Origin of the sequence: Paraburkholderia phosphatilytica, from assembly GCF_003443895.1 — a bacterium.
GTDB classification, from domain to species: domain Bacteria; phylum Pseudomonadota; class Gammaproteobacteria; order Burkholderiales; family Burkholderiaceae; genus Paraburkholderia; species Paraburkholderia phosphatilytica.
In genome coordinates this window covers 1-57,671 of record NZ_QQOA01000004.1, presented here as the reverse complement: position 1 = coordinate 57,671, position 57,671 = coordinate 1, and the positions used below count along the sequence as shown (strand labels likewise).

General features: G+C 65.9%; 42 protein-coding genes, 1 other RNA gene and 2 pseudogenes (1 of these 45 running past the window's edge). 27 read left to right on the top strand and 18 right to left on the bottom strand.

Annotation, left to right across the window (positions count from 1 at the left end; genetic code table 11):
* The 6 genes from DVS29_RS05490 to DVS29_RS05465 all read right to left on the bottom strand — a co-directional run.
* Positions 1-824: the 5' portion of an adenosine deaminase gene (locus tag DVS29_RS05490; RefSeq protein WP_118179670.1), read on the bottom strand. 220 nt of this gene lie to the left of the window's left edge; only the first 824 of its 1,044 coding nucleotides appear in the window; its start codon is at positions 822-824; its stop codon lies beyond the left edge, outside the window.
* A gap of 92 nt (positions 825-916) precedes the next feature.
* Positions 917-1,945 carry a xanthine dehydrogenase accessory protein XdhC gene (xdhC, locus tag DVS29_RS05485; RefSeq protein WP_118179424.1) on the bottom strand — a complete coding sequence of 343 codons (1,029 nt, stop codon included), beginning with the start codon at positions 1,943-1,945 and terminating at the stop codon, positions 917-919.
* Between the two features lie 71 nt (positions 1,946-2,016).
* Positions 2,017-4,404, bottom strand: coding sequence for a xanthine dehydrogenase molybdopterin binding subunit (gene xdhB / locus DVS29_RS05480; protein WP_118179423.1), 2,388 nt, complete (start codon positions 4,402-4,404; stop codon positions 2,017-2,019).
* A 1-nt stretch (position 4,405) separates the two neighbouring features.
* Positions 4,406-5,947 (bottom strand): xanthine dehydrogenase small subunit, encoded by a 1,542-nt coding sequence (xdhA, locus tag DVS29_RS05475; protein ID WP_205962406.1) that lies wholly within the window; start codon positions 5,945-5,947, stop codon positions 4,406-4,408.
* 366 nt (positions 5,948-6,313) lie between these two features.
* Positions 6,314-6,820: a disulfide bond formation protein B gene (locus tag DVS29_RS05470; RefSeq protein ID WP_118179421.1), complete on the bottom strand. Its 507-nt coding sequence runs from the start codon at positions 6,818-6,820 to the stop codon at positions 6,314-6,316.
* Positions 6,821-7,016: 196 nt separating this feature from the next.
* Positions 7,017-8,393: an amidase gene (locus DVS29_RS05465; RefSeq protein WP_118179420.1), complete on the bottom strand. Its 1,377-nt coding sequence runs from the start codon at positions 8,391-8,393 to the stop codon at positions 7,017-7,019.
* A 196-nt stretch (positions 8,394-8,589) separates the two neighbouring features.
* Between DVS29_RS05465 and DVS29_RS05460 the strand changes: the two genes are divergently transcribed.
* Both DVS29_RS05460 and DVS29_RS05455 read left to right on the top strand, forming a co-directional pair.
* Complete coding sequence (locus DVS29_RS05460; RefSeq protein WP_118179419.1) at positions 8,590-10,347, top strand: cation:proton antiporter; 1,758 nt, start codon at positions 8,590-8,592, stop codon at positions 10,345-10,347.
* A 151-nt stretch (positions 10,348-10,498) separates the two neighbouring features.
* A complete protein-coding gene (locus tag DVS29_RS05455) occupies positions 10,499-12,040 on the top strand; it encodes a gamma-glutamyl-gamma-aminobutyrate hydrolase family protein (protein WP_118179418.1) in 1,542 nt (513 codons plus the stop codon).
* A gap of 217 nt (positions 12,041-12,257) precedes the next feature.
* On the opposite strand, the pseudogene DVS29_RS05450 reads toward DVS29_RS05455, so the two are convergent.
* Positions 12,258-12,538, bottom strand: a pseudogene (locus tag DVS29_RS05450) (transposase); the annotation flags it as partial.
* Between the two features lie 1,054 nt (positions 12,539-13,592).
* On the opposite strand from DVS29_RS05450, the gene DVS29_RS05445 reads away from it, so the two are divergent.
* The 4 genes from DVS29_RS05445 to DVS29_RS05430 all read left to right on the top strand — a co-directional run bounded on the left by DVS29_RS05445 (position 13,593) and on the right by DVS29_RS05430 (position 20,727).
* The gene (locus tag DVS29_RS05445; RefSeq protein ID WP_118179417.1) at positions 13,593-17,840 is read left to right on the top strand and encodes a YadA-like family protein; all 4,248 of its coding nucleotides are present in this window, start codon (positions 13,593-13,595) and stop codon (positions 17,838-17,840) included.
* Positions 17,841-17,884: 44 nt separating this feature from the next.
* Positions 17,885-18,283: an outer membrane protein assembly factor BamE gene (locus DVS29_RS05440; RefSeq protein ID WP_118179416.1), complete on the top strand. Its 399-nt coding sequence runs from the start codon at positions 17,885-17,887 to the stop codon at positions 18,281-18,283.
* A complete protein-coding gene (locus tag DVS29_RS05435) occupies positions 18,280-20,100 on the top strand; it encodes a tetratricopeptide repeat protein (protein WP_118179415.1) in 1,821 nt (606 codons plus the stop codon). Before DVS29_RS05440 ends, DVS29_RS05435 begins: the two co-directional genes overlap by 4 nt.
* 402 nt (positions 20,101-20,502) lie before the next feature.
* Positions 20,503-20,727 (top strand): hypothetical protein, encoded by a 225-nt coding sequence (locus DVS29_RS05430; RefSeq protein ID WP_124800600.1) that lies wholly within the window; start codon positions 20,503-20,505, stop codon positions 20,725-20,727.
* Between the two features lie 290 nt (positions 20,728-21,017).
* On the opposite strand, the gene DVS29_RS05425 is transcribed toward DVS29_RS05430, so the two are convergent.
* Together DVS29_RS05425 and DVS29_RS05420 are read right to left on the bottom strand one after the other, a co-directional pair.
* Positions 21,018-21,545 (bottom strand): hypothetical protein, encoded by a 528-nt coding sequence (locus DVS29_RS05425; protein WP_118179413.1) that lies wholly within the window; start codon positions 21,543-21,545, stop codon positions 21,018-21,020.
* A 220-nt stretch (positions 21,546-21,765) separates the two neighbouring features.
* A complete protein-coding gene (locus tag DVS29_RS05420) occupies positions 21,766-22,284 on the bottom strand; it encodes a GNAT family N-acetyltransferase (protein WP_118179412.1) in 519 nt (172 codons plus the stop codon).
* A gap of 327 nt (positions 22,285-22,611) precedes the next feature.
* Here DVS29_RS05420 and tcuC point away from each other — a divergent pair.
* Positions 22,612-23,913: pseudogene (gene tcuC / locus DVS29_RS05415) on the top strand (tricarballylate/proton symporter TcuC).
* A 39-nt stretch (positions 23,914-23,952) separates the two neighbouring features.
* Here the strand turns inward: tcuC and DVS29_RS05410 are convergent.
* Positions 23,953-25,854 (bottom strand): tetratricopeptide repeat protein, encoded by a 1,902-nt coding sequence (locus DVS29_RS05410; protein WP_118179411.1) that lies wholly within the window; start codon positions 25,852-25,854, stop codon positions 23,953-23,955.
* Between the two features lie 149 nt (positions 25,855-26,003).
* On the opposite strand from DVS29_RS05410, the gene DVS29_RS05405 reads away from it, so the two are divergent.
* The 3 genes from DVS29_RS05405 to DVS29_RS05395 all read left to right on the top strand — a co-directional run bounded on the left by DVS29_RS05405 (position 26,004) and on the right by DVS29_RS05395 (position 29,488).
* Complete coding sequence (locus DVS29_RS05405; protein ID WP_118179410.1) at positions 26,004-26,378, top strand: ArsR/SmtB family transcription factor; 375 nt, start codon at positions 26,004-26,006, stop codon at positions 26,376-26,378.
* Positions 26,375-27,496 (top strand): cation diffusion facilitator family transporter, encoded by a 1,122-nt coding sequence (locus DVS29_RS05400; protein ID WP_118179409.1) that lies wholly within the window; start codon positions 26,375-26,377, stop codon positions 27,494-27,496. Before DVS29_RS05405 ends, DVS29_RS05400 begins: the two co-directional genes overlap by 4 nt.
* A gap of 138 nt (positions 27,497-27,634) precedes the next feature.
* Positions 27,635-29,488, top strand: a complete 1,854-nt coding sequence (locus tag DVS29_RS05395; protein ID WP_118179408.1) for an FAD-dependent monooxygenase — start codon at positions 27,635-27,637, stop codon at positions 29,486-29,488.
* Positions 29,489-29,580: 92 nt separating this feature from the next.
* Here DVS29_RS05395 and DVS29_RS05390 read toward each other — a convergent pair whose 3' ends face one another.
* The 4 genes from DVS29_RS05390 to DVS29_RS05375 are packed head-to-tail and all read right to left on the bottom strand — an operon-like array spanning position 29,581 to position 34,840.
* Positions 29,581-29,826, bottom strand: coding sequence for a formate dehydrogenase subunit delta (locus tag DVS29_RS05390; RefSeq protein ID WP_118179407.1), 246 nt, complete (start codon positions 29,824-29,826; stop codon positions 29,581-29,583).
* Between the two features lie 12 nt (positions 29,827-29,838).
* Positions 29,839-32,769 (bottom strand): formate dehydrogenase subunit alpha, encoded by a 2,931-nt coding sequence (gene fdhF, locus DVS29_RS05385; protein ID WP_118179669.1) that lies wholly within the window; start codon positions 32,767-32,769, stop codon positions 29,839-29,841.
* 14 nt (positions 32,770-32,783) lie between these two features.
* The gene (locus tag DVS29_RS05380) at positions 32,784-34,343 is read right to left on the bottom strand and encodes a formate dehydrogenase beta subunit (protein ID WP_118179406.1); all 1,560 of its coding nucleotides are present in this window, start codon (positions 34,341-34,343) and stop codon (positions 32,784-32,786) included.
* Complete coding sequence (locus tag DVS29_RS05375) at positions 34,340-34,840, bottom strand: NAD(P)H-dependent oxidoreductase subunit E (protein ID WP_118179405.1); 501 nt, start codon at positions 34,838-34,840, stop codon at positions 34,340-34,342. Before DVS29_RS05375 ends, DVS29_RS05380 begins: the two co-directional genes overlap by 4 nt.
* Before the next feature lie 134 nt (positions 34,841-34,974).
* Between DVS29_RS05375 and DVS29_RS05370 the strand changes: the two genes are divergently transcribed.
* Together DVS29_RS05370 and DVS29_RS05365 are read left to right on the top strand one after the other, a co-directional pair.
* On the top strand, positions 34,975-36,054 hold the full coding sequence (locus tag DVS29_RS05370) for a substrate-binding domain-containing protein (RefSeq protein WP_118179404.1): 1,080 nt from the start codon (positions 34,975-34,977) through the stop codon (positions 36,052-36,054).
* A 118-nt stretch (positions 36,055-36,172) separates the two neighbouring features.
* Positions 36,173-36,439 carry a hypothetical protein gene (locus DVS29_RS05365; protein WP_118179403.1) on the top strand — a complete coding sequence of 89 codons (267 nt, stop codon included), beginning with the start codon at positions 36,173-36,175 and terminating at the stop codon, positions 36,437-36,439.
* Positions 36,440-36,935: 496 nt separating this feature from the next.
* Here the strand turns inward: DVS29_RS05365 and ssrA are convergent.
* From ssrA to ompA, 4 genes are all read right to left on the bottom strand, one after another.
* Positions 36,936-37,295, bottom strand: a transfer-messenger RNA (tmRNA) gene (ssrA, locus tag DVS29_RS05360).
* 96 nt (positions 37,296-37,391) lie between these two features.
* Positions 37,392-38,105, bottom strand: coding sequence for an HAD-IA family hydrolase (locus DVS29_RS05355; protein WP_118179668.1), 714 nt, complete (start codon positions 38,103-38,105; stop codon positions 37,392-37,394).
* Positions 38,106-38,191: 86 nt separating this feature from the next.
* Positions 38,192-38,890, bottom strand: coding sequence for a bifunctional 2-polyprenyl-6-hydroxyphenol methylase/3-demethylubiquinol 3-O-methyltransferase UbiG (gene ubiG / locus DVS29_RS05350; protein WP_118179402.1), 699 nt, complete (start codon positions 38,888-38,890; stop codon positions 38,192-38,194).
* A gap of 235 nt (positions 38,891-39,125) precedes the next feature.
* Positions 39,126-39,776 (bottom strand): outer membrane protein OmpA, encoded by a 651-nt coding sequence (gene ompA, locus DVS29_RS05345; protein ID WP_118179401.1) that lies wholly within the window; start codon positions 39,774-39,776, stop codon positions 39,126-39,128.
* A 502-nt stretch (positions 39,777-40,278) separates the two neighbouring features.
* Here ompA and gyrA point away from each other — a divergent pair.
* The 15 genes from gyrA to DVS29_RS05275 form a co-directional block, all read left to right on the top strand.
* Positions 40,279-42,930, top strand: coding sequence for a DNA gyrase subunit A (gene gyrA, locus DVS29_RS05340; RefSeq protein WP_118179400.1), 2,652 nt, complete (start codon positions 40,279-40,281; stop codon positions 42,928-42,930).
* A 269-nt stretch (positions 42,931-43,199) separates the two neighbouring features.
* The gene (locus DVS29_RS05335) at positions 43,200-43,811 is read left to right on the top strand and encodes a DUF2059 domain-containing protein (protein ID WP_118179399.1); all 612 of its coding nucleotides are present in this window, start codon (positions 43,200-43,202) and stop codon (positions 43,809-43,811) included.
* 235 nt (positions 43,812-44,046) lie between these two features.
* On the top strand, positions 44,047-45,129 hold the full coding sequence (gene serC / locus DVS29_RS05330) for a 3-phosphoserine/phosphohydroxythreonine transaminase (RefSeq protein ID WP_118179398.1): 1,083 nt from the start codon (positions 44,047-44,049) through the stop codon (positions 45,127-45,129).
* 269 nt (positions 45,130-45,398) lie between these two features.
* Positions 45,399-46,481, top strand: coding sequence for a prephenate dehydratase (pheA, locus tag DVS29_RS05325; protein WP_118179397.1), 1,083 nt, complete (start codon positions 45,399-45,401; stop codon positions 46,479-46,481).
* Between the two features lie 78 nt (positions 46,482-46,559).
* Entirely contained in the window at positions 46,560-47,672 is a 1,113-nt protein-coding gene (hisC, locus tag DVS29_RS05320) for a histidinol-phosphate transaminase (RefSeq protein ID WP_118179667.1), read from the top strand.
* An 88-nt stretch (positions 47,673-47,760) separates the two neighbouring features.
* On the top strand, positions 47,761-48,729 hold the full coding sequence (locus tag DVS29_RS37760; RefSeq protein ID WP_240655472.1) for a prephenate dehydrogenase: 969 nt from the start codon (positions 47,761-47,763) through the stop codon (positions 48,727-48,729).
* Between the two features lie 12 nt (positions 48,730-48,741).
* Positions 48,742-50,052: a 3-phosphoshikimate 1-carboxyvinyltransferase gene (aroA, locus tag DVS29_RS37755; RefSeq protein ID WP_240655471.1), complete on the top strand. Its 1,311-nt coding sequence runs from the start codon at positions 48,742-48,744 to the stop codon at positions 50,050-50,052.
* A gap of 58 nt (positions 50,053-50,110) precedes the next feature.
* Positions 50,111-50,809 (top strand): (d)CMP kinase, encoded by a 699-nt coding sequence (gene cmk / locus DVS29_RS05310; protein WP_118179396.1) that lies wholly within the window; start codon positions 50,111-50,113, stop codon positions 50,807-50,809.
* Positions 50,810-50,980: 171 nt separating this feature from the next.
* Positions 50,981-52,693 carry a 30S ribosomal protein S1 gene (rpsA, locus tag DVS29_RS05305; RefSeq protein WP_118179395.1) on the top strand — a complete coding sequence of 571 codons (1,713 nt, stop codon included), beginning with the start codon at positions 50,981-50,983 and terminating at the stop codon, positions 52,691-52,693.
* Between the two features lie 22 nt (positions 52,694-52,715).
* The gene (locus DVS29_RS05300) at positions 52,716-53,042 is read left to right on the top strand and encodes an integration host factor subunit beta (RefSeq protein ID WP_118179394.1); all 327 of its coding nucleotides are present in this window, start codon (positions 52,716-52,718) and stop codon (positions 53,040-53,042) included.
* Between the two features lie 338 nt (positions 53,043-53,380).
* Positions 53,381-53,674, top strand: coding sequence for a LapA family protein (locus tag DVS29_RS05295; RefSeq protein WP_118179393.1), 294 nt, complete (start codon positions 53,381-53,383; stop codon positions 53,672-53,674).
* 63 nt (positions 53,675-53,737) lie between these two features.
* Positions 53,738-54,913, top strand: a complete 1,176-nt coding sequence (gene lapB / locus DVS29_RS05290) for a lipopolysaccharide assembly protein LapB (RefSeq protein WP_118179392.1) — start codon at positions 53,738-53,740, stop codon at positions 54,911-54,913.
* Between the two features lie 159 nt (positions 54,914-55,072).
* The gene (locus DVS29_RS05285; RefSeq protein WP_118179391.1) at positions 55,073-56,476 is read left to right on the top strand and encodes a UDP-glucose dehydrogenase family protein; all 1,404 of its coding nucleotides are present in this window, start codon (positions 55,073-55,075) and stop codon (positions 56,474-56,476) included.
* Positions 56,469-57,446 (top strand): D-glycero-beta-D-manno-heptose-7-phosphate kinase, encoded by a 978-nt coding sequence (rfaE1, locus tag DVS29_RS05280; RefSeq protein ID WP_118179390.1) that lies wholly within the window; start codon positions 56,469-56,471, stop codon positions 57,444-57,446. The genes DVS29_RS05285 and rfaE1 overlap by 8 nt, the downstream gene beginning before the upstream one ends.
* A 132-nt stretch (positions 57,447-57,578) precedes the next feature.
* On the top strand, positions 57,579-57,671 hold a 93-nt coding region (locus tag DVS29_RS05275; protein WP_116603299.1), incomplete at its 3' end, for an NAD-dependent epimerase/dehydratase family protein.

Here is a 57,671-nt window from a genome sequence, read left to right as displayed (position 1 = left end):
TCGAGCAGCGCCTTCAGCGTGTGCTTCGTCAGGTCGTCGAACACGCACAGCTTCAGGTTCGACAGCGGGCACACGGTCAGCGCGACGCGCGTGTCGGCGAGGCGAGTGACGAGCGCCGGGTCTTCGATGCTGCGCACGCCGTGATCGACGCGATCCACCTTCAGCAGATCGAGCGCTTCGTAGACATACGACGGCGGTCCTTCCTCGCCCGCGTGCGCGACGAGCTTCAGCCCCTTCGCGCGCGCCTTCGCGAACACGCGCTCGAACTTCGACGGCGGATGACCGCGCTCGGACGAATCGAGCCCGACGCCGATCAGCCGGTGCCGGTATCGATCGAAGAGCGGTAACGCTGCGTCGAAGGTGGCGAGCGCGTCTTCTTCCGGCAGATGGCGCAGGAAGCACAGGATCAGCTTGCTCGACAGACCGCGCTGTTCCGCATCGGCAAGCGCACGCTCGATGCCCGCGACGACCACATCGATTGCCACGCCACGCTCGGTGTGGGTCTGTGGATCGAAAAATATTTCGGTGTGCACGACGTTATCGGCGAGCGCGCGTTCGCAGTACGCCATCGTCATGTCGTAGAAGTCCTGCTCCGTCAGCAGCACGCTCGCGCCCGCATAGTAGATGTCGAGGAACGATTGCAGATCGGTGAACGCATAGGCGGCGCGCAACGCGTCGATCGAGTTGTACGCGAGCTTCACGCCGTTGCGCTCGGCGAGCCGGAAAATCAGCTCGGGCTCGAGCGATCCTTCGATATGGATATGCAGTTCCGCCTTGGGCGCGGCGGCGGTCTTTTCCGTGAGCGTCGGGGCAAATTCGGTCATGTTGGAAGCGTTCGTATGATTGTGGTCGGTCAAAACAAATGGGCTCGCACGGGCATTGCGTGTCGTAACGTGTGCTGCGGTTCTGGTGACGCTCAGCCTGCCTGCACGACGCCGCGCGCGCCGTGCGCCGCGGCCGCATGCGCTTCGACAGCTTGCAGGATCTGCGCCGCGGCGGAAATCGCGATCACTTCGGGCGACTTGTCGACGATGCCGTCTACGCCCAGCGGGCACTTCATCCGCGCGACGTGCGCCGGGTCGATGCCGCGCGCGGCGAGCCGGTGCTCGAACTGCATGCGCTTCGTGTGCGAGCCGATCATCCCGAAGAACGCGAAGTCGCCGCGGCGCAGGATGCGCTCCGCGAGATCGAGATCGCGCGCGTGGTTGTGCGTCATCACGACGAAGTACGTGTGCGGCGCGGCTTCGTCGATCGCTTCGTCGGGCGCGTCGTTCGCGTCGACGGTCACGTTTTTCGCGCCGATCGCGTCGGGCGGCGGGAACTGCGCATCGCGCTCGTCGACCCAGCGCACGCGGCACGGCAGCGTGCCGAGCACGCGCACGAGCGCCGCGCCGACATGACCCGCGCCGAACAGCACCACCGCGAAATCGCGCGGCGCGATCGTCTCGGTCAGGAGCGCGCCGCTTTCGTCGAAGCCGGCGCCGTCCCACAGCAGGCAGTCCGCGGCATCCACGCCGGGCTCGGGATCGGACAGCATCACCGCGTCCGGCGAAGCACCGAACGATATGCTGCGCACGGTCGATGCGCCCGCCGCGAGCCGCTTCGCGAGCGACGTCACCCAGCCGAGATCGCCGACATCGAGCCGTTCGAACGCGAGCACCACCGCGCCGCCGCAGCATTGCCCGAGGCTCGGGCCGAGCGCGAAGCGTTCGAGGCGCCGCGCGTGAGGCTTGCGCATGCCTTCTTTCAGCACCTGACGCGCGGTCTCGATCGCCTTCCATTCGAGGTGGCCGCCGCCGATCGTATGCAACGCGGCTTCGCGCGTGACAATCATCTTCGTGCCGGCTTCACGCGGCGCTGAGCCTTCGGCGCGCGCAACGGTGACCAGCACGACGGCATCGCCGTGCGCGAGCAGGTGTTGCAGATCGGTGAGCCACGCTTGCATCGGTCATGCTCCCTGTGTGGCCGCGCGCGAGGTATGCGGCGCGGTTGCTGTGTGAATTCTGCTTTGCGTCTTCATGCTGTCGTGTCCGTCGTCGTCGATTGTGCGTGCGTACCGTCGTACTTCGTGGCAAGCGTCGCGTGCAGCGCATCGATCGCATCGAGGATCGCTTCCGGCGTGGCGGGTGCGCGCAGCGGCGGCGCGTCGGTCGCGTCGGGCACCGCGGCCGCGACGGCATCGCGGATCGCGAGCAGTACCGAGAACGGCAGCAGCAGCGGCGGCTCGCCGACGGCCTTCGAGCGGAACACGGTCGGCTCCGCATTGCGGTTGCGATACAGACGCACGTTGAATTCGGCGGGCGTGTCGCTGACCGCGGGAATCTTGTAGGTGGACGGCGCGTGCGTCATCAGGCGTCCTTCGCGATTCCACCACAGCTCTTCGGTCGTGAGCCAGCCCATGCCCTGGATGAAGCCGCCTTCCACCTGGCCGAGATCGATCGCCGGGTTGATCGACTCGCCGGCGTCGTGCAGCGCGTCGGCGCGCACCAGCTTCCATTCGCCGGTGAGCGTGTCGATCACCACTTCGGACACGGCCGCACCGTACGCGAAGTAGTAGAACGGGTGACCGGTCAGCGTCTTCGCGTCCCAATGGATTTTCGGCGTCGCATAGAAGCCGTCGGACCAGAGCTGGATGCGCGCGAGGTACGCCGCGTTGACGAGTTCGTCGAACGGCAGCGATACGCCGTTCGACGTTACCGTACCGTGCGCGAACAGCACATGCTCCGCGGTGCCGCCGAGCGTGCTCGCTGCGAACGCGGCCAGCCGCTCGCGGATCGTACGCGCAGCGGCTTCGGCCGCCTTGCCGTTCAGGTCGCTGCCGGTTGAGGCCGCGGTGGCCGACGTATTGGCCACCTTCGACGTATCCGTCGCAGTGACGCGCACACGCGAAAGCGGCAGGCCGAATTCATTCGCGACGACCTGCGCGACCTTCGTGTTGAGCCCCTGGCCCATCTCGGTGCCGCCGTGATTCACGAGCACCGAGCCGTCCTTGTAGACGTGCACGAGCGCGCCCGCCTGGTTCAGGAACGGCACGTTGAACGAGATGCCGAACTTGACCGGCGTGAACGCGATGCCGCGCTTGAGCACGGGGCTCTTCGCGTTGAATGCGGCGAGCGCGGCGCGCCTTGCGTGGTAGTCGCTCGACGCGAGCAGTTCGTCGGTGAGCGGCGCGAGGATGTTGTCTTCGACGTGCTGGCCATACGGCGTCACGTCGCGTTCGCCGATGCCGTAGTAGTTCGCGCGCCGCACGTCGAGCGGATCGCGCTGCAGCGTGCGCGCGATATCGTCGAGCATCACTTCCATCACGAGCGCACCCTGCGGGCCGCCAAAGCCGCGAAACGCGGTGTTCGACTGCGTATTGGTCTTGCACGGCAGCGCGACGATGTCGACGTCGGGCAGGTAGTACGCGTTGTCGAAGTGACAGACGGCGCGCGTCGCGACCGCGCCGGACAGGTCCGCGGAAAAGCCCGCGCGCAGCGCGATCTCGACGCGCGTGCCGAGTATGCGGCCGTCGTCGTCGAAGCCGACTTCGTATTCGTAGCTCGCGTCGTGGCGTTTTCCCGTGATCATGAAATCGTCGTCGCGATCGGGACGCAGCTTTATCGGGCGACGCAGCTTCTGCGCGGCAAGCGCCGCGACGCACGCGAACAGCGCCGACTGCGACTCCTTGCCGCCAAATCCGCCGCCCATCCGGCGGCATTCGCACAGCACGCTATGCGTCGGCCAGCCGAGCATGTGCGCGACCACCTGCTGCATCTCGCTCGGATGCTGCGTCGAGCTGTAGACGAGCATGCCGTCCATTTCCTTCGGCACCGCGTACGCGACCTGGCCTTCCAGATAGAACTGTTCCTGGCCGCCTACTTCGAAGGTGCCGCGAAGCCGGTGTGGCGCGTTCGCGATTTTTTCGTCGGGCGCGCCGCGCGTCAGATGCAGCGGCGGCAGCACGTACTGCTTGCGTGTCTTCGCTTCGGCGACGGTCAGCACCGGTTCGAGCGGCTCGTAGCGCGCGACGTCGTCATTGCGCGCGAGCGCCGCGGCACGCCGCGCGAGGTCGTGCGTCTCGGCGATTACCGCGAACACCGGCTGGCCGAGATACAGCACTTCGCCGTCCGCGAGGATCGGGTCGTCGTGCAGCACCGGGCCGCAGTCGTTCGCGCCGGGAATGTCGCGCGCGGTCAGCACGGCGATCACGCCGGGCGCGCGTCGCACCGCGTCGAGATCAAGCGAGACGATCTTCGCGTGCGCATGGCGCGACAGGCCGAGCGCCGCGTGCAACGTGCCTTGCAGCTCCGGCAGATCGTCGGTGTAGGTGGCTTCGCCGCTGACGTGCAGCGCTGCCGACTCATGCGGCAGGCCGACGCCGATTGCGGCATCGCTGATGAATGCGTCGGACTGGCGGTTCATTTCACGCCTCCTGACTGTCGTCGACGGCGGCGTCGAAGTCGGCCGCGTCGAATGCGAATGCGTTCACTTCGCGCAGCGCGAGCGGATCGGCGTCGCGCGTTTCCAGATAGAAGCGCCACAGCAGATTGCGCGCGACCTTCAGCCGGTAGGCGCTCGACGCGCGCATGTCGGTGAGCGGCTGGTAGTCGGCGCCGATCGCGTCCATCGCGCTCTTCGCGGTGGCGGCGTCCCACACCGCGCCGGCGAGTGCCAGCTCGGTCTGACGCGCGCGCTGCGGGGTCGCCGCCATGCCGCCGAATGCGACATGCGCCGCGACGATGGTGCCGTCGCCGCTCACGCGCAGCGCGAACGCCGCGCATACGGCGGAGATGTCCTGGTCGTAGCGCTTCGACACCTTGTAGGTGCGAAAGCGCAGATCCGGCTCAGGACGCGGCACGCGCACGGCGGCGACGAACTCCCCCGCTTCGAGCGCGGTCTTCTGGTACGCGAGATAGAACGCGTCGAGCGGCATCGTGCGGATCGCGTGCTCGCGGCGCAGCACCACCTGGGCGCCGAGCGCGATCAGCGCGGGCATCGAGTCGCCTATCGGCGAGCCGTTCGCGACATTGCCGCCGAGTGTGCCCGCATTGCGGATCGGCAGCGACGCGAAACGCGTCCATAGCTCGGCCACTTCCGGATAGTCGACGGCGAGCGCGGCATACGCGTCTTCGAGCGACGCGGCGGCGCCGATCGTCAGCGTCTGTGCGTCGCGGGCGATCGTCTTCAGTTCGTCGACGTTGCCGATGTAGAGCAGATCGCCGAGATCGCGGAACTGCTTCGTGACCCACAGCCCGACGTCCGTGCTGCCCGCGACGATGCGCGCCTGCGGCAGCTTCGCGCGCAGCGCGGCGAACGCGTCGGCGGTGCGCGGCGCGTAGAACGCGCGGGTGCCGAAGGTACTGCCGCGTGCGTCCGTTGCGTGGTACTCGAAGGTGTCGGCGCGCTGGATCGCGCGCAGTGCTTTGACGACCGAGTCGCGGTAGAACGGCATGCGCGGGTAGTCGAACATCTTCTGCGCGGCTTCGACGATCGGCCGGTAGCCGGTGCAGCGGCACAAATTGCCGGAGAGCGTCGCGGCGATGTCTTCGCGGGTCGGCAGGCCGGCGTCGGCGGGCTGGTTTTCGTACAGCGCCCACATCGACATCACGAAGCCGGGCGTGCAGAAGCCGCACTGCGAGCCGTGACAATCGACCATCGCCTGCTGGACAGGATGCAGCGCGCCGTCGGCGCCGCGCAGGTCTTCGACGGTGAAGAGCGCGCGGCCGTCGAGCGTCGGCAGGAACTGGATGCACGCGTTGACCGCGCGCAGCGAGAGACCGCCCTGCGCGTCCAGCTCGCCGACGACCACCGTGCAGGCGCCGCAGTCGCCTTCCGCACAGCCTTCCTTCGTGCCGGTGCAACGCAGGTCTTCACGCAGGTGCTGCAGCACGGTGCGCGACGCGGGCACGCCCGCGACTTCGCGTACGGCCCCGCGGTAGTAGAAACGGATGGGTTGCGTTGTCATGGGAAATCCGGAAGACAGTGCGGACCAGGCGCGCGTTACGCATGGGGTCGCGCCATAGCCGGCCTCGCGCACGTAGATCGCCATCCAGTTCCGAACATACCACCACCTCGTCTCGAAAAGATTTCCCGCTTCGAATGCGGGTTATTCGCGGGCGGTCATGGTGTTGGTCGGGATTTCAATCGGATTCGGCTGGAACGGGGAAGGTTCCGGAGGAAGGGCGGATAGAGCGAAATGTTGCCGCGCGAATTCCCGCTGATGTGGGGAAAATTCGCGCGAAATTGGCGCATTTGACTGGCAATTTTGCGGCGCCGCGGCCGCTGTGGTGGCCAGTTTGGTGGCCGCGGCGAGTGCGACGGCCGCGGATGCTCAGCCGCGCCGGCGGTTCAGCCAGAGGCTTGCGGCGAGCGAGATGAAGGCGATCGCGAAACCAACCAGCGACCAGGCCGGCAGCGACAGATGCAGGATAGGCGGATACGGCGTTTCGCACAGCCCCGACACCTTGAAGATGCCGGGCAGCCAGTGCGCGGGCGGCAGGCCGTCGACGATCGGCTCGAGTGCGTCGAAGCCGCAGCTGAAGCCCGGATTCGCGAGCACGTACAGATGGCGCAGCGCGGTCGCGATGCCGGCGGCCGCCGACAGCAGCGCCAGCACCTCGAGCAGGCGGACCGCGCGCCAGTTCGAGAACCGCGCGCCGAGGAACGCGAAGATCGCGACCAGCAGGAAGAAGTAGCGCTGGATGATGCACAGCGGACACGGGTCTTCGTTCTCGACGTACTGCATGTACAGCGCACCGCCGACGAGGGCGATGCAGATCATGCCAAGCAGCACGAGCAGCGAGCGTTCGCGGCGCAGCAGGTTGGAGTCGTTGATCATAGGTTCGTGGCTGGAAACTGGATGGAGCTGGGGTGAAATCGGGCCAGACAACTGGCCTGCCGCGATTCTAGCGCGAACGTCTGTGTGGGCGCCTGAAGAGGCGGCGGTTCATCTTGCAGCGCGATGCGGCTGCGTCGGGCTCTTCGGTGCGCCCGAATTCGTTGCCGCGGGATCGTTGTGCCCGACCCCGCCGACGCTAGCGAATCGTCTTCAGCACCGCTTCGGCGGCGCGGCCGACCGCGAGCAGCGCGTCGTCGGCATGGGGCGCGCCGGCCAGCATCAGGCCGACCGGCGCGTCGCCGCGCGGATGGCAGGGCAGCGACAGCGCGCAGGTGTCGAGGAAATTGAACGCACTCGTGTTGCGCAGCATGAGCGCATTGACGCGCGCAAAGGTGTCGTCGTCGTGTTCGAGATCGGCGACGCGCGGTGGCACCATCGGCACCGTCGGCGCGACGATTGCGTCGAAGCGCTGCCACATCGCACGCGCGGATTCGAGCATCGCGTGGCGCTCGGCGAGCAGCTGCAGGTAGTCCGCTGCGCTCGCGGGCTCGCCCTTGCGGATCCGCAGCAGCACGCGCGGGTCGTACAGGTCGCCGTGCCGCTCGATCAGCGGCCGGTGCCACGCCCACGCTTCCATCGACGAAAAGCCGATCCGGTTGATCTCGGGCAGACGGTCGAGCGGCGCGAAACGCACGTCGCTGACGATCGCGCCGGCGGCTTCGAGATGCTTCAGCGCGGCATCGATCGCGCTGGCGACGGCCGGCTCGACGTCGTCCGTCACGTAATGGGTCAGCACGCCGAGCCGCACGCCTTCGAGCGGCCGCGCGGCCGGAATCACGGGTTCGAGGCCGGCCAGCATCCGGTCGACGAGCGCGCAGCACGCGACCGACACGCCGATCGGCCCGAACGAGTCCAGCGTGCTCGACAGCGGCACGGCGCCGTCCTTCGGGATGCGGCTCGCGGTCGGCTTGAAGCCGGTGAGGCCGCATAGTGCGGCGGGGATGCGGATCGAGCCGCCGGTATCGGTGCCGAGCGCGACCGCGGCCATGCCGTCCGCGACTGAGGCCGCCGCGCCCGACGACGAGCCGCCCGTAATCCGCCCGTCGCCCGGCTCGCCGCGCCGGTACGGCGACAGCGGCGTGCCGTAGTGCGGGTTCAGGCCGAGGCCCGAGAACGCGAACTCGCTCATGTTGGTCCGCCCGACGACCACCGCGCCGGCGCGCTTCAGGCGCGCGACCGCGACCGCATCGGCGGTGGCGGGCGGTGCGTCGGCGAGCGCGCGGGAGCCGGCGCGCGTCACCTGACCTTCGACGTCGAACAGGTCCTTCACCGACACCGGAATGCCCGCGAGCGGCGACAGCACCGTGCCGGCTGCGCGCAGGCGGTCGTGCGCGTCGGCGGCGGCGCGGGCGCCATCCGCGTCGACCTGCAGAAAGACGGTCGAGCCTTGCCCGGCCGGATCGGCGATGCGTTCGAGCGCGGCTTCGACGAGCGCGCGGCTCGTCGTGCGGCCGGCGGCGAGGTCGGCGGCGAGCTGGACGAGGGGCGGGAAGGGCGTGAATTCGGTAGCCATGGCGGATGGGTCGCGGATGTGTCGCGGATTGGTCGGTTTTGGACGGGCGCTATCGACACGCATTGTAGAACGCCCGCTTTCGCATGGCTGGCGAGGGGCGCGATCGACCCGCCGCTGCATCCCGTTTCCGCGACCGGAAAGACTGCTGCGTTACCATGCGACTTTTCCGATATTACGTTTTGTAAGGACGCTGCGCATGCACCATGGAATCGGCTTCATTCAGGATCTGGCCGTCGTGATGGCGCTGGCGGGTGTCGTGACGGTGCTGTTCCACCGGCTCAGGCAGCCGGTCGTGCTCGGCTATATCGTCGCGGGCGTGATCATCGGGCCGTATACGCCGCCGTTCCAGCTGATCCACGATGAACAGACGATCTCGACGCTCGGCGAACTGGGCGTCGTGTTCCTGATGTTTTCGCTCGGCCTCGAGTTCAGCCTGCGCAAGTTGCTGCGCGTCGGCACGACGGCGGTGGTCGCCGCGCTGTCCGAGATCGTGCTGATGCTGTGGCTCGGCTACGAGATCGGCAGCGCGTTCGGCTGGAGTCCGATGGATTCGCTGTTCCTCGGCGCAATCCTCGCGATCTCGTCGACGACGATCATCGTCAAGGCGCTGTCCGAGCTGAACCTGAAGCGCGAAAGCTTCGCGCAGCTGGTGTTCGGCATCCTGATCGTCGAGGATATCCTCGCGATCGCGATGCTCGTGCTGCTGTCGGGCATCGCGCAGACGGGCGAGCTGAGCGCGGGCGTCGCGCTCGGCACGCTCGGCAAGCTGCTGCTGTTCATGACGGTATCGCTCGTGGTCGGCATCCTCGTGGTGCCGCGCGCGCTCAACTACGTCGCGCGGGCAGGGCGCGACGAGATGCTGCTGGTCGCGGTGCTCGGCTTCTGCTTCGGCTTCTGTCTGATCGTCGTGAAGCTCGGCTACAGCATCGCGCTCGGCGCGTTTCTGATCGGCGCGATCATCGCCGAGTCGCGGCACCTGCATCGCATCGAGCATCTGATCGCGCCGCTGCGCGACGCGTTTTCCGCGATCTTCTTCGTGACGATCGGGCTGATGCTCGACCCGCGCGTGCTCGTCGACTACGCGTGGCCGATCGTGGCGATCACGCTTGCGGTGATCGTGGGCAAGATCGTGTCGTGCGGCCTCGGCACCTTCCTCGCTGGCAGCGACGGGCGCACGGCGATGCGGGTTGGCATGACGGTGTCGCAGATCGGCGAGTTCTCGTTCATCATCGCGTCGCTCGGGCTCACGCTGAACGTGACGAGCGCATTTCTCTACCCGGTCGCGGTGACGGTGTCCGCGCTCACCACGCTGTGCACGCCGTACCTGATCCGCGCCGCGGATCCGTTGTCGCAACGGCTCGCGCGGGTCGTGCCGCGGCCAGTCGCGAACGTGTTCGGGCTGTACTCGCAGTGGCTCGGCAGTCTGCGGCCGGCGCGCGGCGAGCCGGGGCTCTTCACGCTGACGCGCCGCATCGTGCTGCAGATCGCGGTGAATCTGGCGCTCGTCGCGGCGATTTTTCTTGCCGCGTCGTACGGCGCGCGCTATGGCGAAGCGTGGGTTGCACGCTGGATTCCGGCGGAGTCGATCCAGCGTGCGCTGTGGTGGAGCGCGGCGCTCGTGGTGGCGATGCCGTTTCTCGTTGCCGTGTACCGGAAAACCAGGTCACTCGCGTTACTGCTCGCGGAAGTGAGCGTGCAGCCGTCGAAGGCCGGGCGCTTCACGCATACGATCCGCTCGGCGATCGCGGATCTCGTGCCGATCGTCTCGATGATCGGCGTGTTCCTGCTGGTGGCGGCGCTGTCGAGCGGCATCCTGCCGCCGGCGGGCCTGCTCATCGCGGTGCTGGTGTGCGCGGCGCTGCTGCTCGCGATCGTCTGGCGCTGGTGCGTGCGGATTCACGCGGCGCTGCAGATTGCGCTGCGCGAGACCTTCGACGAACAGCCGGATCCTTGACGGCGCAAGGGGTTACGGCTCATCGCAGAAAAATGTGACGAAATCTGGACCATGTGAACAATTGTGTACCGGTTTGCTGGGGCCTGGTCGTAAGCGGATAATTGAGATATGTTCATTCCATCGCGTGCAAAGGCGCAAAGCCAACCCAGTCATGAGCGATAAGAACGATAGTCCATCCGATTCGTCCGGCTCAGCCGGCAGCCCATCTTCCATCCCACGTTCGCCCGGCGCCGACGCCGTCGGCGCCCCGTCCGGAACGCCGCGAAGTTCGCCCGGCGAAGCGGAGGCAGCGGCCCGATCGTCCACCGACGAACCTGCCAGCGCGTCCAGCGTGACCCCCGACACTTCCGACACCTCAGCCCGGGCGGCGCAAGCCAGCCAGCAGGACGCAGCTGTTGCGCGCACCGCCGCCGCGAAGGCGACGGCCGCGCAGGAGCTGGAGGTTCGCGCCGAATCCGGTGCTTCACCGGCTCCGGCTGCCGCCGCCGCGCCACCGACGGCATCCACGGCAGCGAACCGGTCCGCTGCGGACGTGGCCGCTACCGAGGCGGCCGCGAGCGGCGCGGCAACCGGTGCCGCGGAGCGCGCGCCGTCCACCGCTGCAGCGGGCGCAGGCGCGACACCGCCGACCGGCGTGCCGGGCGCGCAAGCGCAAGCGGGTGTATCCAGTACAGCTGGCGCGCAAGCGGGCGCGGGTACGCAGCCGGGCGGTGCGCAGCAGTCGCGTCCCGGCGCCGCGCCGCCAGGATTCGGCGTGGCGCCCGACTTCGAGGCCGTCAATCCACCGCCGCCGGGATCGATGCCGCCCGCGCCGCCGCGCTACCTGAAGCAGAGCGACTCGGCGTGGTCGGTGTTCGGCCGTATCATCGCGGCGCGCGCGCGCCAGCTGTTCGACCGCGCGGGACAGCGGATCACGCAGCGGACCTTGCGCATCGGCGTATCGGCGCGGATCTTTCACCCGGAACCGGGTGCGAAAGGGCTGCGCGGCAAGACGCTGCAGTATCTCGAGGAGTCGATCGCGCACTGGGTCATGTCGCGCGACGTGATCGTGTTCATGATCCCGACCGTCGGCCATCAGGGCATGCTGCACCCGAGCAACATCCGCTTGCGCGACTACGCGAAGCATCTGGATGGTCTGTTGCTGCAGGGCGGCGCCGACGTGTCGCCGCAGTCGTACGCGGAAGCGACCGCGCGCCCCGAGTGGCCGGGCGATCGCGTACGCGACATGTACGAGCTCGAACTGCTGCATGAATTCATCGAGTCGGGCAAGCCGGTGCTCGGCGTGTGCCGCGGTTGCCAACTGATCAACGTCGCGTTCGGGGGCACGCTCTATCAGGACATCGCGACCGACGTGCCGACGGCCGGCGTGCACGTCAACGAGCACTACGACCAGCACCGCCACTCGGTGCATTTCCCCGAAGGATCGACGCTCGCCAGCATGTTCCCGGGGCGGCGCGAAGCGATCGTCAACTCGATTCACCACCAGGCGGTGAAGACGATCGGCCGCGATCTGAACATCGAGGCGGTGTCGGCGTCGGACGGCATCATCGAAGCGGTCCGTTACCGGCGCGCGCCGTTCGTCGTCGGCGTGCAGTGGCACCCGGAGTTTCATCGCGCGGGCGGTCCAGAGATGCTCGATTGCACGCCGCTGCTCGACACGTTCCTGCGTGTCGCACGGGAGACACGCTTCTGAAGTTTCTGAGTTGAGCGTGTGCCGTGCTACCCGCAGTTGGGTGCATGTGATATCGATCGAAGCGGTCCGGATGTCGAAATCCGGGCCGCTTTTTCATTTTGGTAACCAATCTGCTCGATTGTTTTGCGCGTTGCGTGCGCATCGTTTTCCGCTTTCTGTCACACCGTACTTGTCTCAATATAAAGGACTCTTTTGAAAATGCGGTGGGTAATGCGGCTCACCAGGCATGCGGGTTGAATGCTAAGAAATCGAGCTTGCCCGCGATAAGGAACAGCACGGTTCGCATGGTTTTGAAGCTGGCGTATCCGCGCGCCTTGCGTTTGGCCGCCTGAAACAGGCCGTTGATCGCTCAATAAAGCTGTTGGTCTGGCGCGTCTGGGTCCAGGCGACAATGCCGTCGAGGTGTCGACGGATCAATCGCGCGACGTCCTTCATTGGTTCAACCCTGGAACACACGACGCCAGTGCACCACCGGCGCAACATCCTGGAGAGCACGTGGTCGCCTAAGTTGACGGTGCCCTCGCGATGCATGGGCTTCCTTCTGCCGGCTTCCGGATCCGCTCAAGTACCGAGCTCCGAAAAGACGCACCTTTCAGCGCGTGGCTTGCTGCGGTGGTTGAGCAACCACCGCAGCCCTGGCATCACGGAGCCTCGTTCATTCATGGCCGATCTTTCCAGTACCCGCCTGGCAACGGTCGACGGCCGGAGGTACATTTCGACAGCCTGGATGATCAACATGGCCCCATGTCTGGCGTCATTGGACCGCCCGCGACCTTGTTGCGGACGAGGGGCCAGCATTGGGCTGGACTCCTTCAATCCGGTGCTGCTCAGGTCACAATATTGCACAAGCAATGCTTGCCGCATACGGCCGATCGGCCTCGAATCATTGGTTGTTATCGCATCCAAATCGTCAACTATCGTTAAGTCAGACAATTCCATAGACAAATAGAAAGACTTATGCGAGAGTGCTGGCGAGCACAATGCTTACCAAATCTTTCACACGCCGTAACCGGAATGACGAGGTAATGGCCGGGACAAGGATTTCAGAACTTGCGCTCAATACGTTGCCGAATCGTTACAGGGCTGGATTCCGTTTATCGATATCGAATCGAGGTGGCGGATCCGGGCGGGAATCGTGCAGCTCCGAGGGCATGGTCATCATGAGAATTCTGGGTCGCGGGGGCCGGGACATTAGCCTGCAAAGGTGCAATGAAGGTCATCTGGCGTGCGCACGCGCGTTTCCTCCAGCTACGACACGACGCGAGCCGCTTTCGTAGGCTCTGATATGCGTGCGTCGTAGGCCTGTTGACTAGCTGGCATATCTCCCGATTCTGCATTTGATTTTCCGCACATTACGCGGAGGGACTGGCTTTGTCTTTTTAACGTCCTGTCTGTCGCAGATTTACTGGAAATATTGAAGTCTTTCTATTTCCAATTACTGCACTTTCGGAATTGAAATTTGCGACTGCCCGACCGGAAGGTTTTCGAGCAAACGATAAGTACAACTTATGTATTCGATTCGATATTAACGAGGGTTCTAACGGGAAAGGCGATGAACAAGGTATATCGGACGGTCTGGAGTGAAGGTTTGGGGGCATGGGTTGCGGCATCGGAGAACGACAGGTCCCGCAGCAAGGGGCGATCGGCGGGCAGCGCGGTGTGCGACGGCCGGCCAGGCATGGGCTCGGGCGGGGGCTTCCAGGCCACGCGCAGCGTCATCGCCCTGCTCGTGCCCGTGTCGCTTGGCCTGCTCGGTGCGAACGCGTATGGCCAGTCCGTTCAGGAGGGTTCGGGTTCGACGGCGGTAACCAACAGTACCGCGGTCGGGATCAATTCCACCGCGTCGGGCGGCGGCTCGGTGGCGCTGGGTCTTGGCAACACCGCCTCGGGGGCCTTCGCTGCGGCGATCGGCAATTCGGCCGTTGCGAGCCAAAACGGCTCGCTGGCGGTGGGAAGCGGCGCGCAGTCGACCGCGATTTCGGCGACGGCACTGGGGAACAACGCGAGCGCATCGGGGACGGGTTCCTCAGCGCTGGGGTTGGGCGCCAGCGCTTCGTCCCAGTACGCAACCGCGCTCGGTACCCAGTCGACCGCTGCCGGAACGAGTTCCGTTGCGATAGGGCCTTCCTCGACCGCGTCGCTCCTTTACGGTATTGCGCTTGGCAATCTGGCAAAGTCAACCGGCGCCGGCGCGATCGCGCTGGCCGCGGGTGCCAACGCGTCGGGCAACCAGTCGGTGGCGCTCGGCTTCAATGCGATATCGAGCGGCGATCACTCGGTGGCGCTCGGGCAGGAGGCGACCGCGAGCAACACGTTCGCTGCCGCGCTCGGGCAGGGTGCGATTGCGTCGGGAGATCATTCGACCGCGCTGACCAACACCTCGACCGCCGCAGGCGATTATTCGGTCGCGATGGGCTTCGAGGCCATCACGACCACCACGGCCGCCGCGGGCCTCGCGCTGGGTTCTGGCGCTTCATCGAGCGGTGCATCGGCGGTCGCGATCGGCGTCAACAGCGGAGCCTCCGGCACGGCGGCGGTCGCAATCGGTGTGGGCGGTACCTCCGGCGTGCCCGGATCGGGCACGCAGGCGACCGGTGCGTCGTCGACCTCGATCGGTAACGGCACGCTCGCGAGCGGCACCAGCGCGCAGGCATTCGGCACCGGCGCGGTCGCGAGCGGCAACGATTCGATCGCGATGGGCGCGAGCGCGACTGCGTCCATCGTGAACGGCGTGGCGCTCGGCAACGCGGCCACCGCAGCCGGCACTTCCGCCGTGGCGCTGGGCGCCGGTGCGCACGCGACGGTGGACAATACCGCGGCGCTCGGCCTGAACGCCAGCGCGACCGGCACATCGTCGACCGCGCTCGGCGCCGGTTCGCAGGCGAGCGCACTGAACGCGACGGCCCTCGGCGTCAACGCCAGCGCAAGCGGCACGCAAAGTACCGCGCTTGGCAGAACGTCCACGGCGAGCAGCACGAATGCCACCGCGGTGGGAAGTGCGAACGTCGCATCGGCCGCGGGCGCGACGGCGCTTGGCAACGCGTCGCAGGCGCTCGCCGCTTCCACGGTCGTGCTGGGCGACAGCAACACCGTCGCCGCGGCCGCGGGCACCGGCTCTTTCGCTGGCGGTCACAATTCGCAGGTGACGAGTGGCACCGGCGCGATCGCATTGGGTGAAGGCCAGACCGCGAGCGGCAATGGCGCGGTGGCTATCGGGGATCCGAACACTGCTACAGGCAATGGCGCGGTGGCTATGGGCGCGGACAACACCGCCAGCGGCGATGGCGCGGTCGCGCTCGGCAATATCAATGTGGCAAGCGGAACAGGCGCCGTCGCGCTGGGCAATGCGTCGCAGGCGAACACCGCGGGCGCCGTCGCGATCGGCAACGGTGCGGTCGTGCAGAGCACCGCGACGAACGGAGCCGCGCTGGGCTCCGGGGCGACGGCAAGCGTATCGAACTCGGTCGCGCTCGGCGCGGGTTCGGCCACCACCGCGGCGACGCCGACCCCGGGCGCCACCATCGGCGGTACCGCATACAGCTTCGCGGGCGCGACCCCGGCGGGTGTGGTCAGCGTCGGTTCGGTCGGCGCCGAACGGCAGATCCAGAACGTCGCCGCCGGGCAACTGAGCGCGTCGAGCACGGACGCGGTCAACGGCTCGCAGCTGTATCAGACGAACCAGGCGGTGGATGCCAATGCGACGGCGATCTCGAACATCCAGAGCGGCGCCGGCATCAAGTACTTCCACGCGAATTCGACGCTCGCCGACTCGAGCGCGACCGGCACCGACGCGGTTGCGATCGGCGGCAACGCGAGCGCCACGACCGCCGATTCGGTAGCGCTGGGTTCGAATTCGACGACGACCGCGGCAACGCCGGTTGCGGGCGCGACGATCGGCGGCGCGAACTACGCGTTCGCCGGCACCGCGCCCGTCGGCGTGGTCAGCGTCGGTTCGGTCGGCGCCGAGCGGCAGATCCAGAACGTCGCCGCCGGGCAACTGAGCGCGTCGAGCACGGATGCGGTCAACGGCTCACAGCTGTATCAGACGAACCAGGCGGTGGATGTGCTCGCAACCGACGTGACGAACAACACGACTGCCATCACGAACCTGCAGAACGGCGGCGGCATCAAGTATTTCCACGCGGACTCGACGGCGGCCGACAGCCAGGCGACCGGCACCGACAGCGTCGCGATCGGGCCGCTCGCGGTGGCAAGCGGCGCGTCGAGCCTCGCGGCCGGCAATGGCGCGCAGGCGACGGCGGGGAATGCGCTCGCGCTCGGCCCGCAGTCGACGGTGTCCGTCGCGGACGGCGTCGCGATTGGCTCGGGCTCGGTGTCGGATCGCGTGGTGGCGCCCGGCACCGGCTCGATCGCGGCGGGCAGTCAGTCGATCCCGTTCAACACCGCGACTGGCACGCTGCTCGGCGCGGTGTCGTTCGGCAGCTCGGCGGGTAGCGGCACGTATCGACAGCTGACCAACGTGGCCGATGGCACGGGGCAGCACGACGCGGTGACGATCGAGCAGCTCGCCGGCGCGCTGCAGTCGTTCTCGGTCACGCCGACGCTCTACTTCCACGCCAATTCGACCGCGGCGGACTCGCTGGCGGTCGGTTCGCAGTCGGTTGCCGTCGGACCCACGACGGTCGTGAACGGCGACAACGGCGTGGGCATCGGCAATGGCGCGATCGTCAGCCAGACTGCGCCAGGGGGTGTCGCGCTCGGCGAAGCCGCCACCAGCGGCCAGGCTGATGCAATTGCGCTGGGTAGCGGCGCGGCAGCGAACGGTGCGCAGTCGATCGCGCAGGGCGCGAATGCGAGTGCGGGGGCCGCCGGCGGTGTGGCAATCGGGTCGGGCGCGGGCAGCACGGCCGTCGATGCGCTCGCGCTGGGCGCGGGTGCAAGCGCGACGCTTGCCAACAGCGTCGCGCTCGGTGCCGGTTCGCTGACGACGGTTGGTGCGCTGAGCAACTACATCGCGTACGGGTTGAGCAGTCCGCAATCGTCGGCGGGCGAGGTCAACGTCGGCAACCGCCAGATCACGGGGCTGGCGCCTGGACGCCTCGGCACCGATGCGGTCAACGTGTCCCAGCTCGACGCCGTGACCACGCAGCTGACGACGCTCATCAACCAGCGCACCAGCAACACCGGCGGCAGCTATACGACCACGCCCGCGGGCGGCAGCACGTTGCCGCCCGCGTCCACCGGCTCGAACTCGTCCGCGGGTGGGTCCGGCTCGGTCGCATCGGGATCGAACAGCACGGCGGTCGGCAACGGTTCGCAGGCGAGCGGTAACGGCTCGACGGTGGTCGGCACCGGCGCTACGGCGTCGGGAACGAACTCCGCGGCGATCGGTTCAGGCAGTAGCGACGGCGGCCGGTCGAACGTCGTTTCGGTCGGTTCGGCGAGTTCGACGCGGCAGGTCGTCAACGTGGCGGCAGGCACCGCGGCCACCGATGCCGTCAACGTGGAGCAGCTCAACACGAGCGTGGCCAGCACGCTGTCGCAGGCGAACAGCTACACGGACAGTCAGGTGGCCAGCCTGCGCAACGATCTCGAGTCGTACCGGCGCGACGCGGACGGCGGCACCGCGACGGCGATGGCGGTGGCGGGGCTGCCACAACCCTCGGGGCCTGGGCGCAGCATGGTGGCCGTCGCCGGCAGCGTGTATCGCGGGCAGTCCGGCCAGGCGCTCGGCGTCTCGACGATCTCCGAGAATGACCACTGGATCTACAAGGCTGCCGTGTCCACCAACACGCGCGGTACGTATGGCGCGGTCGTCGGCGCCGGTTACCAGTGGTGATCGCGGGAACCTCGCACGCAAACTCAACTGCACCGGAAACCATCATGAAGACCAAGACCGGACCTATTGCCGCGATCTCGATCGCACTGTGCGCGCTGCTCGCGGTCGCCGCCTGTTCGGCGCCGACCGCGGACGTGCCGTTTCCCGACCCGACCACAGCGACGTGGAAGGACGGATCGTTTCCGAACCGGAACAACCTTGCCCAGGTCCAGCCCGGCGTGAGCAAACACCAGATGTACGAACTGCTCGGCCCGCCCGATTTTCACGAAGGTGTCTTTCACGTTCGCGTGTGGGATTACCTCCTCAGGTTCCGCAAGGCGGACGGTGTGGTGGCCTGTCAGTATCAGGTACAGTTCGACGACGACAACCGGGTGATCAGGACGCGCTGGAAAGACCCTGAGTGCGAACAGCTCTCCGCCGCAAACCGTAACGCAATCCAATGATCGATTCAGACGCGAAGCTGGCCAGAGTCCGGCAGCACTGCGAGGCGGGCGAACTCATCGAAGCATCGGAGTTCGTCGACGAATGGTTGATGCTCGCGCCCGCCGACGCGAACGCCGCCGTCGCGCGGGCGCAGGTGCTGCGGCTGTGCGGACGTTTGCAGGAAGCGCGGGCGTGGCTCGACCGTGCGCTGTCGGCGCCGACAGGGGCGGCGTACGTCGAAGCGGCGCGGCTCGCGATTCAGTCCGGCGAGCCGGCCCGCGCGCTCGACCACTTCGAATCCGCCCATCGCGCGATGCCGGACGCGACGGACTGGCTTGGGGAGTGGATGGCCGTCGCTCACCAGTGCGGCCGCGCGGACATCGGCATCGAGGCGGCGAAGCGGTGGAGTGAGCTGGCGTCCGGGTCCGTGGACGCCTGGTTTTCGCTGGGGCTCATCCAGCAGCATTCGGGCGCTTATGATGCGTCGCTTCGCGCGTACGAGCGCGCGATGACGCTCGACCCGCAACATCCGATGCTTCGCAACAATCTCGCCGCGCTTCACTACACCCGCGGCGAGTACGAGCTGGCGTTGAGCATCGGCGAGGAGGCGGTTCGCGCGGAGCCGGTCAATCATCTGGCCTGGACGAACGTGGCCAACGCGTGGCTTCAGATGCGCGAGCCCGCGAAGGCATTGGTTGCCGCGCGGCGCGCTGCAACGCTCGCGCCGAAGGACCGATTGGCGTTGCTCGCGCTGAGCAACGCGGCACGCGAGGTCCAGCAGTGGGACGAGGCTTTCGACGCGATTGTGCGTGCTGCACACGTGTCCGGGGGCGATCCGTTGATCCAGTTCTCGGTCGCCATGCTGCAGCTGATGCAGGGTGACTTCCGCAACGGCTGGATCAACTTCGAGGCGCGCTGGCGGGGGTCGCCCGAACTGCGCGCGTCGCGCGGCTTCTGTCCGGAGCGACGCTGGCACGGCGAAACGCTGGCCGGGAAGACGTTGCTCATCTGGGGGGAGCAGGGGCACGGCGACGCGATCCAGTTCGTCCGCTTCGTGCCGTTGATCGCCCGTCTTGCGCGCGATGCGGGCGGTTCGGTGATCTGCTGCTGCTTTCCGCCCCTGCTTGAACTCTTCAGGCGCAGCCTGGACGGACATGGTGTCCTCTGGCTGCGTAGCGACGTCCAGCAGTTGCCGGCGTTCGACTATCAGGTCCCACTCGCGAGCCTGCCGCTCGAACTCGGCATCACGATCGAGTCGCTACCGGCGCCCGTTTCGTATCTGTCGGCCGATGAAACCAAGGTGATTCGCACGCGCGACCGCATGCCGGCAGGCGGCGCGTTGAAGGTGGGACTGGCCTGGACTGGAAGCCGGACGCACCAGCGCAACCCGCTTCGCGCGGTGGCGCCCGAACTGTTTGCCCAGGCGTTCTCCGGATACGCCGGTGCGGAATTCTATAGTCTGCAGAAGGACGCGTCCGATGACGTGGCACGGATGAAAGCCGCTGGATTGCACATGATCGACCGTACGGGCGAGCTTGAAAGCTTCGACGACACGGCCTCGCTCGTCGCCAGCCTCGATCTTGTCGTCACGGTCTGTACGTCGGTTGCGCATCTTGCTGCTGCGCTCGGACGGCCCACCTGGCTGCTGGTCGACGGCAATCCGCATTGGGTGTGGATGACGGGACGTCGGGACAGCGTCTGGTATCCGACCGTGAGAGTGTATCGTCAACGCGCGTATCGGGACTGGTGTGCGCCGCTGCAGGAACTGGCTGCCGACCTCAGGCAGATGGCCGGAGCCGGGGCGCGGCCCGGGGAGGGCGAGACTGTCAGGCTATAAACCTGCGTTGCGTCCGGCGTCGTGCGCGGATAGGGCAACGAGGGAGCGGACGACCGCTCAGAGGACGGTCAGCTTCGTCTGGTTTCGGCCGCCACGCTTGGCTTGGTAAAGTGTCCGATCGGCCTCGAGATAGAGTCTGTCCGGTGTCAGCTGGGCTGCATGTCGTGCGTCGTACCAGACGGCGCCTGCATTAATCGTCAGGAATCCTCTGCGTCCTGTTGCGGTGGCGAATAGTGGCCGGCGTGCGAGTCCTTGACGCGCGGCGCCGGGTTCGCCGAGTGAGGGACCAGAGCGACACGTGGCAGCTGATGTACGTGATAGTGCGCCCTGGCCGAAGCCGACACGCTGGTGGTAGCCGTTCCGATCGGTTCGCGGCCACCGGTGGCCACAGAACGTGCCGGCGTGGCGAACTTCCTGCATTCCGACGGCACCGGTGCTTCGACTGCGTCCGTCGATTTTGTCGGCGCGGTCGGGACCGCCGGCGTGCGATCGATGTCGGCGCGGCTGAAAGCGGTCACGTCGGCTCAGGTTGCCGGCGTTTGCGGTGCCTTTGGCGGTTCCGCAGCGGTCTTCGCCGAATTGCTGCCGGACGGCAAAGAGGATTGGGCCGGTGCCGCATCTGGCTGAGCTTCGGGCGATGCCGGCTTCCGAGCGGGTTCGACTGCATGGATCGCGGCGACTCGGGCCGAAACCGGCGGTCCGACGAATGATGTCGCGGCGATCGAGACCGGCGATTGTGCCGCGAGGGACTCGCTCGCAGTGGCAGGTGCCGCGGCGACGGCGAGCGAGCTGGCGGGCTGTGCCTCGGCTGCTCCCGGCATCGTGGTTGCTGCCGGAACCGACGCCTCGGTGCTTTCGACGGCAACCGGCGCATCGGCGACCTCATCGAGGTGACCCGACACGAAATCGTGACACTGCTACGTCTTGCTTCGCCGGGCTTCGTCGATCGCCGTGCGGACCGCCTGGCTCGCCTGCGGGATCAGGACGTCCGGAGAGAACGTCACGTCCTGCGGCGCATGCGAGGTTGCCAGCCATGCGAGCACGGTCGACGCGCTGATCGCGATCGCGCCGCCCGTCATCATCCGCTTCGCGTATTCCCCTGACGTTTCATGCCGGGCGAGCGCTTCCGCGCGCGACGCCACGGGCCCGACCGGCTGCGCCTTTGCCGCGCCGGCGCTGGCCACGGACTTCACGGCGCCGACGCCGGCCTTCGCCACGTCGGCGGCCACACGCGGCAGCCAGCGGCACATCGACAGCATCGCGTCGTCGGAGAGACAGAAGGTGCGCAAGAGCGCCGCGTACAGCGCCTTCAGATCGTCGCGCGGGCAGAAGCCCGGCGGCAGCAGACGCCATTCGCCGCCAAAGGAAGCGGGCAATGCCGCGAGCGGCCGCGAACGCGGCACGGAGAGCGAACCTTCAATGTTGATCAACGCAAAAGTCGACATGGTTGCCTGGCACTCGTCTGAGGATACTGAGGGCGTGGATCAGTGAGTAACGCAATACAGGCACGCCGAACGTGGACGCGGCGGCCTTGCGAGGCAAACGCGCCGTGCGGAACGATTTATGGGATGACTGTCGATGATGACGGCTGGCCGTCCGGCGGAGGATCGGAAGTATCCGAAAACTGCCGGACGATCGATCGCGGCAGGGCGCCGCGGCCGCCGGTTACCTCAGCGGATAGACGTAGCGCAGCGCGGTGATGTCGATGCCGCCCAGCTGGTCCTGCTCGGCCCCGGCGAAGGCCCAGCCTTGCCGTTCGTAGAAGGCGATCGCGGGCGCGTTGCCTTCGAGCACGAACAGATAGATCTGCGCCTCGCCCTGGCTGCGCGCCCAGTCCTGCGCAGCGCGCATCAGCAGCTTGCCGCAGCCGATGCCCTGGAAGCCCGGCAGCGCGTGCAGATTGTCGAGCAGCACGCCCCACTTCGATTCCGGCTGCAGTTCCGCGCAGACGAAGCCGGCCGCGTCGCCGTGCAGTTCGGCGATCAGCACGAGCCGCCGCTCCTCGCCGGGCGCACGCATGCGCGCTTCCCACCAGGCCGCGCGTTCGTCGATGACGCGATCGAGAAAGTCGTCCGGCAGCAGCCCGCGATAGGTCGCCCGCCAACTGGTGGCGTGGATCGACGCGATGAGCGGCGCGTCCGCGTGGGTCGCGGGACGTAGCGTGAGCGTGGCGGGGGAGGTCATCGTGCGGCGAGCGGTTCGGGTTGGCGTGTAACAGCGGAGCGAGTGTGCCGCGAGCGGATAGTCTACCTCCGCGGTGTCGCACACCGGCGAGCGGGCCGGAAATTCATCTGCGAGGCGCGCGGATGCGCTCGTGCGGACTCCGGCAGCGACGGCCCGCACGCGGGCGCACCGCCAATCTCGGCACGAAAGTTCGAATGCGGAGCGGCTTCGGTAGCAGTAATATTCGCAGAAGTACCGGTACGGGGAACGCGTCGAGATGACGCGAGCAGGAAACCGCCCGTTCACGGTCCCCCCGCCGCCGCGCGCAACCGTCCATTCGAGAGCGCCATGTCTACAGCGTCCACCGTTTCCGCTTCTTCCAGCGAGTCCAAAGTCCGCACCGTGTTTCGCGTGGTCAGCGGCAACTTCCTGGAAATGTACGACTTCATGGTCTACGGCTACTATGCGTCCGCGATCGCCAAGACCTACTTCCCGGGCGGCAGCGAATTCGCGTCGCTGATGCTGTCGCTGTCCGTGTTCGGCGCAGGCTTCCTGATGCGGCCGCTCGGCGCGATCGTGCTGGGTGCGTATATCGACCACCACGGCCGGCGCAAAGGCCTGATCCTCACGCTGTTCCTGATGGCGCTCGGCACGCTGACGGTCGCGGCCATCCCCGGCTACGCGACGATCGGCGCGCTCGCGCCGGCGCTCGTGCTGCTCGGGCGTCTGCTGCAGGGTTTTTCGGCGGGCGTGGAGCTGGGCGGCGTGTCGGTGTACCTCTCCGAGATCGCGACGAAGGGCAACAAGGGCTTCTACTGCTCGTGGCAGTCGGGCAGCCAGCAGGTGGCCGTGGTGTTCGCCGCGCTGATCGGCGTGTTCCTGAACCGCCTGCTGCCCGCCGATCAGATGACCGCATGGGGCTGGCGCGTGCCGTTCCTGATCGGCTGTCTGATCGTACCGTTCCTGTTCCTGATCCGCCGTTCGCTGCAAGAGACCGACTAGTTCCTCGCGAAGAAACACCGCCCGACGATGGGCGAGATCATGAATTCGATGCTCGAGAACTGGGGCATCGTGATTGCTGGCATGGGCATGGTGATCATGACGACGGTGTCGTTCTACATGATCACGGCGTACACGCCGACCTTCGGCAAGGAAGTGCTGAAGCTCTCTGCGATCGATACGCTCGTCGTGACCGTATGCATCGGCATCTCGAACCTGGTCTGGCTGCCGCTGTCGGGTGCGCTGTCGGATCGGATCGGCCGTCGCCCGGTGCTGCTCGTCTTCACGATCCTGACGATTCTCACGTCCTATCCGTCGGTGCAGTGGCTCGTCGCCGATCCGTCGTTCGGCCGGCTGCTGATGGTGGAGCTGTGGCTGTCGTTCCTGTACGGCTGCTACAACGGCGGCATGGTCGTCGCGCTGACCGAAGTGATGCCCGCCGATGTCCGCACGGCCGGCTTCTCGCTCGCCTACAGTCTCGCGACGACGATCGGCGGCTTCACGCCGGCCATCTCGACCTACCTGATCCACTCGACGGGCAACAAGGCGGCGCCCGGCCTGTGGATGGGCGTGGCCGCCGTGTGCGGGCTGATCGCGACGCTGGTGCTGTACCGCATGCCGGAAGCGCGCAACCAGTACCGCACCGCCTGACGAAAAGCGACAGGAAAAACCGCAGAAAAAGCGTGAAGGTCAGCCGCGCGCGATCTCCCGCGCGACCTCGTCGACCACATCCTTCCAGACACCCGGCTGCCGTTGCCGCACGAGCCGAGCGGCCGGGTACCACGGGCAGTCGCTGCCCTCCGCGAACCACCGCCAGTCGGCCGAGTACGGCAGCATGATCCACAGCGGCCGCCGCAGCGCGCCGGCCAGGTGCGCGATCGACGTATCGATCGACACCACCGCGTCGAGCCGTTCGGCGATCGCCGCCGTATCCGCGAAGTTCTCGATGCGATCGTCGACGCGATGAATGCGCGATGCGTGCGGATGGGCGTCCAGCACCGCGCGCTCTGCATCGCTGAGATCCGGCTGCAGCACGATCCAGTCGATACCCGGCAGCGCGAACAGCGGATCGAGCGCGGCGAGCTGATCCAGTGCGATCGTGCGGTTCTCGCTGCGCTGGATGCGTCCCGACCACGCGATACCGATCTTGCGTTTCGACTGTCCGCCGAGCGAACCGCGCCATTTGCGACGATAGGCGGCCGGCGCGGCGAGGTAGGGCGTGCGCGCGGGAATCGTATCGACGGTCATACCCAGCACGAGCGGCAGGCTCAACAGCGGGCACTGCACATCGGGCGCCTGGCGGCCGGCGTTCGGCACGTCGCCGGTCGCCACGAGCGTCACGCGCCATTGCCCGGCCGCGGGCTCCAGCAGCGGCAGCAGCGCAGGCTGCACTTCGAGCATGATGCGCGGCGGCGCGGATTGCGTGGCCTGCGCGTCCTGCGCCGCGCGTTCGAAGACGAGCGGGATGAAACGCGCGAAATTCAGCGTATCGCCGAGGCCCTGTTCTGCGTGAATCAGCAGCGTGCGGCCTTCGAGCGCCTCGCCGTGCCAGCGGGGCAGTGCGTGCACCGCACGACGCTGCACGGTTTCGAGACGCCACTCGTACTCGGGCAGACCCTTCGCGAAGTTGCCGAGCGTGAGCCACACCATCGCGCGGTTCAGATGCGCGGGGCCGAGATCGGGGCGCAGACGCAGTGCCTGCTCGAACGCGCGCAACGCGGCTTCGTAGCTGAGCAGTGCGTGCTGCGAGATGCCGAGGCTCAGCCACGCCAGCGCGAACTTCGGATCGAGCCCGATCGCGCGCTCGAAATAGCGCACGGCTTCGTCGTGCCGGTGCAGCGCGGCGAGCGCGTTGCCCAGGCCGAACAGCGCGGGCGAAAGCTGCGGCTGCAGCACGATCGCGGCTTCGAACAGGCCGACGGCTTCGGCGTTGCGGCCGGTGGCGGCGAGCGTGTTCGCGAGATTGAACTGCGCCGCGACGAAGCGCGGTTCCGCGGCGAGCGCCTCGCGGAAATGCACGATCGCGTCTTCCGAGCGGTCGAGCGCGTTGAGCGCCATGCCGAGATTGTTGTGCGCGCCGGCATGTCCCGGGCGCAGCTGCAGTGCGCGCTCGAATGCTTCGACCGCGGCTTCGTGCTGGCCGGTCGCGTGCAGTGCGTTGCCGAGGTTGTTGTGCGACGACGCGTCCTGCGGCTGCAGATCGACCGAGCGGCGAAACGCATCGACCGCGTCTTCGTGGCGGCCGGCGGCGGCGTACGCGTTGCCGAGGTTGTAGTGCGCCATCGGAAACGTCGGCGCGAGCGTGAGCGCGTTGCGAAAGCGTTCGATCGCACCGTCGAGCTGGCCGAGCGCCTTCAGCGCGTTGCCGAGATTCAGTTGCAGCGCGGCGTCGTTGGGGCGCAGGTCGACCGCGCGCCGCACGAGGTCGGCGGCTTCCGCGTGCTGACCCTGCTGATGGCGCAATACGCCCAGCAGATGCAGCGCATCGACGTGACCTGGGTCGACCTCGAGCGTCGCGCGATAGTCGCGCTCTGCGTCGTCGAGCCGGCCGTCGCGATGAGCCGTCCACGCGCGGACAAAAACGGGATGCATGACTGACTTGAAGGCTGGGAAAGCCGAAAAACTGGAGGCCGCATTTTCCCACACTCGCGGGCCCGCTTTTCAAAGTTGACAGGTTCGGGATTTGTTTTTAACATGTGAACACTTATTCATATGTTGTTGCCTGCATCTGGATGCCGCCCATGGCCACACCGCTGCCCGTTCACGCCGAGCTGCCCGTCATCGAGGCAGACACGCTTTCCACCGACGAACGCGTCGTGTCGCTCGCCGATCTGTTTCGCCTGCTCGGCGACCCGACGCGCCTGCGGATCGTGCTCGCGTGCGCGGGCGAGCGTCGCGCGGTCGGTGCGATTGCCGGCGCGCTCGGGCTGTCGCAGTCGCTCGTCAGCCATCATCTGCGGCTGCTGCGCGCGGCGCGGATCGTGAAAGCAGAGCGCCGGGGCAAGCAGGTCTACTACACCGCCGCGGACCAGCACATCAGCTGCATGCTCGCCGATCTGCTGGAGCACGTCGACGAACCGGTCGCGGAACTCCACTCCGTTCAGGACGCAGAATGAAATTCACGCCTGTCAATTCCGCGCGCGACGACGCGCTCCATCCGGCTGGTCAAGGTCACGCTTGCGATCATCAGCACGATGGTCATGGCGAGCATGACCACGCCGCGCATGCCGGTCACGATCACGGCGAGCACGACCACCACGGCCACGCGCGGGAAGGCCACGCGCACAAGGGCCACGCACACAGCCACGGCCATCATCACGGGCATGGCCACAGTCACCATCACGCACCCGTCGCCGGCCACGGCCGCGCGTTCGCGATCGCCGTCGGGCTGAACGTGACGATCGTCGTCGTGCAGGCAATCTATGGCGTCCTCGCGAACTCCACCGCGCTGCTCGCGGACGCAGGCCACAACCTGTCCGACGTGCTCGGTCTGCTGCTCGCGTGGGGCGCGACCTGGCTCGCCACGCGCCGTCCGTCGGCGCGCTACACGTTCGGGCTCGGCAGCTCGTCGATACTCGCGAGCCTCGCGAATGCCGCGCTGCTGCTGTTCGCGTGCGGCGTGATCGTCGCGGAAGCGGTGGGCCGGCTGCTGCACCCGTCGCCCGTCGCCGGGCTCGACGTGTTCGTCGTCGCGGCGGTCGGCATGATCGTGAACGGCCTCTCGGCGTGGCTCTTCATGCGCGGGCAGGAAGACCTGAACATCCGCGGCGCGTTCCTGCACATGGTCGGCGACGCGGCGATCTCCGGCGCGGTCGCGGTGAGCGGTGTCGTGATCTTCTTCACGAACTGGACGTGGCTCGACCCCGTGATGAGTATCGCGGTCGTGCTCGTGGTGCTGTACGGCACGTGGGGCCTGCTGCGCGATTCCATGCGCCTTGCGCTCGATGCGGTGCCGCCGGGCGTCGATCTGCAACGCATTCGCGGTTTCCTTGCCGAGCAGCCCGGCGTCACGGACGTGCACGACCTCCACGTTTGGGCGCTGTCGACCACCGGCAACGCGCTGACCGCGCATCTCGTGATGCCGGCCGGCCATCCCGGCGACCAGACGGTGGACCGGATCGTGGCGGCGCTGCGCGAGCGCTTCGACATGCATCATGCAACCTTGCAGGTGGACCTCGGCACCACCGAGCATCGCTGCGCGCTCGATCGTCAGCCGGGCGCGGCCGGGCACTGAACGCGTTTTCTTCTGACCGGAGCAGCGCAGGCGGCCGCGTCCACACGTATCCGTTGATGCACCGCATCGTTCACGCGCGGCCCGACGAGCGGAGCGAGCGGCGTACACTAGTCGGCACGACGTCACACGGAGGCTTGCATGTCCGCTGCTACGTACGATGCCGCACCGGTGCTGATCGTCGGCGCCGGCCCAACGGGACTCGCCGCAGCGATGAGTCTTGCGCGCGCACATATCCCCGTGCGCCTGATCGACAAGGCGCGTGAACCCGCGCCGCATTCACGCGCGATCGGCATTCAGGCGCGCACGCTCGAACTGTTCGAACAGCACCGGATCGTCGAGCCGTTTCTCCAACGCGGACATCGCGCCCGTGCCGCGAATCTTCACTCCAGCGGCCAGCGGATCGCGCGCCTCGATTTCGACCCGCTGCAAACCCGCTACCCGTACCTGCTGTTCCTCGATCAATCCGTCACCGAGCGTCTGTTGACCGAGCATCTTTCGTCGCTCGGCGTCGAAGTGGAACGCGGTGTCGAGCTGACCGATTTCTTCCAGGGTGTGGATGGTCTCGAAGCGACGCTGCAGCATGCCGATGGCCGCGTCGAAACGCTGCAGCCGTCATGGCTGATCGGCGCGGACGGCGCGCACAGCACGGTGCGTCACCGGCTCGGCCTGAGCTTCGCGGGCAAGACCTTCTCGCAGACGTTCCTGCTGGCCGACCTTGCGCTCGACGTCGACTGGCCCGACGACGAGCTGAACATGTTCGCGTCCGGCGAAGGCCTCGCGGCGCTGTTTCCGATGGGCGGCGGCATCTACCGGCTGATCGCCGACCAGCACGCGAACGTGGTCGCGCTCGTGCAGTCCCATCTCGCGGCGCAAGGCGCGCTCGTCAGGACGTCGTCATCGGCAACGTCGTCCAGCGCGAACCCGATGTCCGACGAACCGATCGCCGCGAGCGACGACGCCGTCGCGAAAGGCGCCGCCACCGCCGCGGCCGATGCGCCGACGCTCGAGCAATGCCGCGAGCTCGTCGCGCGCCGCATCCATCATCCGATGCGTCTTACGTCGCTCGTGTGGTCCGCGTACTTTCATCTGAACAGCCGCATGGTCGAACAGCTGCGCACGCGGCGCGTGTTTCTCGCGGGCGACGCGGGCCACGTGCACAGTCCCGCCGGCGCGCAGGGCATGAATACGGGCATTCAGGAAGCGTTCAATCTCGGCTGGAAGCTCGCGCGCGTGATGAAGGGCGAGGCGCCGGAGCGGCTGCTCGACACCTACCACGCGGAACGTCATCCGATCGAACGCGACGTGCTGCGGCAGACTGCGTTCGTCACGCACATGGCCGAGGCCGAGCGCGGTCCGCTGAAGCTGCTGCGCGAGAAGGTGATGCCGCTGCTCGCGCAGTTCGGACCGTTGCGCGACGCTGCGCGCACGAGGGTGAGCGAGCTGTCGATCCAGTACAGGCGCAGTCCGCTGACGCTCGAGCGTGTGCTCGACGGCGGTCCGCGCGCGGGCGAACGCGCGCCCGATGCGCTGGTGCACGTCGTCGATGGGCCGCTCGGCCGCGCGCCGGGTGTCGGCTGCGTGTTCGACCTGCACGATCCCGCGTACTTCTCGCTGTTCCTGCTCGTCGAAGCGGATGGCGAACTGGAAGCGTCGCCCGAGCATCCGATTCCGCCGGCGGTGAGCAACGGCGCGAATGGCGCTGCGAACGGCAGTGCGTCGCGCGAGGCAGAACTGACGCGCTTCGTCGCCGCGGTGGAGCGCGCGCTGCCCGGCGCGGTGCGCGTGTGGCGCATCACCGATGCGGGCGGCGATCACACGACGTCGCTCGCCGATACCTACGGGCGTACGCGGCCGGCGTTCTATCTCGTGCGTCCGGATGGCTACATCTGCGCGCGCGGCCGTACCGCGTCCGATCTGACTGGACTGCTGCGGCACTGCGAGTCTTGGTTCTCGAAGGGAATGCTGACGGAGGAAACGTCGGCGAGGGTGTGACGCGTGCCGTGATCCGCAACGGCGTGGGGTGACGAAGAAACAGCGCCGGGCAGCCCGCAATGGCGCTGCCCGGATTGCGACGTCAAGTTCGATCAGCTCGCAGCCGGCATCAACTCTTCACGATGCTTGATCAGCGTCTCGCGGACGATGTCGGACATCCGCGACGTATCCACCGTCGAACCGTCGTCGAGCGCTTCGAGAATCGCGCGGCGCATCCGCGGTTCCCAGAAGCGCCGGATATGGCTCGCGATATCGCCGATCGCTTCCTCGTGGTCGGGCAGCGACGTGAAGAAGTCGCCGATCTGGTTGGCCATCGTGATCAGGTTCTGTTCATCCATAGCGGCCTGGCCTCACTTGCCCGTCGACGCGTTCGTCAGTTCGCGCTGCTGCATCAGGTCGAGCTGCTGCTGGTTGAAGCGCGAGTACTTCTGCTGCCATTCCGACGGCTGCTCGACCGGCATCACCTGCACCGCGGTGACCTTGTACTCCGGACAGTTGGTTGCCCAGTCGGAACTGTCGGTCGTGATCACGTTCGCGCCGGATTCGGGGAAGTGGAACGTCGTGTAGACGACGCCCGGCTGCATCCGCGTGCTGACCTTCGCGCGCAGCACGGTGTTGCCCGCGCGCGATTCGATGCCGACCCAGTCGTCCGTCTTGATGCCGCGATCTTCCGCGTCGTGCGGGTGGATCTCGAGACGGTCCTCTTCGTGCCAGCGCGAGTTTTCGGTGCGGCGCGTCTGCGCGCCCACGTTGTACTGCGACAGGATGCGGCCCGTCGTCAGCAGCAGAGGGAACTTGCGCGTGACCTTTTCCGGCGATGCGAAGAACTTCGTGATCACGAACTTCCCCTTGCCGCGCACGAACGCGTCGACGTGCATCGTCGGCGTGCCTTCCGGTGCTTCCTCATTGCACGGCCACTGGATGCTGCCGAGCTTGTCGATCTTCTCGAACGACACGCCATGGAAGGTCGGCGTGAGCCGCGCGATCTCGTCCATGATCTGCGACGGATGCGTGTAGTTCATTTCGTAGCCGAGCGCGCGCGACAGCAGGATGGTCGCTTCCCAGTCCGCGTAACCCGCGATCGGCGGCATCACTTTGCGCACGCGCGAGATGCGGCGCTCGGCGTTCGTGAAGGTGCCGTCCTTTTCGAGGAACGACGAACCCGGCAGCAGCACGTGCGCGAACTTCGCGGTCTCGTTCAGGAAGATGTCCTGCACGACGATGCATTCCATCGCGGACAGCGCGTGCGACACGTGCTGCGTGTCCGGATCCGACTGCACGATGTCTTCGCCCTGGCAGTAGAGGCCCATGAACGTGCCGTGCGCCGCCGCATCGAACATGTTCGGAATGCGCAGGCCGGGTTCCGGCTGCAGCGTGACGCCCCATTCCTGTTCGAACAGCGTGCGCGTGGTCGCGTCGCTGATGTGGCGGTAGCCCGGCAGTTCGTGCGGGAACGAGCCCATGTCGCACGAGCCCTGCACGTTGTTCTGGCCGCGCAGCGGATTCACGCCGACGCCTTCGCGGCCTACGTTGCCCGTCGCCATCGCGAGATTCGCGATGCCCATCACCGCCGTCGAGCCTTGCGCGTGTTCCGTGACGCCGAGGCCGTAGTAGATCGCGGCGTTGCCGCCCGTCGCGTACAGGCGGGCGGCGGCGCGCACGTCGGCGGCCGGCACGCCGGTGGTGGCTTCCATCGACTCGGGCGAGTTCTCTTCCAGCGCGACGAAATCGCGCCACTGGCCGAACGCACGGTCCTCGCAGCGCTCGGCGATGAACTGCTCGGCGAGCAGCCCTTCGGTGACGATCACGTGTGCGATCGCGTTGAGCATCGCGACGTTGGTGCCCGGGCGCAGCGGCAGATGATGCACGGCTTTCACGTGCGGCGTATCGACGATATCGATGCGGCGCGGATCGACGACGATCAGCTTCGCGCCTTCACGAACGCGGCGCTTCAGGCGCGAGCCGAACACCGGGTGGCCATCGGTCGGATTCGCGCCGACCACCATGATCACGTCGGCCTTGTCGACCGATGCGAACGTCTGCGTGCCTGCCGATTCACCGAGCGTCGTCTTCAAGCCGTAGCCGGTCGGCGAGTGGCAGACGCGCGCGCAGGTGTCGACGTTGTTGTTGCCGAACGCGGCGCGCACGAGCTTCTGCACGAGATAGGTTTCCTCGTTCGTGCAGCGCGACGACGTGATGCCGCCGATCGAATCGCGCCCGTACTTCGCCTGGATGCGGCGGAACTCCGACGCCGCGTAATTGATCGCTTCTTCCCAGCTGACTTCGCGCCACGGATCGGTGATCTTCGCGCGGATCATCGGCTTCTTGATGCGGTCCTTGTGCGTCGCGTAGCCCCACGCGAAGCGGCCCTTCACGCACGCATGGCCTTCGTTCGCTTCGCCGTTCTTGTTCGGCACCATGCGCACGACCTGATTGCCCTTCATCTCGGCCTTGAACGAGCAGCCGACGCCGCAGTACGCGCAGGTCGTGGTGATCGAGTGCTCGGGCTGGCCCAGCATTACGACGGTCTTTTCCTGCAGCGTCGCGGTCGGGCACGCGGCGACGCAGGCGCCGCACGACACGCACTCCGAGTCCATGAACGACTCGTTCGCACCGGCTGCGACGCGCGATTCGAAACCGCGGCCCGCGATCGTCAGCGCGAAGGTGCCCTGGGTTTCCTCGCACGCACGCACGCAGCGATTGCAGACGATGCACTTCGACGGATCGTACGTGAAGTACGGATTCGACTCGTCCTTCTTGTCCTTCAGGTGATTCTCGCCGTCGAAGCCATAGCGCACTTCGCGCAGGCCCGTCACGCCGGCCATGTCCTGCAGTTCGCAGTCGCCGTTCGCGGGGCAGGTCAGGCAGTCGAGCGGGTGATCGGAGATGTACAGCTCCATCACGTTGCGGCGCAGGTCCTGCAGACGGTCGGTCTGCGTGCGCACCTTCATGCCGGCTTCGACCGGCGTCGTGCACGACGCGGGATAGCCGCGGCGGCCTTCGATCTCGACGAGACACAGGCGGCACGAGCCGAACGGTTCGAGCGAATCGGTCGCGCAGAGCTTCGGCACCATCACGCCGGCTTCGGCGGCGGCGCGCATCACCGACGTGCCGGCCGGCACCGTAATGTTCTGGCCGTCGATCTCGAGCGTGACGTCGGTGTCGGCGTGGCGGAACGGCGTGCCGTAGTCGGTTTCGTCGTACGGGGAACGGGCTTTCGATTTGCAGCTGCAGTTGCCTGAACCGCAACCACCGGCGTTAGGAATGAGCGCGTCGGACATGTTGGGCTCCATCGTCAGGCCGCGGCCGCGCCGGGCAGCGCGTTGCCGAGACCGAAGTCTTCAGGGAAATGATCGAGGGCAGACACCACAGGGAAGGGCGTCATGCCGCCCATCGCGCAGAGCGATCCCGACACCATCGTGTCGCACAGATCGCGCAGCAGCTTCACCTGTTTCGTCGACGTGTCGCCGTTACGGATGCGCTGGATCACTTCGACGCCGCGCGTCGAGCCGATCCGGCACGGCGTGCACTTGCCGCACGATTCGAGCGCGCAGAAGTGCATCGCGTACTGCGCGAGTTCGGCGAGGTTCGACGTGTCGTCGTGAATCACGAGACCGCCGTGGCCGACCACGGCGCCGACCTTCGCGTACTCCTCGTAGTCGAGCGGGATGTCCCACTGGCTTTCGGGCAGGTACGTGCCGAGCGGGCCGCCCACCTGCACCGCGCGCGCGGGCCGGCCGCTCGCGGTGCCGCCGCCGTAGTCGAACATCAGCTCGCGCAGCGTGCAGCCGAACGCGAGTTCAACGAGCCCGCCCTGCTTCACGTTGCCCGCGATCTGGAACGGCAGCGTGCCGCGCGAACGGCCCATGCCGAAGTTCTTGTAGAACGCAGCGCCCTTCGCGAAGATGATCGGCACCGTTGCGAGTGTGATCACGTTGTTGATCACCGTCGGTTTGCCGAAGAGACCGGAGAGCGCCGGCAGCGGCGGCTTCGCGCGCACGATGCCGCGTTTGCCTTCGAGCGATTCGAGCAGCGCCGTTTCTTCGCCGCACACGTAGGCGCCCGCGCCCTTCGCGACGAACAGCTCGAAGCGGTGCTGCGAGCCGAGCACGCTGTCGCCGAGCCAGCCGGCGGCACGCGCGCGCTGGATGGCTTCCTCGAGCGTGTCGATTGAATGCGGATACTCGCTGCGCACGTAGATATGGCCGACCGTCGCGCCCACCGCGATACCCGCGATGATCATCCCTTCGATCAGCACGTACGGATCGCTTTCCATCACGAGGCGGTCGGAGAACGTGCCCGAGTCGCCTTCGTCGGCATTGCAGACGATGTACTTCTGGTCGGCTTTCGCGCCGAGCACCGTGCGCCATTTGATGCCGGCCGGGAACGCCGCGCCGCCGCGGCCGCGCAGACCGGATTCGATCAGCGCTTCGCAGACGGCCGCGCCGTCCATGGCCAGCACGTTCTTCAGGCCTTCGATGCCGCCGTGCGCGACGTAGTCGTCGGTGGACAGCGGATCCGTGATGCCGATGCGCGCGAACGTCAGACGTTGCTGCTTCTTCAGGTACGGAATCTCGTCGACGAGGCCGACGTGTTTTGCGTGCGCGTTGCCTTCGATGAAGCCGGCGTCGAACAGCGACGCGACGTCGTCCGCGTCGACGCTCGCGTAGCCGACGCGGCCTGACGGCGTCGCGACTTCGACGAGCGGTTCGAGATACAGCAGCCCGCGCGAGCCGTTGCGCACGAGCTCGATCGCGACATTGCGGCGAGCGGCTTCGGCGACGATCGCGTCGGCGAGCGCATCGGCACCGAGCGCGAGCGCCGACGAATCGCGGGGAACATAGATGCGCGTCATGCCGTTTCCTCCACGGTCTTCTGCGCGGCAGCGAGCAGCGCATCGAATTTCTGCGGCGTCACCTTCGCGTAAAGCGTGCCGTTGATCATCATCGCCGGCGACAGCGCGCATTGGCCGAGGCAATACACCGACTCGAGGCCGACCGGACCGTCCGCGTCGTCGCCGTGCGTCGAGTGATGGTGCGCGTCGAAGCGGCAACCGGTGCGCGCTTCGATGTGCTGCGCGAGCGCTTCGGTGCCCATGCTGCGGCACGCTTCCGCGCGGCACAGCTGCACCGTGACGGTGGCAGCAGGCTGCGTGCGGAAGTGATGGTAGTAGGTGATCACGCCGTGTACTTCGGCGCGCGACAGATTCATCGCCTGAGCGAGCGGGACGATGGTATCCGACGGCACGTAGCCGACTTCGTCCTGGATCGCGTGCAGGATGGCGAGTAACGACCGGCCTGGCAGTGTGTGACGCTGCACGAGCTCGGTAGGTGCGAGAGCGCTGCTATTCAATTGTGGGCTCCTCCGAAGTCAAATATGCACTTGTATTTCATAAAGTGTGCATCTATGCTTCATTTGGTTTTGCTAGTTAGACCGAACGATAGGCGGGCCTGCGGGCTTGCGCAATAGGAAATATCACTACATAAATGATCCGGGTCGAATGCCATGCGCAGCTCGTCGTGCGCGACAGTGACGGCCGCGAGGCCAGCCTGACGGACGTTGTGCCGTTGCTGGCGCTCGTCGATGAATCGGGCAGCATCGCGCAGGCCGCGACGATTAAGGGTTTGTCCTACCGTCACGCGTGGGGTTTGCTGCGCGCGCTGGAGGAGCGGCTGGGCGGCGCGCTGATCTCGAAGGAGCGCGGGCGCGGCTCGGTGCTGTCTGAGCTGGGGCAGGCGGTGCTGCGCTCGCAGCGGCTCTGTGGCGAGCGGCTGGACGGCAATCTGCGCGCGTTGGCGAGTGAAGTCGCGAGCGATCTGAACCGCTGGCTGATGCCGCCGGCGGACAACGTGCGGATTCACGCGTCGCACGGCTACGCGGTGGCGGCGCTGGTCACGGCGCTCGTCGAACGGGACGTGGCGGTGGACATCAAGTACCGCGACAGCGCGGATGCGGTGACGTCGCTCGCGCGCGGCGACTGCGATCTGGCCGGCTTCCATCTGCCGCGCGACGATTTCCGGGCGGCCTGCGCGGACACGTACCGCCGCTGGCTCGATCCGGCGCGGCACGTGCTCGTTCACCTGACGCGGCGCAAGCAGGGGCTGTTCGTGCCGAAGGGCAATCCGAAGGCGATTGGCGGGCTCGCCGACCTCGCCCGCGACGATATCCGCTTCGTCAACCGCCAGCCGGGTTCCGGCACGCGGATGCTGCTGGATCTCGCGCTGCGGCGCATCGGCATCGATCCGGACCGCGTCAACGGCTATGCATCGACGGAACTGACGCACTCCGCGATTGCCGCGTTCGTCGCGAGCGGGATGGCCGACGTCGGCTTCGGCGTGGAGCCCGCGGCGCATCACTTCGGGCTCGACTTCATCTCCGTGGTCGACGAGGACTATTACTTCGCGTGCGAGCGGGCCGCGCTGGCGCGTCCGCCGCTCGCCAACGTGGTCGAGCTGCTGCGCGGCGCCGCGTTCCGCGCTGGCGTAGCGAGCCTCGACGGCTACGATCCGCAGGACAGCGGGACCGTCGTCGATCTCGACGTGGGGCTCGGCGAGGCGGTGGCGTAAAAGCCGGTAACCCGCGGAAGGATTGCGTGACCACGCTAACGCTGCATCGCAACCCGGATTGCGCTACCCTGTAGCCTTGATTTTTGCTTTCAATGCTGTGAATCTGCCTCGAATCACCATGAAATTTCTGCTCAAAATCTGTGCCGCGACCGCGATGGCGGGCGCGCTGGCTTCGATGGTTCCCGTGGCGTTTGCCCAGAACTCGCCCGGCGTGCCGGGCGGGATCCTCAACGACGAGTTCCACTTCAACGAACACCCGGATATGCCGTTCGCGGCTTCGGCGCCGAACAACAAGTATCAGCACGGGCCCAAGTCGAAGGCGCGCAAGGCTGCTGACAACGGCGATCCGAACGGTTGCAACCTGCAGTGCCCGAATGACAACTGAGCGGTTGTCTGGGTGATCGGTACGGTCTGTGTTCTGTGGGGCGTCTCGCGCTCCGGCAGAAGTCAGGACCGGACCCGATCAGCTTCCGGCGAGCGATATCTGAGACCCGCGATGAGCCTTCAAGGCCATCGCGGGTTTTTTTGTTGCGTGCGCACCGTCGTCGCCTGCTGATTCGGTCGCTCCTATTTCGTCTGGAATGCCAGGTAGATGCTGCACGCCTCGTGCGGCTAGAAGCATCTTCGAGATTTGCGGAAACGTCCGAAGTTATTTGGGACTAGTCCTATTCGACGCGAAATTTCAGCGATAGACGATGACGCCTGACTGCAATACCGCAGTCAGTTTCATCAATCTTCTCTCTCTGCACATCCCGCCCTTCCAGGCGGGATTTTTTTATCTGCGTTCGTACGCGTTTGTCAGTTGGCACGCGCAAGAAAAAAACCCCGAACGACAGGATCGATCGGGGTTTCGGTTCAGGCCAGGGGAGCCTGACGATGTTTGGTGGAGCCGGCGGGAATCGAACCCGCGTCCGCAAGCACTCTACAACCAGTTCTACATACTTAGTTCTGTCATTTGATTTAACCGCACCGACGCGGACGAACACGCTTCGTTTCGGCGAGTCACTTGGTTTTCGGCCCCGGCATCGTGACACCACCGGAGATTAACTGACGTAAATGACCTTGCCGGGCCTTGCGACCCCTAACCCGTCAGTGAGCTAGTGCAAGGTTGGCGGGGTTAAGCCGCCAATGCGTACGTATCGTCGTTCGCAGTTACTTAAGTTCCCATTGATTTACGAGGTGACGGGTCCTCGGTATGCCCTGAGTTGCTTCGCTACCCACGTCGAAACCAGGTCGGCCCCTGTGGAACGGCAATTATCCCATAGAACGCCATGTGAGGCGAACGCGTGACATTTCAGGCGACAAGGCAGGGGCGCGTGTATGAGGCCGCTGCCGGGTCAGTACAGGTCGCGCAACAGCGCCTGGAGCTCCACGGTGGAACGCACGACGTGACGCGCGTGCCATTGCGTCGGCGGGAGATCGTTGCCGCAATACCCGTATGCTGCGGCGACCGTGACCATGCCCGCGGCGAAGCCGGCCTGCACGTCGCGCAGGTCGTCGCCGACATAGGCGAGGCGCTCCGGCTCGAGTCCCAGCTCCTTCGCCGCGTGCAGCAGCGGCGCGGGGTGCGGCTTCGAATGCGGCGTCGTGTCGCCGCTCACCACGCAGCCCGCGCGCATATCCAGCCCCAGCTGCGCGACGAGCGGCTCGGTCAGGCGCGCGGCCTTGTTCGTCACGATGCCCCAGCGCACGTTGCGCGCGTCGAGTTCGTCGAGTACCGCGTCGATGCCGGGGAAGAGCGTCGTTTCGATGCACAGGTCGGCTTCGTAGTTGGCGAGAAACTCCTCCCGCAACGCCGCGAAATCGTGGTGCTCGGGGCCGATGCCGAATGCCCCGCCGATCAGCCCGCGCGCACCCGCCGATGCGAGCGGCCGCAACCGTTCGAGCGGCACCATTTCCAGACCGCGCACATGGCGCATCTTGTTGACCGCCGCCGCAAGGTCCGGCGCGGTATCGGCAAGCGTGCCGTCGAGATCGAACAGCACGCCGTGGCAGAGGCCGATCGACGTCTCTTCGTCTTCGCGTTGAGGTAGCGGAGTGGGGTCGCTCATGGAAGCCGTGGTGCGCATGGCGCGTGGTTAATGCACGTTATGAAGGCGCGTGATGAAGGGCATGAGGGTGCGAGCGCGGCTGGCTGTCAGGCGCCGCGCCGGCAGGCCATCATGTAGTTGACGCTCGTATCGTCCGACAGCGCGAAGTGCTTCGTCAGCGGATGGTAGACGATGCCTTTGATGCCGGCCGTATGCAAGCCCGCCGTCCGGATGAACCCGGCGAGTTCGGATGGCTTGATGAAGCGCTCGTAGTCGTGCGTGCCCTTCGGCAGCATCTGCGCAATGTATTCGGCGCCGATCACCGCGAACAGGTAGGACTTGAGGTTTCGGTTGAGCGTGGAGTAGAACACCCAGCCGCCGGGCTTCACGAGCTTCGCGCAGGCCGCGACGATCGCCGCCGGCTCGGGCACGTGCTCGAGCATCTCCATGCAGGTGACCACGTCGTAGGTTTCGGGCTCGCGCGCGGCCAGCGCTTCGGCGGCGATTTCTTCGTAGTCGACGGTGATGCCGCTTTCGAGGCTGTGCAGGTCGGCCACGCCGAGTGCCTGCGTCGACAGGTCGATGCCCTTGACGCTCGCGCCGAGCTCCGCCATCGATTCGGACAGGATGCCGCCGCCGCAGCCGATATCGAGCACCCGTTTGCCGGCCAGATGCGCCTGGCTGTCGATCCAGTTCAGCCGGACCGGGTTCAGCTCGTGCAACGGCTTGAATTCGGCGTTCGGGTCCCACCACCGATGGGCGAGATCGCTGAATTTCTGCAGCTCGTGGGGATCGGCGTTCGTCATGAGTCGGGATGCCTTGTGGAGCGGGCGATCAAGGAGAAACCCTGAGTATATAAGCGTCGCGCCAGACCGGCAAAATCGCGCGGATTATTGCGGGTCGCAGAACGGCGATGTGCCGATGCCGGATGACGGAAGGGGGCGGTCGAAGCGATCGCGCAAAGGAAGGCTGGACAAACGAGGCGATACAAAGAAAAAGCCCCGCCGGAGCGGGGCTTTTTGGCCAACGTGATCTTGCAGCTTACTGCTTCGAAGTACCCACCACTTCGACTTCCACGCGACGATCCGGTGCGAGGCAGGCGATGAGGGACTTGCGGTTCTTCTGATGGCAATCGGTCGTGACCGGGTTGCGCTTGCCCTTGCCTTCCGTGTAGATACGGTTGGCTTCGATGCCCTTGCTGACCAGGTAGGCCTTCACAGCTTGAGCACGACGCAGCGACAGACGGTCGTTGTACTTGTCCGAACCGATGCGGTCCGTGTAACCCGTGGCAACCACCACTTCCAGGTTCACGTTCTGGATCTTCGAAGCCAGATCGTCCAGCTTGGACTTGCCAGCCGGCTTCAGGATAGCCTTGTCGAAGTCGAACAGTGCGTCAGCCTGATAGGTGATCTTCTGGCTCTGGATAACCGGAGCGGCCGGAGCGGGCGGAGCCGGCGGCGTCGGAGCTTGAGCGACCAGCGCGCCATCGCACTTTGCGTTTGCCGTTGCCGGCGTCCAGAACGCATCGCGCCAGCAAAGCTCATTCGTGCCGTTCATCCACACCCATTCGCCGGTGCCGTTCACCCAGTTGTCGTTCGTAGCTTGTCGCGACGCCGGCACCGACTGTGCCGAAGCGGATGCAGCCATCACTGCGGTAGCTGCAATGAACGCGAGCTTTGAAAGTTTATTCATATTTCTCCTCTCGAAATTGAGATTACCGCAGGTTTACTGCGAGCCTGTTGACGATGACAAGTCATACATTGCTCGAAGTATAACATTGGTGCGTTGCCAACGACGCTTTGTATAGACTTCGAGCCGCGTCTAACTTTGTGCGTTGGCATTTTGCCATATCGTTCCCTTCCTACGATAAAAAATTCCTCCCGTCCTGATCGACCCGTTCTTATTGTGGTGCATGCGCAACAAAAGCCTTTCGTGTGCACAAACCCCGGACGAACGGACGTTTCCGAGGCGCCAACGACTAGCAATCTCCGGTCCCGGACGGCCGTTTGAAGTGCCCGCCGAGGCGTCCGCAGCGCGCTTCGCGAACCCTCTACTAATAGGTATACGTACACCGGCGGCCGGGCATGTCGCGCATGATAGAATCGCCGGATTGCGCTGCGTCGACAGCGCCGCCGCGCAGACGTCGTCTTCCATACGGACACGATGGCGTCTGCGCCTGACAAGACACGGATAAATGGATCAATTCGCCAAAGAGACCCTGCCCATCTCCCTCGAGGAGGAAATGCGCCGTTCGTATCTCGATTACGCGATGAGCGTGATCGTCGGGCGCGCCCTCCCAGATGTCCGCGATGGCCTGAAGCCGGTCCACCGGCGCGTGCTGTACGCGATGCACGAGCTGAACAACGACTGGAACCGTGCCTACAAGAAGTCCGCCCGTATCGTCGGCGACGTCATCGGTAAATACCATCCGCACGGTGACACGGCTGTGTACGACACGATCGTCCGCATGGCGCAGGACTTTTCGCTGCGTTACATGCTGGTCGACGGGCAGGGCAATTTCGGTTCGGTGGACGGCGACAACGCCGCCGCGATGCGGTACACCGAAATCCGCATGGCGAAGATCGGCCACGAACTGCTCGCCGACATCGACAAGGAAACGGTCGACTTCGGGCCGAACTACGACGGCAGCGAAAACGAACCGCTGATCCTTCCGGCGCGCATCCCGAACCTGCTGATCAATGGCTCGTCGGGCATCGCGGTCGGCATGGCGACGAATATTCCGCCGCACAATCTGAACGAAGTCGTCGATGCCTGCCAGCATCTGTTGAAAAATCCGCAGGCCACGATCGACGAGCTGATCGAGATCATCCCCGCGCCGGACTTCCCGACCGCCGGCATCATCTACGGCGTGCAGGGCGTGCGCGACGGCTATCGCACCGGCCGCGGTCGGGTCGTGATGCGCGCGCTCACGCACTTCGAGGAAATCGATCGCGGCCAGCGCATGTCGATCATCGTCGACGAACTGCCGTATCAGGTGAACAAGCGCTCGCTGCTCGAGCGCATCGCCGAGCTCGTCAACGAGAAGAAGCTGGAAGGCATCTCCGACATCCGCGACGAATCCGACAAGAGCGGCATGCGCGTCGTGATCGAGCTGAAGCGCGGCGAGGTGCCCGAGGTCATCCTCAACAATCTGTACAAGGCCACCCAGCTGCAGGACACCTTTGGCATGAACATGGTCGCGCTCGTCGACGGCCAGCCGAAGCTGCTGAACCTGAAGGAAATGCTGGAGTGCTTCCTGTCGCACCGCCGGGAAGTGCTGACGCGGCGCACGGTATTCGAGCTTCGCAAGGCGCGCGAACGCGGCCACGTGCTCGAAGGTCTCGCGGTCGCGCTCGCGAACATCGACGACTTCATCGACATCATCAAGGCCGCGCCCACTCCGCCGATCGCGAAGCAGGAACTGATGGCGCGCTCGTGGGATTCGTCGATCGTGCGCGACATGCTGGCGCGCGCGGAAACGGAAAACGCGGCCATGGGCGGCCGCGAGGCGTACCGTCCGGAAGGGCTGAACCCGGCGTTCGGCATGCAGGGCGACGGCCTCTATCGTCTGTCCGACACCCAGGCGCAGGAAATCCTGCAGATGCGTCTGCAACGCCTGACCGGGCTCGAGCAGGACAAGATCATCGGCGAGTACCGCGAAGTGATGGCGCAGATCGCCGATCTGCTCGACATCCTCGCGCGGCCGGAGCGGATCACCACGATCATCTTCGACGAACTGACCTCGATCAAGGGCGAGTTCGGCGACGCGCGCAAGTCGAAGATCGAGCTGAACGCCACCGAGCTCAACACCGAAGATCTGATCACGCCGCAGGACATGGTCGTGACCATGTCGCACGCCGGTTACGTGAAGTCGCAGCCTCTGTCCGAATACCGCGCGCAGAAGCGCGGCGGCCGCGGCAAGCAGGCCACGTCGATGAAGGAAGACGACTGGATCGACACGCTCTTCATCGCGAACACGCACGACTACATGCTGTGCTTCTCGAACCGCGGCCGCGTCTACTGGCTGAAGGTCTACGAAGTGCCGCAGGGCTCGCGCAACTCGCGCGGCCGTCCGATCGTCAACATGTTCCCGCTGCAGGAAGGCGAAAAAATCACCGTCGTGCTGCCGGTGAAGGAATATTCGGCGGACAAATTCGTTTTCATGGCAACGGCGCTCGGCACCGTGAAGAAGACGCCGCTGGAGCAGTTCAGCCGTCCGCTGCGCAAGGGTATCATTGCGGTCGGTCTCGACGACGGCGACTACCTGATCGGCGCGGCGATCACCGACGGCCAGCACGACGTGATGCTGTTCTCCGATTCGGGCAAGGCGGTGCGCTTCGACGAAAACGACGTGCGTCCGATGGGACGCGAAGCGCGCGGCGTGCGCGGCATGCAGCTCGAAGACACGCAGCAGGTGATCGCGATGCTGGTTGCCGGCGACGAACAGCAGTCGGTGCTGACCGCAACCGAAAACGGTTACGGCAAACGCACGCCGATCACGGAATACACGCGTCACGGGCGCGGTACGAAGGGCATGATCGCGATCCAGACGTCGGAGCGTAACGGCAAGGTCGTCGCCGCCACGCTCGTCGATCCGGAAGCGCAGATCATGCTGATCACAAACACGGGCGTGTTGATCCGCACGCGCGTGTCGGAGATTCGCGAAATGGGTCGCGCGACGCAGGGTGTTACACTCATCAGCCTTGATGAGGGTACCAAGCTGTCGGGGCTGCAACAGGTCGCTGAAGCAGACGCGGAAGGCGATATCGACGGCCCGGCGCAGAACGGCGAAGGTGGCGAAGGCAACCATCATGGTGGTGACGACAACGGAGCTTCCGGTTCGTAAGCTTCGCGTCATCTTCACGCAGGTTGCCTGGGCTTACGCTTGAGCCGCGTTTCTGAATGGCTGAAGCGGCCGGTCGGGTCGCGGCGAACCGGTCGGCATAGCGTGCCGGCGCTTGATTCGTCGCTTGACTGGTATCACCCGGCCGCCGCAGGCAAGGTTTCGACATCGGTTGCTGCCGGATGAAGTTGCGTGGCGTGGTGCTCCACCATCGAAGGGGAGCACTGGCCGCGCGGCGGGCAGCTGAACTTATTTCTAAGAGGGAGTAATAGATGCAAAAACGATTGAAGCAAGTGGCGTTGATCGCTGCTCTGGTGCCGACCTTCGCAATGGCGCAGGCGCTGCAGAACCAGGCGCCCGCGATGTCGGCGGCTCCGGCTGCGGCACCGGCGCCGGTCGATCCGGCCAAGCAGGCAGCGATCAAGGATCTGCTTGACGCGATCGACGCGCAGAAGCTGGTCGGCGCAATCGCCAACAGCGCGCAGATGCAGGCAAAGCAACTGGTTCCGGCGATCCTGTCGGACGCCCTGACGGAAAACAAGACGCTGACCGACAAGCAGAAGCAGGCTTCCGTGCCGACGCTGCAGAAGAACACGGTGCCGAAGCTGGTGGACTCGGCAGGCACGGTGTTCAACTCGGACCAGTTCCGCCAGGACGCGATGCAGGCTCAGTACGACGCGTACGCGAAGTACTACAGCACGTCGGAAATCAAGGATCTGACCACGTTCTACCGCAGCCCGACGGGTCGCAAGTTCATCCAGGTGCAAGACCAGGTTGGCCGCGACGTCGTGAACGGTCTGATGCAGAAGTACATGCCGCAGTCGATCAAGGCAACGCGCGACGAGGCTGACAAGGAAGTCGCCGCGGTCAAGCCGGGCAAGTAAGCCGCCAGCCAGCCGCTGCAGCACGGTCGGGTTCGAAACCGGGCCGATCGTACTGCGCGGTGGCAGGCTACGAGGCCGGTCGCCCGGCCAGGCGGGGCGCTTCAGGGCGTCCGGTTTGGCGGGTAGCCGGTCTCGGTGCGATAATGGCCGTTTGCGCATGTGCGCAAACGGCCATTATCTTTTGGGCGCGTAGCCGTCTTTTTTCGCCGGTGCGCCTGTTCTTCGGGGTTTTTCGATGCGCGTCTTCAACTTCTCCGCCGGACCTGCCGCGATGCCCGAAGAGGTGCTGCGCCAGGCTGCCGCGGAAATGCTCGACTGGCACGGCAGCGGCATGAGCGTGATGGAAATGAGCCATCGCGGCAAAGAGTTCATGTCGATCCACGAAGAAGCGCTGCTGGACCTCCGCGAACTCCTCGCCGTGCCCGCGAGCCATCACATCCTGTTCCTGCAGGGCGGCGGCCTTGGCGAGAACGCGATCGTGCCGATGAACCTGCTCGGCTCGAAGCCGCGCGCGGACTTCGTCGTGACCGGCTCGTGGTCGCAGAAGTCGTTCAAGGAAGCGCACAAGTACGGCACGATCCATCTGGCCGCATCGGGTGAAACCGCTGACGGCTTCACGCGCGCGCCTGCGTTCGCGGAATGGCAGCTGTCGGACGATCCCGCCTACGTGCATCTATGCACGAACGAGACGATCCACGGCGTCGAAACCTTCGAGATTCCCGATCTCGGCAACATCCCGCTCGTCGCGGACGCGTCGTCGCACATCCTGTCGCGTCCCATGGACATCGCGAAGTACGGCGTGATCTTCGGCGGCGCGCAGAAGAACATCGGCATGGCCGGCGTCACGGTCGTGATCGTGCGGGAAGACCTGCTCGATCGCGCGATGCAGGTGTGCCCGTCCGCGTTCGAATGGAAGACCGTCGCGGCGAACAACTCGATGTACAACACGCCGCCTACCTACGCCATTTACGTCGCCGGTCTCGTCTTCAAGTGGTTGAAGAAGCAGGGCGGCCTCGCGGCGATGGAAGCGCGCAATATCGAAAAATCGAAGCTGCTCTACGACACGATCGATGCGAGCAGTTTCTATCTGAACAAGGTCGAACGCGCGTCGCGCTCGCGGATGAACGTACCGTTCTTCCTCGCGGACGAATCGCGCAACGAAGACTTCCTGGCCGGCGCGAAAGCGCGCGGGCTGGTGCAGCTGAAGGGCCACAAGTCCGTCGGCGGCATGCGGGCGTCGATCTACAACGCGGTGCCGCTCGAGGGCGTCAAGGCGCTCGTCGAGTACATGAAGGAATTCGAGCAGCAGCGTGCCTGACTGGCATGGCGGCCTGCCAGCGCGCATCGCGAGCGAGCGATGCCGCGAGCGGCAGCGCCGATGCCAGGCAGTGCGTCACGCTCGCGTTCCACCTTTCCTGCGCGCGATCTGCGCGCGGCGTGGCGCGCGGCCATCAAGGCCGCCGCACGCTGTGTGCGGCTCGCGCGTCATGTTGGGCCGCGTGGCTGCCGGGTGGCGGGCGGGCGTGAAAGACCACAACCCGCCATGACCCGAGCCCGCTGTTACCGTACTGATAGGCCGTTTTACGCATGGACGACGAACTCAATTCCAGACTGAAGCCGCTGCGCGATCGCATCGATGCGATCGACGCGCAGCTGATCGCGCTCCTCAATCAGCGCGCGGCGGTCGCGCTCGAAGTGGGCGAGGTCAAGAAGCACTACAACGCGCCGGTGTTCCGGCCGGAGCGCGAGCAGCAGGTGATCGCGCGCCTGCAGGGCATGAGCGACGGCCCGCTCGCGAGCGAGCACATCAGCGCAATCTGGCGCGAGATCATGGCCGCGAGCCGCGCGCTCGAAAAGACCATCCGCTCGGCCTACCTCGGGCCCGCCGGCACCTACAGCGAACAGGCGATGCACGAGTACTTCGGTCAATCGATCGAAGGGCTGCCGTGCGCGTCGATCGACGAAGTGTTCCGTTCGGTCGAAGCGGGTGCCGCGGAATTCGGCGTCGTGCCGGTCGAGAATTCGACGGAAGGCGCGGTGTCGCGCACAGCCGATCTGTTCCTCGAGACGCAACTGCTGATCGGCGGCGAACTCGCGCTGCCGATCCATCACAATCTGCTGACGCAGAATGGCAGCCTTACCGGCGTGACGCGCGTGTGCGCGCACGCGCAGGCGCTCGCGCAGTGCCAGCACTGGCTGTCGCAGAACGCGCCGCATCTGGAGCGCCAGGCGGTGTCGAGCAACGCGGAAGCCGCGCGTCTCGCGAGCGAAGACCCGACGATCGCCGCGATCGCCGGCGATCGCGCAGCGACGCAGTACGGTCTGCAGGTCGCGTTCGCGCTGATCCAGGACGATCCGCACAACCGCACGCGTTTCATGATCATCAGCCGGGACCGCACGGGCGCGACCGGCCGCGACCGCACGTCGCTGATCGTGTCGGTGAAGAACGAGCCGGGCGCGGTGTTTCACCTGCTCGAACCGCTCGCGAAGCATGGTGTCTCGATGACCCGCTTCGAGTCGCGTCCGGCGCGCGTCGGTACGTGGGAGTACTACTTCTACATCGACATCGAAGGGCATCGCGACGACGCATCGGTTGCGGCCGCGCTGACGGAGCTCGGCCAGCTCGCCGCGTTTCTCAAGATTCTCGGCTCGTATCCGCGCACCTATTGAACGGCGCGCTTGAACGATAGCGAGCCAGCAGGGCAGCGAATTCATTTCAACACGTCACTCGTCGATCCGGAGTTCCTCATGACAACCCCTTTCGGTCCTTCCTACGTGCGCCAGATTGCGCCTTACGTCGCCGGCAAGCCCATTTCCGAAGTGGCGCGCGAATTCGGTCTCGACGAGGCGAAGATCGTGAAGCTCGCGTCCAACGAGAACCCGCTCGGCATGCCCGAATCGGCGAAACGCGCGATGGCCGAAGCCGTTGCCGAACTCGGCCGCTATCCGGATTCGAACGCGTTCGAGCTGAAGGCCGCGCTGTCCGCGCGCTACGACGTGCCGGCCGACTGGATCACGCTCGGCAACGGCAGTAACGACATCCTCGAGATCGCCGCGCACGCGCTCGTCGAGAAGAGCCAGGCGATTGTCTACGCGCAGTACTCGTTCGCCGTGTACGCGCTTGCCACGCAAGGTCTGGGCGCGCGCGCGATCGTCGTGCCGGCGGTCAACTACGGGCACGATCTCGACGCGATGCTCGCCGCGATCGACGCCGACACGCGCCTCGTGTTCGTCGCGAATCCGAACAACCCGACGGGCACGTTCATCGAAGGCGCGAAGATCGAAGCGTTCCTCGACAAGGTGCCGCGCGAAGTCGTCGTGGTGCTCGACGAGGCGTACACCGAATATCTGCCGGCCGAGAAGCGCTATGACTCGATCGCGTGGGTGCGCCGCTATCCGAACCTGCTCGTGTCGCGCACGTTCTCGAAGGCCTATGGGCTCGCCGGTCTGCGCGTCGGTTTCGCGATCGGCCAGCCGGAACTGACGGATCTGCTGAACCGCCTGCGCCAGCCGTTCAATGTGAATTCGCTCGCGCAGGCCGCGGCGATCGCGGCGCTCAACGACGCGGAGTTCCTGCAGCAGAGCGCCGAACTGAATGCTGCCGGCTACCGCAAGCTAACGGCGGCGTTCGATCGGCTCGGCCTCGAATATGTGCCGTCGGATGGCAACTTCGTGCTGGTGCGCGTCGGCAACGACGATGGCGCCGGCTCGCGCGTCAATCTCGCGCTCCTGAAGCAGGGCGTGATCGTGCGTCCGGTGGGCAACTATGGCTTGCCGCAGTGGCTGCGCGTGACGATCGGCCTGCCCGAGGAAAACGACGCGTTCATCGCCGCGCTCGAAAAGTCGCTGACCGCGGCCTGAGCGTCGTCTTCCTGCTCCTGACCTTGCCCTTGCCTTTGAACCGGCGCGGCCGTCCGCATTGCATCGAGCGGCGGCGCGCGCATTCTGTGTGACCGAAGTGGCTGCATTTTCCTTCAACAAACTGGTGATTTTCGGCGTCGGCCTGATCGGCGGATCGCTTGCGCGCGCGCTGCGTGAACGCGGTGCTTTTAGCGACAACGTGGATGGCGAAAAGCGCGTGATCGGCGTCGGGCGCACGACGAAGTCGTCGGCGCGCGCGCTCGAACTCGGCGTGGTCGACGCGACCGCCGCGCCCGACGACGACGCGAGTCTGCGCGACGCACTGTCGAACGCCGACATCGTGCTGCTCGCTGCGCCCGTTGCGCAGACGCAGGCGCTGCTCGAGCGCATCGCGCCGTTCCTCGCGCCGGGCACGATCGTCACCGACGCGGGCAGCACGAAGTCCGACGTCGTCGCGGCGGCGCGCGCGGCGCTCGGCGAGCGGGTGCGGCAGTTCGTGCCCGGGCATCCGATCGCGGGGCGCGAGTCCAGCGGCGTCGATGCCGCGTTGCCCGATCTCTACGTGAACCGCAACGTCGTGCTGTGCGCGTTGCCCGAGAATCCGCGCGAATCCGTCGAAACGATCGCCGCGATGTGGCGCGCGACGGGCGCAGCAGTGCATGCGATGTCGCCGGAACAGCACGATCGCGTGTTTGCATCGGTCAGTCATCTGCCGCATGTACTGTCGTTCGCATTGGTCGAGCAGATTCTCAACTCGCCGGATGCCGCGCTGAAATTCTCCTTCGCCGCCGGCGGGTTCCGCGACTTCACGCGCATTGCCGCGTCGAGCCCGGAAATGTGGCGCGACGTCTGCGTCGCGAACCGCGCCGCGCTGCTCGACGAAATCGATGACTACACGGCCGTGCTCGCGCGCCTGCGCGCCGCGATCGACGCGGGCGACGGCGCCGCGCTCGAAGCCGTGTTCGCGCGTTCGCGCGAAGCGCGCAGCGCCTGGCAGGACCGCGCGGCGAATACCGCGGCGGTCCGCACTTCGTCCGACGATTCGCCGGCGAAATAACTGGACACACTCATGGAACACCTCGATCTCGGACCGTTTCCCCGCGTTGCCGGCACTGTGCAGCTGCCAGGCTCGAAGAGCATCTCGAACCGCGTGCTGCTGCTCGCCGCGCTCGCCGAAGGCGAAACCACGATCACGAACCTGCTCGCCTCCGACGACACGAAAGTGATGCTCGATGCGCTCGCGAAACTCGGCGTCCCGTTCACGCGCGACGGCGACACGTGTGTCGTCACCGGCGCGGGCGGTGCGTTCCCCGCGAAGCAGGCCGATCTGTTCCTCGGCAACGCCGGCACCGCGGTGCGGCCGCTGACGGCCGCGCTCGCGGTGAACGGCGGCGAGTATCGCGTGCACGGCGTGCCGCGCATGCACGAGCGGCCGATCGGCGACCTCGTCGACGGCTTGCGGCAGATCGGCGCGAGGATCGACTACGAGGCGAACGAAGGCTTTCCGCCGCTCGCCATCCACGCGTCGCAGATCACGATCGACGCGCCGATCCGCGTGCGCGGCGACGTGTCGAGCCAGTTCCTTACCGCGCTGCTGATGACGCTGCCGCTCGTGCACGCGGCATCCGGCACGACGACGATCGAAGTGGAAGGCGAGCTGATCTCGAAGCCGTACATCGAGATCACGATGCGCCTGATGGAACGCTTCGGCGTGAAGGTGGAGCGCGACGGCTGGTCGCGCTTCCGGATTCGCGCGGGTGTGCGCTACCAGTCGCCGGGGCGGATCATGGTCGAAGGCGATGCGTCGTCGGCGTCGTATTTTCTTGCCGCGGGCGCGATCGGCGGCGGTCCGGTGCGGGTGGAGGGCGTCGGGCGGCTGAGCATCCAGGGCGACGTCGCGTTCGCCGACGCGCTCAACCAGATGGGCGCGAACGTATCGATGGGCGACGACTGGATCGAGGTGCGCGGCATCGGCCACGACCACGGTAAGTTCGCCGCGCTCGACATGGACTGCAACCTGATCCCGGACGCCGCGATGACGCTCGCGGTGGCGGGCCTCTTCGCGGATGGCCCGACCACGCTGCGCAACATCGCGAGCTGGCGCGTGAAGGAAACCGACCGCATCGCGGCGATGGCGAACGAGTTGCGCAAGGTCGGCGCGACGGTTGACGAAGGCGCGGACTACCTGACGGTGACGCCGCCCGCGCAGCTCACGCCGAACGCCGCGATCGACACCTACGACGATCACCGGATGGCGATGTGCTTCTCGCTCGTGAGCCTCGGCGAGAACGGCGTGGCGGTGCGGATCAACGATCCGAAATGCGTCGGCAAGACCTTTCCCGATTACTTCGAGCGCTTCGCGGCGCTGGCTCAACCCTGATGCGGCGCGCCGCATCGCTTTTATCGCCGTGCCCAGCTTCTGACGCGCGACTCCTTCGATGAAATCAACCCGGCCTTTTCACCAGACGCCCGTCATCACGATCGACGGCCCCACCGCCTCGGGTAAAGGCACCGTTGCGGCGCTCGTCGCCGCGCAGCTCGGTTTCCACCTGCTCGACAGCGGCGCGCTGTACCGGCTCGCCGCGCTCGCGAGCACGCGCTATCACGTCGCGGCAGACGACGTCGATGCCCTTGTGAAGCTGATCGACGACCTGCATATCATGTTTCGCGAGGGGCTCGCTCAGCTCGACGGCGCCGACGTTTCGTCCGAAATTCGCGCCGAAGCGATCGGCAACCGCGCGTCGGCCATCGCCGTCCATCAGCCGGTGCGCGCGGCGCTCGTGGCGCGCCAGCGGGCGTTTCGCAAGGCTCCGGGGCTCGTCGCGGACGGCCGCGACATGGGCACCGTGATCTTCCCGGACGCCGGTCTCAAGGTGTTCCTGACGGCCAGCGTCGAGGCGCGCGCGGCCCGCCGGCATAAGCAATTGATCCAAAAAGGATTTTCTGCTAACATTGATGACTTGCTTCGGGATTTGCGTGAACGCGACGAGCGCGACAGTAGCCGCGCGGCCGCGCCGCTCAAGCCCGCGGCGGATGCGCAGCTGCTGGACACCTCCGCGCTGTCGGTCGACGAAGCCGTCGAACAGGTGGTGCAGTGGTACCAGGCCGCGCAGGAGTTGAAAGCATCGCATTCGTAGTCAGCAGCAAGCAGTAGCAGTCAGGTGTTCCGCGGATGGTCCGCGAAACTTGTTTCAACCCCTTAACCCCGTGTGGCGTTCGCTTTCCTGCCCGGGCTTCTGCCCGCACCAGCCAGCCTCGATCAGCAAGGCGGCTCCGGCAGCGCGAGAACCACGCAAAGCCAGATTTTTATGTCCGACCTGCAAACCTCCACCCCGAATACCGAATCTTTTGCGGCTCTGTTCGAAGAGTCGCTGACCCGCCAGGACATGCGCGCCGGCGAAGTCATCTCCGCCGAAGTCGTGCGTGTCGATCACAACTTCGTGGTCGTCAACGCTGGCCTGAAGTCCGAGGCCTACATTCCCATCGAGGAATTCCTGAACGACCAGGGCGAGGTTGAGGTTCAGGCGGGCGATTTCGTTTCCGTCGCGATCGACGCGCTGGAAAACGGCTACGGCGACACGATCCTGTCGCGCGACAAGGCGAAGCGTCTCGCTTCGTGGCTGTCGCTGGAAAAGGCTCTCGACAACAACGAACTCGTGACCGGCACGATAACGGGCAAGGTCAAGGGCGGCATGACCGTGATGGTCAACGGCATCCGCGCATTCCTGCCGGGTTCGCTCGTCGACACGCGTCCGGTCAAGGACACCACGCCGTACGAAGGCAAGACCCTCGAATTCCGCGTCATCAAGCTCGACCGCAAGCGTAACAACGTCGTGCTGTCGCGCCGCGCCGTGATCGAAGCGACCCAGGGCGAAGAGCGCGCGAAGCTGCTCGAGACGCTGAAGGAAGGCGCGATCGTCGAAGGCGTCGTCAAGAACATCACCGATTACGGTGCGTTCGTCGACCTCGGCGGTATCGACGGCCTGCTGCACATCACCGACATCGCATGGCGCCGCGTGCGTCACCCGAGCGAAGTCCTGTCGGTTGGCCAGGAAGTCACCGCGAAGATCCTCAAGTTCGATCAAGAGAAGAACCGCGTCTCGCTCGGTATCAAGCAGCTGGGCGACGATCCGTGGGAAGGCATCTCGCGTCGTTACCCGTCGGGCACGCGCCTGTTCGGCAAGGTCACGAACATCACCGACTACGGCGCGTTCGTCGAAGTCGAATCGGGCATCGAAGGCCTGGTTCACGTGTCGGAAATGGACTGGACCAACAAGAACGTTGCGCCGTCGAAGGTTGTCCAGCTGGGCGACGAAGTCGAAGTCATGGTCCTCGAGATCGACGAAGACCGTCGTCGTATCAGCCTCGGCATGAAGCAGTGCAAGCCGAACCCGTGGGATGACTTCAGCCGCAACTTCAAGAAGGGCGACAAGCTGTCGGGCGCGATCAAGTCGATCACCGACTTCGGCGTGTTCATCGGCCTGCCTGGCGGCATCGACGGCCTGGTCCACCTGTCGGACCTGTCGTGGAGCGAGTCGGGTGAAGAAGCCGTCCGCAAGTACAAGAAGGGCGACGAAGTCGAAGCCATCGTTCTGGGCATCGACGTCGAGAAGGAGCGTATTTCGCTCGGCATCAAGCAGCTCGAAGGCGACCCGTTCAGCAACTTCGTTGCGATGAACGACAAGGGTTCGATCGTTGACGGCGTGGTGAAGTCGGTCGACGCGAAGGGTGCGGTGGTCCAGCTGTCGGCTGACGTCGAAGGCTACCTGCGCGCTTCGGAAATCGCGCAAGACCGTGTCGAAGACGCACGTAACGTGCTGAAGGATGGCGACAAGGTCAACGCGATGATCATCAACATCGACCGCAAGTCGCGCGGCATCAACCTGTCGATCAAGGCCAAGGATTCGGCCGAGCAACAGGAAGCGATGCGCGGCCTCCAGGCTGACAGCAGCGCCGCAGCGTCGGGCACGACGAACCTCGGCGCCCTGCTGAAGGCCAAGCTCGACGGCCAGAACCAGTAAGCCTTAAGGGGTCTGCTGCAGTATGACCAAATCGGAATTGGTCGCCCAACTGGCTACGCGATTTCCGCAACTTGTCCTCAAGGATGCGGATTTCGCGGTCAAGACGATGCTCGATGCGATGTCGGACGCCTTGGCGAACGGCCATCGCATCGAAATTCGCGGCTTTGGCAGTTTCGGCCTGAACCGCCGTCCTTCCCGTGTCGGTCGCAATCCGAAGTCGGGCGAGAAGGTGCTGGTACCGGAGAAATTCGTACCGCACTTCAAGCCCGGCAAGGAATTGCGCGAACGGGTGGATCGTGGCTCCGACCAGCCGCTGAAGGACGAACAGCCGGACGACGACGATCTGTAAGCGTTCGCAGCGCGGTTTGCGCGTCGCTTTCCACATCGGCAAGGTGTGTGTCAGCGATCGGAGCCAGACGGCAAGCAATCAAAAAAGCGCCCCCGGGCGCTTTTTTTTCGCCTGTGCCGAGGCCTCGCCCGTGGCCGAACGACGTTTCAGTCGCGCCGCGCCGCCGGTTGCCGCGAAGAGTCGGAAAGCTCGCCGCAAGACATCAACCTCCTCGCGCTGCCAGTGGTCTAAGGCTTCCTTTACAATACGGGACACTTTGCGGCCCCGAGCCGTGGCGGCTGTCCGGTCTGTGCCGCCAGCCGCTGCCAACCTGAAACCGCCGTCAAGAGACTTCTTTCATGAAATTTATCGTCTGGTTGATCCGCGTACTGATTTTCCTGCTGCTGTTCGTACTGGCACTGTTGAATGCGCAAACCGCCACGCTGAATTTCCTGGCCGGCTACGTGTGGCAGGCGCCGCTGATCGCGATCGGCTTTGCGTTCTTCGCCGTCGGGGCGCTCGCGGCCCTGCTCGTGACGGTGCCGAAGAACGTGCGTCTGCGGCTTGAGAACAGCCGTCTGAAGCGCGAACTGCGGGTCGCCAAAGAGACGCCCATTCCCGTCGAGCAACCGCCGCTGCCGCCGCTCATCTGACGGCCCTGCGCCGCGCGGTCCACGAACGCGCGGCATGTGTTTTCAGCTCTCCCGATCAATCGCATGGATCTAGACTTCTGGTGGCTGCTCGTCATACCCGTCGCGTTCGCGTTCGGCTGGATGGCGGCGCGCTACGACCTGAAGGCGCTGCTGTCGGAAAGCGCCAACCTGCCGCGTTCGTATTTCCGTGGCCTCAATTTCCTGCTCAACGAGCAGCCCGATCAGGCGATCGATGCGTTCATCGAAGTCGTCAAGCTGGACCCCGAAACGATCGAACTGCACTTCGCGCTCGGCAACCTGTTCCGCCGCCGCGGCGAAACCGACCGGGCCATCCGCGTCCACCAGAATCTGCTGTCGCGCTCGGATCTGCCGGTCAGCGAACGCGATCATGCGCTTTACGAACTCGGCCAGGACTTCCTGAAGGCCGGCCTGCTCGACCGCGCCGAAGAGACGTTCAAGCAGCTTCAAAGCGGCGACTATGCACTCGGTGCGCAGCGCGCGCTGCTGACCATTTACGAAATCGAGAAAGACTGGGTGAAGTGCATCGACACTGCGAAGCACCTCGAAACGATGGGAGCTGAGTCGCTCGACAAGGAAATCGCACAGTTTCACTGCGAACTCGCGCAGGAGGCACTACAACAGAAGAAGCCGGACGAGGCTCGGCGTCAGCTCGGCCTGGCGCTGAAGGCGAATCCGCAGAACGTGCGCGCGACGATTCTCACCGGCGATGTCGATGCAGCGGCAGGCGCCCATGAATCCGCGATTGCGCAATGGCGCCGCGTCGAGGATCAGAACGCGACCTATCTGCCGCTGGTCGCGGAAAAGATCACGAAGGCGTGCGAAGCGCTCGGCCGTCAGGGCGAGGCCGCCGACCTGCTCACGACGTGGGTCGACCGCTATCCGAGCAACGACCTGCTGGATGTCGCGTACCAGCATGTGGCGGCGTTGCGCGGGCAGGATGCGGCGCACGCGCTGGCGCGCGCGCAGATGCAGAAGTCGCCGAATCTGGCCGGCATGACGCGACTGCTGGAAGCGCAGCAGGAAACCGCCGAGGAGCCGCGGCGCGGCGAACTCGAGCTGATGCGCAGCCTGATCCGTCAGCGCACCAAAAATCTGCCACGGTATACGTGCCAGAATTGCGGTTTCCGGGCGCGCCTGTTCTATTGGCAGTGTCCGGGTTGCAGCGGCTGGGAAACCTATGCGCCGCGTCGCGTCGAGCCGATCAACGCGTCGAACTGACGGGTTGCGGCAACGCGGGCTCGCAGCGTCAGGCGCATCGCGGAGCACATGCGCGGCGCCGATGCTGAAGCTGATGTGCCGTGCATGTCGTCCTGACCAGACTGATTCAACCGGATTCACCACCGGCAACCCTCACCGGACTTCACTACCGGAACGCGTATGAAAATCACCATCATCGGCACTGGCTACGTTGGCCTCGTCACGGGGGCTTGCCTCGCCGAAATCGGCAACGACGTCTTCTGTCTCGACGTCGACCCGCGCAAGATCGACATCCTCAACAACGGCGGCGTGCCGATCCATGAGCCGGGCCTGAAGGAAATCATCGCGCGCACGCGTTCGGCGGGCCGCATCACGTTTTCGACCGATGTCGAGGCGAGCGTGGCGCACGGCGACGTGCAGTTCATCGCGGTGGGTACGCCGCCGGACGAAGACGGCTCGGCCGACCTCCAATACGTGCTCGAAGCGGCGCGCAACATCGGCCGCTACATGAACGGCTTCAAGGTGATCGTCGATAAATCGACGGTGCCCGTCGGTACCGCGCAGCGCGTGACCGCGGTCGTCGAAGAAGAACTCGCGAAGCGCGGGCTCGAGTCGGACAGCGCGCGCCGCGTCTCGGTCGTGTCGAATCCGGAGTTCCTGAAGGAAGGCGCGGCGGTGGACGACTTCCTGCGCCCCGACCGCATCGTGATCGGCATCGACGACGACGAAGCCGGCAACCTCGCGCGCGAAAAGATGAAGCGCCTGTATGCGCCGTTCAACCGCAATCACGACCGCACGCTGTACATGGACGTGCGCTCGGCCGAATTCACGAAGTACGCGGCCAACGCAATGCTCGCCACCCGCATCTCGTTCATGAACGAGATGGCGAATCTCGCCGACCGCGTGGGCGCCGACATCGAATCCGTGCGCCGCGGCATCGGTTCCGATCCCCGCATCGGTTATCACTTCCTGTACGCGGGCTGCGGCTATGGCGGATCGTGTTTCCCGAAGGACGTGCAGGCGCTGATCCGCACCGCGAGCGAGAGCGGCCACAACCTGCGCATTCTCGAGGCCGTGGAAGACGTCAACCACGAGCAGAAGGAAGTGCTGGTGCGCAAGATCACGCGCACGCTCGGCGACGATCTGAGCGGCCTGACATTCGCCGTCTGGGGTCTCGCGTTCAAGCCGAACACCGACGACATGCGCGAGGCGCCGAGCCGCCGCGTGATCGCCGAACTGCTCGCGCGCGGCGCGCAGGTTCGCGCATACGATCCGGTCGCGAGCGACGAAGCGAAGCGCGTGTTCGCGCTCGATCTGAAGGACGAGCCGGAGCAACTGGCGCGTCTCGACTTCGCGCACACGCAGGACGAAACGCTGACCGGCGCGGAAGCGCTCGTGATCGTCACCGAGTGGAAGGAGTTCAAGATGCCGGACTTCACGCACATGAAATCCGTGCTGAAGACGCCGCGCATTTTCGATGGCCGCAATCTGTACGAGCCGGAAGCGATGGCCGAACTGGGCTTCGACTATCACCCGATCGGCCGTCCGTACGTGGCCGCGACAGGAGCGACGAGCGATGTCTGAGCGGGCGGTTGCGGGTTCGGGCGCGGCGGAGCGCGCGGTGGCCACCGTGCCGCGCGAGCGGCTCGCCGAGGCCCGCGTGCTGGTGGTCGGCGATGTGATGCTCGACCGTTACTGGTTCGGCGACGTCAACCGGATTTCGCCGGAAGCGCCGGTGCCGGTCGTGCACGTGCAGAAGCAGGAGGACCGGCTGGGCGGCGCGGCGAACGTCGCGCGCAACGCAGTGACGCTCGGTGCGCAGTCGGGGCTCCTGTGCGTGATCGGCCACGACGAGCCCGGCGAGCGCGTGATCAGTCTGCTTGCCGAGAGCGGCGTGGCGGCGCACATCGAGCGCGACCCATCGCTCGCGACCACCATCAAGCTGCGCGTGCTGTCGCGTCAGCAGCAGCTGCTGCGCGTCGACTTTGAGAACACGCCGACGCATGAAGTGCTGCTCGCGGGCCTCGCGCGCTTCGACGAACTGCTGCCCGCGCACGACGTCGTGCTGATGTCGGACTACGCGAAGGGCGGCCTCACGCACGTGACGAAGATGATCGCGAACGCGCGCGCCGCCGGCAAGCAGGTGCTGATCGACCCGAAGGGCGACGATTGGGAGCGCTATCGGGGCGCGACGCTGATCACGCCGAACCGCGCGGAACTGCGCGAGGTGGTCGGACAGTGGAAATCGGAAGACGATCTCGAGGCGCGCGTGCGCAAGCTGCGCGCGGAACTGTCGCTCGATGCGCTGCTGCTCACGCGTTCGGAAGAGGGCATGACGCTCTTCTCCGACGGCGCGCCGCTGCACGCGTCGGCCGTTGCGCGCGAAGTGTATGATGTTTCGGGTGCCGGCGACACGGTGATCGCGACCCTCGCGGTGATGCTGGGCGCGGGTTTGCCGCTCGTCGACGCGGTCGGTCTCGCGAATCGCGCGGCGGGTATCGTGGTCGGCAAACTGGGCACCGCCACTGTCTCGTACGACGAACTATTCGAATGACCGGCTGCTGGAGCGGGCGGCTGCATTCCTGATACGTCCGCCCGCTTTTCGCATCTGGCAGGCACGCCTGCCCTGCGCCGCACGCAACGCCGGCGTCACGCACTTCACCCACCCACATTCAGCAGGACGACCATGACCCTCATCGTCACCGGCGCGGCCGGCTTTATCGGCAGCAACATCGTCAAGGCGCTCAACGAGCGCGGCGAAGACCGCATCATCGCGGTG

Excerpts from the sequence above, each read along its gene's own strand:
- DVS29_RS05380 (WP_118179406.1), bottom strand. The coding sequence starts at position 34,343 with ATGACGCGCATCTATGTTCCCCGCGATTCGTCGGCGCTCGCGCTCGGT.
- xdhC (WP_118179424.1), bottom strand. The coding sequence starts at position 1,945 with ATGCAAGCGTGGCTCACCGATCTGCAACACCTGCTCGCGCACGGCGAT.
- xdhB (WP_118179423.1), bottom strand. The coding sequence starts at position 4,404 with ATGAACCGCCAGTCCGACGCATTCATCAGCGATGCCGCAATCGGCGTC.
- DVS29_RS05425 (WP_118179413.1), bottom strand. The coding sequence starts at position 21,545 with ATGTCGACTTTTGCGTTGATCAACATTGAAGGTTCGCTCTCCGTGCCG.
- DVS29_RS05435 (WP_118179415.1), top strand. The coding sequence starts at position 18,280 with ATGATCGATTCAGACGCGAAGCTGGCCAGAGTCCGGCAGCACTGCGAG.
- aroA (WP_240655471.1), top strand. The coding sequence starts at position 48,742 with ATGGAACACCTCGATCTCGGACCGTTTCCCCGCGTTGCCGGCACTGTG.
- DVS29_RS05440 (WP_118179416.1), top strand. The coding sequence starts at position 17,885 with ATGAAGACCAAGACCGGACCTATTGCCGCGATCTCGATCGCACTGTGC.
- cmk (WP_118179396.1), top strand. The coding sequence starts at position 50,111 with ATGAAATCAACCCGGCCTTTTCACCAGACGCCCGTCATCACGATCGAC.
- xdhA (WP_205962406.1), bottom strand. The coding sequence starts at position 5,947 with ATGACAACGCAACCCATCCGTTTCTACTACCGCGGGGCCGTACGCGAA.
- fdhF (WP_118179669.1), bottom strand. The coding sequence starts at position 32,769 with ATGTCCGACGCGCTCATTCCTAACGCCGGTGGTTGCGGTTCAGGCAAC.
- lapB (WP_118179392.1), top strand. The coding sequence starts at position 53,738 with ATGGATCTAGACTTCTGGTGGCTGCTCGTCATACCCGTCGCGTTCGCG.
- DVS29_RS05405 (WP_118179410.1), top strand. The coding sequence starts at position 26,004 with ATGGCCACACCGCTGCCCGTTCACGCCGAGCTGCCCGTCATCGAGGCA.
- pheA (WP_118179397.1), top strand. The coding sequence starts at position 45,399 with ATGGACGACGAACTCAATTCCAGACTGAAGCCGCTGCGCGATCGCATC.
- DVS29_RS05455 (WP_118179418.1), top strand. The coding sequence starts at position 10,499 with ATGAGCGATAAGAACGATAGTCCATCCGATTCGTCCGGCTCAGCCGGC.
- DVS29_RS05390 (WP_118179407.1), bottom strand. The coding sequence starts at position 29,826 with ATGGATGAACAGAACCTGATCACGATGGCCAACCAGATCGGCGACTTC.
- DVS29_RS05300 (WP_118179394.1), top strand. The coding sequence starts at position 52,716 with ATGACCAAATCGGAATTGGTCGCCCAACTGGCTACGCGATTTCCGCAA.
- ompA (WP_118179401.1), bottom strand. The coding sequence starts at position 39,776 with ATGAATAAACTTTCAAAGCTCGCGTTCATTGCAGCTACCGCAGTGATG.
- DVS29_RS05295 (WP_118179393.1), top strand. The coding sequence starts at position 53,381 with ATGAAATTTATCGTCTGGTTGATCCGCGTACTGATTTTCCTGCTGCTG.
- DVS29_RS05445 (WP_118179417.1), top strand. The coding sequence starts at position 13,593 with ATGAACAAGGTATATCGGACGGTCTGGAGTGAAGGTTTGGGGGCATGG.
- DVS29_RS05465 (WP_118179420.1), bottom strand. The coding sequence starts at position 8,393 with ATGGCTACCGAATTCACGCCCTTCCCGCCCCTCGTCCAGCTCGCCGCC.
- DVS29_RS05355 (WP_118179668.1), bottom strand. The coding sequence starts at position 38,105 with ATGAGCGACCCCACTCCGCTACCTCAACGCGAAGACGAAGAGACGTCG.
- DVS29_RS05335 (WP_118179399.1), top strand. The coding sequence starts at position 43,200 with ATGCAAAAACGATTGAAGCAAGTGGCGTTGATCGCTGCTCTGGTGCCG.
- DVS29_RS05370 (WP_118179404.1), top strand. The coding sequence starts at position 34,975 with ATGATCCGGGTCGAATGCCATGCGCAGCTCGTCGTGCGCGACAGTGAC.
- ubiG (WP_118179402.1), bottom strand. The coding sequence starts at position 38,890 with ATGACGAACGCCGATCCCCACGAGCTGCAGAAATTCAGCGATCTCGCC.
- DVS29_RS05420 (WP_118179412.1), bottom strand. The coding sequence starts at position 22,284 with ATGACCTCCCCCGCCACGCTCACGCTACGTCCCGCGACCCACGCGGAC.
- DVS29_RS05365 (WP_118179403.1), top strand. The coding sequence starts at position 36,173 with ATGAAATTTCTGCTCAAAATCTGTGCCGCGACCGCGATGGCGGGCGCG.
- serC (WP_118179398.1), top strand. The coding sequence starts at position 44,047 with ATGCGCGTCTTCAACTTCTCCGCCGGACCTGCCGCGATGCCCGAAGAG.
- DVS29_RS05400 (WP_118179409.1), top strand. The coding sequence starts at position 26,375 with ATGAAATTCACGCCTGTCAATTCCGCGCGCGACGACGCGCTCCATCCG.
- hisC (WP_118179667.1), top strand. The coding sequence starts at position 46,560 with ATGACAACCCCTTTCGGTCCTTCCTACGTGCGCCAGATTGCGCCTTAC.
- DVS29_RS05460 (WP_118179419.1), top strand. The coding sequence starts at position 8,590 with ATGCACCATGGAATCGGCTTCATTCAGGATCTGGCCGTCGTGATGGCG.
- DVS29_RS05470 (WP_118179421.1), bottom strand. The coding sequence starts at position 6,820 with ATGATCAACGACTCCAACCTGCTGCGCCGCGAACGCTCGCTGCTCGTG.
- gyrA (WP_118179400.1), top strand. The coding sequence starts at position 40,279 with ATGGATCAATTCGCCAAAGAGACCCTGCCCATCTCCCTCGAGGAGGAA.
- DVS29_RS05410 (WP_118179411.1), bottom strand. The coding sequence starts at position 25,854 with ATGCATCCCGTTTTTGTCCGCGCGTGGACGGCTCATCGCGACGGCCGG.
- DVS29_RS05395 (WP_118179408.1), top strand. The coding sequence starts at position 27,635 with ATGTCCGCTGCTACGTACGATGCCGCACCGGTGCTGATCGTCGGCGCC.
- DVS29_RS05285 (WP_118179391.1), top strand. The coding sequence starts at position 55,073 with ATGAAAATCACCATCATCGGCACTGGCTACGTTGGCCTCGTCACGGGG.
- rpsA (WP_118179395.1), top strand. The coding sequence starts at position 50,981 with ATGTCCGACCTGCAAACCTCCACCCCGAATACCGAATCTTTTGCGGCT.
- rfaE1 (WP_118179390.1), top strand. The coding sequence starts at position 56,469 with ATGTCTGAGCGGGCGGTTGCGGGTTCGGGCGCGGCGGAGCGCGCGGTG.